Origin of the sequence: Mycobacterium asiaticum (assembly GCF_001673365.1) — a bacterium.
Taxonomy (GTDB): Bacteria; Actinomycetota; Actinomycetes; order Mycobacteriales; family Mycobacteriaceae; genus Mycobacterium; species Mycobacterium asiaticum_A.
This window is the reverse complement of sequence record NZ_LZLS01000190.1, coordinates 1-57476: the sequence shown is the minus strand read 5'-3', so window position 1 is coordinate 57476 and position 57476 is coordinate 1. Positions and strand designations below refer to the sequence as shown.

53 protein-coding genes (1 of these 53 running past the window's edge) are annotated in these 57476 nt (G+C 65.6%); 32 read left to right on the top strand and 21 right to left on the bottom strand.

The features are described 5' to 3' along the window. A protein-coding gene (ppc, locus tag A5634_RS21355; RefSeq protein ID WP_065146016.1) for a phosphoenolpyruvate carboxylase crosses the window boundary here: on the top strand, positions 1-477 show its 3' portion. The gene continues 2331 nt to the left of window position 1, outside the view; the window shows 477 of its 2808 coding nt (coding positions 2332-2808); the start codon falls outside the window, past its left edge; the stop codon is at positions 475-477. A 32-nt stretch (positions 478-509) separates the two neighbouring features. Here ppc and A5634_RS21350 read toward each other — a convergent pair whose 3' ends face one another. Genes A5634_RS21350 through tkt form a run of 6 tightly spaced genes read right to left on the bottom strand, consistent with a single transcriptional unit; the run spans position 510 to position 7439 of the window. After that, entirely contained in the window at positions 510-911 is a 402-nt protein-coding gene (locus A5634_RS21350; protein ID WP_065146015.1) for an ATPase, read from the bottom strand. Between the two features lie 51 nt (positions 912-962). Then, positions 963-1700 (bottom strand): 6-phosphogluconolactonase, encoded by a 738-nt coding sequence (pgl, locus tag A5634_RS21345; RefSeq protein ID WP_065146014.1) that lies wholly within the window; start codon positions 1698-1700, stop codon positions 963-965. Then, positions 1697-2608, bottom strand: coding sequence for a glucose-6-phosphate dehydrogenase assembly protein OpcA (gene opcA / locus A5634_RS21340; protein ID WP_065146013.1), 912 nt, complete (start codon positions 2606-2608; stop codon positions 1697-1699). The genes pgl and opcA overlap by 4 nt, the downstream gene beginning before the upstream one ends. 49 nt (positions 2609-2657) lie before the next feature. Then, positions 2658-4202 carry a glucose-6-phosphate dehydrogenase gene (zwf, locus tag A5634_RS21335; RefSeq protein WP_065146012.1) on the bottom strand — a complete coding sequence of 515 codons (1545 nt, stop codon included), beginning with the start codon at positions 4200-4202 and terminating at the stop codon, positions 2658-2660. Beyond that, complete coding sequence (gene tal / locus A5634_RS21330) at positions 4199-5320, bottom strand: transaldolase (protein WP_155769643.1); 1122 nt, start codon at positions 5318-5320, stop codon at positions 4199-4201. Before tal ends, zwf begins: the two co-directional genes overlap by 4 nt. Positions 5321-5333: 13 nt before the next feature. Beyond that, complete coding sequence (tkt, locus tag A5634_RS21325) at positions 5334-7439, bottom strand: transketolase (RefSeq protein WP_065146010.1); 2106 nt, start codon at positions 7437-7439, stop codon at positions 5334-5336. 250 nt (positions 7440-7689) lie between these two features. On the opposite strand from tkt, the gene A5634_RS21320 reads away from it, so the two are divergent. Beyond that, entirely contained in the window at positions 7690-8649 is a 960-nt protein-coding gene (locus A5634_RS21320; RefSeq protein ID WP_065146009.1) for a heme o synthase, read from the top strand. 300 nt (positions 8650-8949) lie between these two features. Beyond that, entirely contained in the window at positions 8950-11403 is a 2454-nt protein-coding gene (locus A5634_RS21315) for a PE family protein (protein ID WP_065146008.1), read from the top strand. 36 nt (positions 11404-11439) lie between these two features. Here the strand turns inward: A5634_RS21315 and A5634_RS21310 are convergent, their stop codons facing one another. Continuing rightward, positions 11440-12429, bottom strand: coding sequence for a quinone oxidoreductase family protein (locus tag A5634_RS21310; protein ID WP_065146007.1), 990 nt, complete (start codon positions 12427-12429; stop codon positions 11440-11442). A gap of 19 nt (positions 12430-12448) precedes the next feature. Between A5634_RS21310 and A5634_RS21305 the strand changes: the two genes are divergently transcribed. After that, positions 12449-13264, top strand: coding sequence for a hypothetical protein (locus tag A5634_RS21305; protein ID WP_065146006.1), 816 nt, complete (start codon positions 12449-12451; stop codon positions 13262-13264). Here the strand turns inward: A5634_RS21305 and A5634_RS21300 are convergent. The 4 genes from A5634_RS21300 to mptB all read right to left on the bottom strand — a co-directional run bounded on the left by A5634_RS21300 (position 13214) and on the right by mptB (position 17673). Further along, positions 13214-14140 carry a COX15/CtaA family protein gene (locus tag A5634_RS21300; protein ID WP_155769644.1) on the bottom strand — a complete coding sequence of 309 codons (927 nt, stop codon included), beginning with the start codon at positions 14138-14140 and terminating at the stop codon, positions 13214-13216. The two genes, A5634_RS21305 and A5634_RS21300, sit on opposite strands and share 51 nt — an antisense overlap. A 109-nt stretch (positions 14141-14249) precedes the next feature. After that, positions 14250-15023 carry an ABC transporter permease gene (locus tag A5634_RS21295; RefSeq protein ID WP_065146004.1) on the bottom strand — a complete coding sequence of 258 codons (774 nt, stop codon included), beginning with the start codon at positions 15021-15023 and terminating at the stop codon, positions 14250-14252. Continuing rightward, a complete protein-coding gene (locus tag A5634_RS21290) occupies positions 15020-15961 on the bottom strand; it encodes an ABC transporter ATP-binding protein (RefSeq protein ID WP_065146003.1) in 942 nt (313 codons plus the stop codon). Before A5634_RS21290 ends, A5634_RS21295 begins: the two co-directional genes overlap by 4 nt. Continuing rightward, positions 15958-17673, bottom strand: coding sequence for a polyprenol phosphomannose-dependent alpha 1,6 mannosyltransferase MptB (gene mptB, locus A5634_RS21285; RefSeq protein WP_065146002.1), 1716 nt, complete (start codon positions 17671-17673; stop codon positions 15958-15960). The genes A5634_RS21290 and mptB overlap by 4 nt, the downstream gene beginning before the upstream one ends. Positions 17674-17787: 114 nt before the next feature. Here mptB and A5634_RS21280 point away from each other — a divergent pair, with 114 nt between their 5' ends. Genes A5634_RS21280 through A5634_RS21250 form a run of 7 tightly spaced genes read left to right on the top strand, consistent with a single transcriptional unit; the run spans position 17788 to position 26235 of the window. Continuing rightward, positions 17788-18615, top strand: coding sequence for a helix-turn-helix transcriptional regulator (locus tag A5634_RS21280; RefSeq protein WP_081290573.1), 828 nt, complete (start codon positions 17788-17790; stop codon positions 18613-18615). After that, entirely contained in the window at positions 18612-22247 is a 3636-nt protein-coding gene (gene sufB / locus A5634_RS27630; protein WP_081290572.1) for a Fe-S cluster assembly protein SufB, read from the top strand. Before A5634_RS21280 ends, sufB begins: the two co-directional genes overlap by 4 nt. Continuing rightward, positions 22244-23392, top strand: a complete 1149-nt coding sequence (gene sufD / locus A5634_RS21270) for a Fe-S cluster assembly protein SufD (RefSeq protein WP_065146000.1) — start codon at positions 22244-22246, stop codon at positions 23390-23392. The genes sufB and sufD overlap by 4 nt, the downstream gene beginning before the upstream one ends. Continuing rightward, positions 23389-24171 carry a Fe-S cluster assembly ATPase SufC gene (sufC, locus tag A5634_RS21265; RefSeq protein ID WP_065145999.1) on the top strand — a complete coding sequence of 261 codons (783 nt, stop codon included), beginning with the start codon at positions 23389-23391 and terminating at the stop codon, positions 24169-24171. Before sufD ends, sufC begins: the two co-directional genes overlap by 4 nt. A 1-nt stretch (position 24172) precedes the next feature. After that, positions 24173-25426, top strand: coding sequence for a cysteine desulfurase (locus A5634_RS21260; RefSeq protein WP_065145998.1), 1254 nt, complete (start codon positions 24173-24175; stop codon positions 25424-25426). Beyond that, positions 25423-25896 carry a Fe-S cluster assembly sulfur transfer protein SufU gene (sufU, locus tag A5634_RS21255; protein WP_155769642.1) on the top strand — a complete coding sequence of 158 codons (474 nt, stop codon included), beginning with the start codon at positions 25423-25425 and terminating at the stop codon, positions 25894-25896. The genes A5634_RS21260 and sufU overlap by 4 nt, the downstream gene beginning before the upstream one ends. Next, positions 25897-26235: a metal-sulfur cluster assembly factor gene (locus tag A5634_RS21250; RefSeq protein WP_065145996.1), complete on the top strand. Its 339-nt coding sequence runs from the start codon at positions 25897-25899 to the stop codon at positions 26233-26235. A 17-nt stretch (positions 26236-26252) separates the two neighbouring features. Here A5634_RS21250 and A5634_RS21245 read toward each other — a convergent pair whose 3' ends face one another. Further along, positions 26253-28082, bottom strand: a complete 1830-nt coding sequence (locus tag A5634_RS21245) for an acyl-CoA dehydrogenase (protein ID WP_065146020.1) — start codon at positions 28080-28082, stop codon at positions 26253-26255. Positions 28083-28181: 99 nt separating this feature from the next. Further along, positions 28182-29141 (bottom strand): PE family protein, encoded by a 960-nt coding sequence (locus A5634_RS21240; protein WP_065145995.1) that lies wholly within the window; start codon positions 29139-29141, stop codon positions 28182-28184. Positions 29142-29456: 315 nt separating this feature from the next. On the opposite strand from A5634_RS21240, the gene A5634_RS21235 reads away from it, so the two are divergent. The 6 genes from A5634_RS21235 (at position 29457) to A5634_RS21210 (ending at position 35030) form a co-directional block, all read left to right on the top strand. Beyond that, positions 29457-31424: a heavy metal translocating P-type ATPase gene (locus A5634_RS21235; RefSeq protein WP_065145994.1), complete on the top strand. Its 1968-nt coding sequence runs from the start codon at positions 29457-29459 to the stop codon at positions 31422-31424. 17 nt (positions 31425-31441) lie between these two features. Continuing rightward, positions 31442-31798, top strand: coding sequence for a thioredoxin family protein (locus tag A5634_RS21230; protein WP_065145993.1), 357 nt, complete (start codon positions 31442-31444; stop codon positions 31796-31798). A gap of 42 nt (positions 31799-31840) precedes the next feature. Next, positions 31841-32179 carry a thioredoxin gene (trxA, locus tag A5634_RS21225; RefSeq protein ID WP_065145992.1) on the top strand — a complete coding sequence of 113 codons (339 nt, stop codon included), beginning with the start codon at positions 31841-31843 and terminating at the stop codon, positions 32177-32179. Positions 32180-32290: 111 nt separating this feature from the next. After that, positions 32291-33100 carry an enoyl-CoA hydratase gene (locus A5634_RS21220; protein ID WP_065145991.1) on the top strand — a complete coding sequence of 270 codons (810 nt, stop codon included), beginning with the start codon at positions 32291-32293 and terminating at the stop codon, positions 33098-33100. A 21-nt stretch (positions 33101-33121) separates the two neighbouring features. Continuing rightward, positions 33122-34750, top strand: coding sequence for an ABC-F family ATP-binding cassette domain-containing protein (locus A5634_RS21215; RefSeq protein ID WP_065145990.1), 1629 nt, complete (start codon positions 33122-33124; stop codon positions 34748-34750). 88 nt (positions 34751-34838) lie between these two features. Beyond that, positions 34839-35030, top strand: coding sequence for a helix-turn-helix domain-containing protein (locus A5634_RS21210; protein ID WP_065145989.1), 192 nt, complete (start codon positions 34839-34841; stop codon positions 35028-35030). Between the two features lie 80 nt (positions 35031-35110). On the opposite strand, the gene A5634_RS21205 is transcribed toward A5634_RS21210, so the two are convergent. Beyond that, positions 35111-35674 carry a TetR/AcrR family transcriptional regulator gene (locus A5634_RS21205; RefSeq protein ID WP_065145988.1) on the bottom strand — a complete coding sequence of 188 codons (564 nt, stop codon included), beginning with the start codon at positions 35672-35674 and terminating at the stop codon, positions 35111-35113. Between the two features lie 24 nt (positions 35675-35698). Beyond that, complete coding sequence (locus A5634_RS21200) at positions 35699-38518, bottom strand: aconitate hydratase (protein WP_155769641.1); 2820 nt, start codon at positions 38516-38518, stop codon at positions 35699-35701. A gap of 217 nt (positions 38519-38735) precedes the next feature. On the opposite strand from A5634_RS21200, the gene A5634_RS21195 reads away from it, so the two are divergent. From A5634_RS21195 to A5634_RS21170, 6 genes are all read left to right on the top strand, one after another. After that, complete coding sequence (locus tag A5634_RS21195) at positions 38736-39290, top strand: Rv1476 family membrane protein (protein WP_065145986.1); 555 nt, start codon at positions 38736-38738, stop codon at positions 39288-39290. A 227-nt stretch (positions 39291-39517) separates the two neighbouring features. Next, complete coding sequence (gene ripA / locus A5634_RS21190; RefSeq protein ID WP_065145985.1) at positions 39518-40945, top strand: NlpC/P60 family peptidoglycan endopeptidase RipA; 1428 nt, start codon at positions 39518-39520, stop codon at positions 40943-40945. A 9-nt stretch (positions 40946-40954) separates the two neighbouring features. After that, positions 40955-41680 carry an NlpC/P60 family peptidoglycan endopeptidase RipB gene (ripB, locus tag A5634_RS21185; RefSeq protein ID WP_065145984.1) on the top strand — a complete coding sequence of 242 codons (726 nt, stop codon included), beginning with the start codon at positions 40955-40957 and terminating at the stop codon, positions 41678-41680. Positions 41681-41830: 150 nt separating this feature from the next. Then, positions 41831-42943 (top strand): chaperone MoxR1, encoded by a 1113-nt coding sequence (gene moxR1, locus A5634_RS21180; protein ID WP_065145983.1) that lies wholly within the window; start codon positions 41831-41833, stop codon positions 42941-42943. 32 nt (positions 42944-42975) lie between these two features. Then, on the top strand, positions 42976-43887 hold the full coding sequence (locus tag A5634_RS21175; RefSeq protein WP_081290571.1) for a DUF58 domain-containing protein: 912 nt from the start codon (positions 42976-42978) through the stop codon (positions 43885-43887). Between the two features lie 28 nt (positions 43888-43915). Then, positions 43916-44923, top strand: a complete 1008-nt coding sequence (locus A5634_RS21170) for a VWA domain-containing protein (RefSeq protein WP_065145981.1) — start codon at positions 43916-43918, stop codon at positions 44921-44923. A gap of 260 nt (positions 44924-45183) precedes the next feature. Here A5634_RS21170 and A5634_RS21165 read toward each other — a convergent pair whose 3' ends face one another. Beyond that, positions 45184-46032, bottom strand: coding sequence for a hypothetical protein (locus A5634_RS21165; RefSeq protein WP_065146019.1), 849 nt, complete (start codon positions 46030-46032; stop codon positions 45184-45186). A gap of 326 nt (positions 46033-46358) precedes the next feature. Between A5634_RS21165 and fabG1 the strand changes: the two genes are divergently transcribed. Genes fabG1 through A5634_RS21145 form a run of 3 tightly spaced genes read left to right on the top strand, consistent with a single transcriptional unit; the run spans position 46359 to position 48934 of the window. After that, positions 46359-47102: a 3-oxoacyl-ACP reductase FabG1 gene (fabG1, locus tag A5634_RS21155; RefSeq protein ID WP_065145979.1), complete on the top strand. Its 744-nt coding sequence runs from the start codon at positions 46359-46361 to the stop codon at positions 47100-47102. Positions 47103-47116: 14 nt separating this feature from the next. Then, entirely contained in the window at positions 47117-47926 is an 810-nt protein-coding gene (gene inhA / locus A5634_RS21150) for an NADH-dependent enoyl-ACP reductase InhA (RefSeq protein ID WP_065145978.1), read from the top strand. A 6-nt stretch (positions 47927-47932) separates the two neighbouring features. After that, entirely contained in the window at positions 47933-48934 is a 1002-nt protein-coding gene (locus tag A5634_RS21145; protein ID WP_065145977.1) for a ferrochelatase, read from the top strand. Positions 48935-48947: 13 nt separating this feature from the next. Here A5634_RS21145 and A5634_RS21140 read toward each other — a convergent pair whose 3' ends face one another. After that, positions 48948-49871 carry a hypothetical protein gene (locus A5634_RS21140; RefSeq protein WP_065146018.1) on the bottom strand — a complete coding sequence of 308 codons (924 nt, stop codon included), beginning with the start codon at positions 49869-49871 and terminating at the stop codon, positions 48948-48950. Positions 49872-49938: 67 nt separating this feature from the next. Between A5634_RS21140 and A5634_RS21135 the strand changes: the two genes are divergently transcribed. The 4 genes from A5634_RS21135 to A5634_RS21120 are packed head-to-tail and all read left to right on the top strand — an operon-like array spanning position 49939 to position 52798. Beyond that, on the top strand, positions 49939-50373 hold the full coding sequence (locus A5634_RS21135; RefSeq protein WP_065145976.1) for an NfeD family protein: 435 nt from the start codon (positions 49939-49941) through the stop codon (positions 50371-50373). A gap of 16 nt (positions 50374-50389) precedes the next feature. Beyond that, on the top strand, positions 50390-51514 hold the full coding sequence (locus A5634_RS21130) for an SPFH domain-containing protein (protein WP_065145975.1): 1125 nt from the start codon (positions 50390-50392) through the stop codon (positions 51512-51514). Positions 51515-51523: 9 nt separating this feature from the next. After that, complete coding sequence (locus A5634_RS21125) at positions 51524-51889, top strand: DoxX family protein (RefSeq protein ID WP_065145974.1); 366 nt, start codon at positions 51524-51526, stop codon at positions 51887-51889. A 3-nt stretch (positions 51890-51892) separates the two neighbouring features. Continuing rightward, positions 51893-52798, top strand: a complete 906-nt coding sequence (locus A5634_RS21120; protein WP_065145973.1) for a hypothetical protein — start codon at positions 51893-51895, stop codon at positions 52796-52798. Positions 52799-52916: 118 nt separating this feature from the next. Here the strand turns inward: A5634_RS21120 and A5634_RS21115 are convergent, their stop codons facing one another. Continuing rightward, the gene (locus A5634_RS21115; RefSeq protein ID WP_065145972.1) at positions 52917-53360 is read right to left on the bottom strand and encodes a hypothetical protein; all 444 of its coding nucleotides are present in this window, start codon (positions 53358-53360) and stop codon (positions 52917-52919) included. A gap of 72 nt (positions 53361-53432) precedes the next feature. Further along, complete coding sequence (locus A5634_RS28380) at positions 53433-53729, bottom strand: hypothetical protein (protein ID WP_155769640.1); 297 nt, start codon at positions 53727-53729, stop codon at positions 53433-53435. Between the two features lie 30 nt (positions 53730-53759). On the opposite strand from A5634_RS28380, the gene A5634_RS21105 reads away from it, so the two are divergent. Then, complete coding sequence (locus A5634_RS21105) at positions 53760-54446, top strand: response regulator transcription factor (RefSeq protein ID WP_065145970.1); 687 nt, start codon at positions 53760-53762, stop codon at positions 54444-54446. Then, positions 54443-55876: a HAMP domain-containing sensor histidine kinase gene (locus tag A5634_RS21100; RefSeq protein WP_065145969.1), complete on the top strand. Its 1434-nt coding sequence runs from the start codon at positions 54443-54445 to the stop codon at positions 55874-55876. Before A5634_RS21105 ends, A5634_RS21100 begins: the two co-directional genes overlap by 4 nt. Before the next feature lie 305 nt (positions 55877-56181). Here A5634_RS21100 and A5634_RS21095 read toward each other — a convergent pair whose 3' ends face one another. Together A5634_RS21095 and A5634_RS21090 are read right to left on the bottom strand one after the other, a co-directional pair. After that, positions 56182-57045 carry a S1 family peptidase gene (locus A5634_RS21095; protein WP_253861806.1) on the bottom strand — a complete coding sequence of 288 codons (864 nt, stop codon included), beginning with the start codon at positions 57043-57045 and terminating at the stop codon, positions 56182-56184. A gap of 1 nt (position 57046) precedes the next feature. Beyond that, a partial coding sequence (locus tag A5634_RS21090) for a TVP38/TMEM64 family protein (RefSeq protein WP_172831755.1) occupies positions 57047-57476 on the bottom strand: 430 nt, incomplete at its 5' end.

Below are 57476 nucleotides of genomic sequence, written 5' to 3'. Positions count from 1 at the left end.
CTGCCCGGCTGGTACGGCACCGGCTCAGCCTTTGAGCAATGGATCGCCGCCGGTCCGGAGGACGAAGACGAACGCCTGGCCGTGTTGCACGACTTGTACGAGCGCTGGCCGTTTTTCCGCAGCGTGCTGTCCAACATGGCGCAGGTGCTGGCCAAGAGCGATCTGGGACTGGCCGCCCGCTACGCCGAGCTGGTCGATGATGAAGCGTTGCGGCGCAGGGTGTTTGACAAGATCACCGACGAGCATCACCGAACCATTGCGATGTATCAGCGCATCACCGGTCAGGAGGACCTGCTGGCCGACAACCCGGCACTGGCGCGCTCGGTGTTCAATCGCTTTCCGTATCTCGAACCGCTGAACCACCTGCAGGTGGAGTTGCTGCGCCGCTACCGCTCGGGTGAGGACGACGAGCTGGTACAGCGCGGCATTCTGCTGACGATGAACGGCCTGGCCTCCGCGTTACGCAACAGCGGCTAACTCGCCTCCTCGGCGAGCCCGCGCACAGGACCCTAGTGGACGGCCCTGTTGCGGAGCCGGTCCATCACCCCGCGGAACACGTGCTCGGTCGCGTTGAGCGGCGTCATCATCGTCTCGCCCCAGCTCACGATGTTGTCCATGCGTTCCAGGATTGCCTCCACGGGCTGCAGCACCGACAGCAACCGCTTGGCCAGGTCGTCGAGACTGGACAAGGTGTTGTCGAGGTGGTCCAGCCCGCCTTCCAGCCGCTCCACCGTGGCGTTGAGGGCATCCAGGGACTTGTTCAGGTCAACCAGGGAAGTGCCGAGACCGTCGAGGACGTCTTCGACCTGCTCCACCGTCTTGTCGGCGTTCAACGCCGCCTGGGTGAGAGTCTTCATCCTTTGCCGAGCCGGCTTTGGGCGGTCGCCGCTTCTGTCTGCCATGACGGTCATTATTACCCGCTTGACAAGTGAAGATGTAGCCCTGTCGGGATTTGGCCGCTGTCAACCCGACAGTTTGCTCGCGGCCTCCTTGTCGAGCAGCCAAAGGGTGGACTCCTGCCCGATTGCTCCCGCTGCCGGCCATGACACCGGGTCGGCGCCGCCGACGGCTGCGGCCACCGCCTCGGCCTTGCCCGCGCCCGAGACCAGCAGCCACACTTCGCGGGACCGCTGAATTGCGGGTAATGTCAACGTGATTCGTCGCGGCGGCGGCTTGGGGCAGTCTTCGACTGAAACCACCATCCGGTTGGTTTCGCGCACCGCCGGTGTGTCCGGAAACAGCGAGTTGACGTGACCTTCCGGCCCCATTCCGAGCAGGTGGACGTCGAAGCTCGGGGCCCGGTCGCCGGGGGCGGCATTGGCCGCCAGGACCTGCTCGTACGCCAACGCGGCCGCCTCGATGTCGCTGTCGAACTCGCCGTCGCTGGCCGCCATCGGATGAACCTGACTGGCGGGGATGTCGATGTGGTCGAGCAACGCCTCACGGGCCTGCTTTTCGTTGCGCTCGTCGTCGTCCTCGGGCACGTAGCGTTCGTCGCCCCAAAAGAGGTGCACCTTGGACCATTCCACCTGCTGGCCGGCGAGATGGCGTAACAGCGCATTGCCGTTGCCGCCCCCGGTCAACACGATCAGCGCTCGGCCCCGTGCGGCTATCGCCGCGGTGATGGACTCGACCAATCGCGTACCGGCCGCCTGTGCCAGCGCTTCGCTGTCGGGGAAAACCTCTACCTCTGTGCTCATCCGTACTGAACCTTCTTGACGCCTTCCAGGGCCTCGTGATAGATCTCGTCGGGATCAAGCCGACGCAGGTCTTCGGCGAGGCACTCACCAGTTACCCTGCGCGCCAAGGGAACTAGCGCTTCAGGCTTTGCGGTGCGACTCAGGGTCGCGGTGGTTCCCTCCTGTGGTCGACGCAGCACGATGGTTTCGCTGCTGCGCACCAGCTCGACGCGCAGTTCGCCGACTTCGCGCCGGACCGGCCCGTCGATCCGGCTGGCCAGCCAGCCCGCCAAAATGTCCAGTGCCGGTTCGGTTTCCAGACCCGACACCAGAGCCGATTCGATGGGCTCGTGCGGCGGCAGGTCGATGGCCGAGGTCAGCAACGCCCTCCAATAGGTGATGCGGCTCCAGGCGAGGTCGGTGTCGCCGGCCGTGTAGCCCGGCAGCCGGCTCTTGATCGCCGACAGCGGTTCAACGGCATTGGTGGCGTCGGTGATGCGGCGAATGGCCAACTTGCCCAACGGATCATGCGCTGGGACCGCCGGGGCGTTGTCGGGCCACCACGCGACCACCGGGATGTCGGGCAGCAAGAAGGGGATGACGACGCTGGCGGCATGGCCGGACAAGGCTCCCGACAGGCGTAGCACCACGACCTCGCCTGCACCGGCGTCACCGCCCACGCGGATTTCCGCGTCCAGACGGGGCTTGTCGGCGTACGGATCGCCGCGCATCGTGACGATGATGCGGCTGGGGTGTTCGTGGCTGGCGTCATTGGCGGCCTGGATCGACTCTTCCACCACCGCGTCGCTGTCCGGGGCGATGATCAGGGTCAGGACCCGACCCATGGTGACGATGCCGGCCATTTCGCGCATCTCGTCGAGTTTCTTGTTGACCGCGGTGGTGGTGGTCTCGGGGAGTTCGACGATCATTGGCGCCGCTCCTCACCATCACTGCGTTCTGCATCGTCGCCGGCGCGGATCATGGCCGCCGCCATTCCCGGCCGGTACGGCGCAGCATCTCGAACGCGGAATCCGGTCCCCAGGTACCCGCCTCGTAAGGTTCGGGCTTGCCGTGGGAGGCCCAATTATCCAGGGCGGGATCGAGTATCTCCCAGGCCAATTCGACCTCCTCGTTGACCGGGAACAATGACGGTTCGCCCAGCAGTACATCCAGGATCAGTCGCTCGTAGGCCTCCGGCGATTCCTCGGCGAACGCCGAACCGTAGGAGAAGTCCATGTTCACGTCCCGGACCTCCATCGCGGTGCCGGGCACCTTGGACCCGAACCGCAACGTGATGCCTTCGTCGGGCTGAACCCGGATGACCATGGCGTTGGTGCCCAGTTCGTCGGTCATGGTGGCGTCGAAGGGCAGATGCGGTGCCCGTTTGAACACCAAAGCGATCTCGGTAACCCTGCGGCCCAACCGCTTTCCGGTCCTGAGGTAAAACGGCACCCCGGCCCAGCGGCGGGTGTCGACCTCCAGGGTGATGGCGGCGAACGTCTCGGTGGTCGAGTCCTTGGCGAACCCTTCCTCGTCGAGCAGTCCGACTACCTTTTCCCCGCCCTGCCATCCTGCCGCGTATTGGCCGCGACTGGTGGTCTCGTCGAGCGGTTCGGCGAGTTGTGTTGCCGAAAGCACCTTGATCTTCTCTGTCTGCAACGACTTTGGCGTGAAGCTGACCGGCTCTTCCATTGCGGTCAGCGCAAGCAGTTGCATCAGATGGTTTTGGATGACGTCGCGCGCAGCTCCGATTCCGTCGTAGTAGCCGGCCCGCCCGCCCAGTCCGATGTCTTCGGCCATGGTGATCTGCACGTGGTCGACGTAGTGCGCGTTCCAGATCGGGTCGAAGAGTTGGTTGGCGAAGCGCAGGGCCAGGATGTTCTGCACGGTTTCCTTGCCCAGATAGTGGTCGATGCGAAAGACCGACTCCTCCGGGAACACGGAGTTGACCGTCTGGTTGAGATCCTGGGCGCTCTTCAGGTCGTGGCCGAACGGCTTCTCGATTACGACTCGAGCCCACCTGTCGTCACGGGGCCGGGCCAGGCCCGACTTCTGCAGTTGCTCGCACACCACGGGGAAGGACTTTGGTGGGATGGCTAGGTAGAAAGCATGGTTGCCGCCCGTGCCCCGCTCGGCATCAAGCTTCTCCAACGTTTCGGCGAGCCGGTCAAATGCCTCGTCGTCGTCGAAAGCGCCTGAGACGAAACGGAATCCCTCGGCCAGCCGATCCCAGTTCTCCTGCCGAAACGGTGTGCGGCAGTGTTGCTTGACGGCGTCGTGCACCACCTGGCCGAAGTCCTGGGTGGTCCAGTCGCGGCGCGCGAAACCCACCAGCGAGAACGTCGGGGGGAGCAAGCCGCGGTTGGCCAGGTCGTAGATCGCCGGCATCACCTTCTTGCGAGCCAGGTCGCCGGTGACCCCGAAAATCACCATGCCGCACGGGCCGGCAATTCTAGGCAGTCGTTTGTCCCGCTTGTCGCGCAACGGGTTTTGCCACTGGGCGGCCCTGCGGGCTTCACTCATTTGGCGGCGGAGTCGAGCTGCGCCTGAGTCTCCTCGAGCAGTTCCTTCCAGGAATCCTCAAACTTCTCCACGCCCTCGTTCTCCAGCACCACGAACACGTCGTCGAGATCTATGCCGATCGCGTCGAGCTTGTCGAACACACGCTGCGCCTCTTCCGCGGTCCCGGTGATCGTGTCGCCGGTGATCACACCGTGGTCGGCAACGGCGTCAATCGTCTTCTCCGGCATGGTATTAACCGTGTTAGGTGCGACCAACTCGGTGACGTAGAGGGTGTCGGAGTAGTCGGGGTTCTTCACGCCGGTCGACGCCCACAGCGGCCGTTGTACCCGCGCTCCGTCGGATTTCAGTGCCTGGTAGCGGTCGCCGCCCTCGAAGACCTCCTGGTAAGCGGCGTAGGCCAGTCGCGCGTTGGCCACGCCGGCCTGTCCGCGCAGCGCGAGCGATTCGTCCGAATCCAGCTTTTCCAGCCGCTTGTCGATTTCGGTGTCCACGCGGGAGACGAAAAACGATGCCACGGAATGGATTTTGGACAAGTCATGGCCAGCCTCACGGGCTTTCTCCAACCCGGCCAGGTAGGCGTCCATCACCGCCTTGTGGCGTTCGACAGAGAAGATCAGCGTGACATTGACCGAAATGCCTTCCGCCAGAACGGCGGTGATTGCCGGAATGCCTTTCTCGGTGGCCGGAATCTTGATGAACAGATTCGGCCGGTCGACGATCTTCCACAGTTCGATCGCCTGCTGCGTGGTCTTGTCGGTGTCGTGCGCCAACCGTGGGTCGACCTCGATCGACACCCGGCCGTCCACACCGTCAGACGATTCCCACTGCGGACGCAGCACGTCGCACGCATTGCGCACGTCGTCGGTGGTGACGGTGCGGATGGTGGCGTCCACGTCCGCGCCGCGCTCGGCCAACTCCGACACCTGATCGTCGTAGGTGTCACTGTCGGCCAACGCCTTCTGGAAGATGGACGGGTTGGTCGTCACCCCGACGACGCTCTTGGTGTCGATCAGTTCCTGCAGATTGCCCGACTTGATCCGGTCCCGGGACAAGTCGTCAAGCCAAACCGACACTCCTGCGTCGCTCAATGCCGCGAGGTTTGGATTCTGGGTCATCAATAATCACCCTTTCTCAGTTATCGAGTACTTCTTCCGCGGCGGCAGCGACGGCTTCAGCGGTGAAGCCGTACTCGCGGAACAGAGTCTTGTAATCGGCGGATTCTCCGTAATGCTCGATGGAGACGATCTTTCCGGTGTCGCCGACGAGCTTGTGCCAGGACTGGGCCACGCCGGCTTCGACGGCCACTCGCGCGGACACCGACGGTGGCAGCACGCTGTCGCGGTAGTCGCTGGGCTGCGATTCGAACCACTCCACGCACGGCATCGACACGACGCGCGCGAGGATGTCCTTGTCCGCCAACAACTTCTGCGCCTCGACGGCGAGTTGCACCTCCGAGCCGGTGGCGATCAGCACGACGTCTGGTTCCTCGTCGCTCGATGATCCTCGCGGGTCTCCACCCAGCACATAGCCGCCGCGCGCCACACCTTCGGCGTTGGTGCCTTCCAGCACCGGAACGTTCTGGCGGGTGAGGATCAGCCCGACCGGGCCGCTGCCGTTGCCACGGGCCAGCACCGTGCGCCAGGCGTACGCCGTCTCGTTGGGGTCGGCCGGGCGGACCACCGACAGATTGGGGATGGCCCGCAGCGCCGAAAGATGCTCGATCGGTTGGTGTGTCGGGCCGTCTTCGCCCAATCCCACCGAATCGTGCGTCCACACGTAGATGGTGTCGATGTCCATCAGTGACGCCAGCCGCACCGCCGGGCGCATGTAGTCGGAGAACTGTAGGAAGGTGCCGCCGTACGCCCGGGTGGGGCCGTGCAGCACGATGCCGGACAGGATGGCGCCCATCGCATGTTCGCGAACACCGAAGTGCAGCGTGCGGCCGTACCAGTGGGCGGTGTAGTCCTTCGTGGAAATCGACGGCGGCCCAAAGGAATCCGCGCCTTTGATGGTGGTGTTGTTGCTACCCGCCAGGTCGGCCGAACCACCCCACAACTCGGGCAGCTTCGGTCCCAGCGCGTTGAGTACCTCGTTGGAGGCCTTGCGGGTGGCGATCTCATCGGAGCCGGGCTCCCAGTGCGGCAGCTCGGCGTCCCAGCCTTCCGGCAACTCCTCGGCAGTCAACCGATCCAGCAACGCCTTGCGCTCCGGTTCACGTTCGGCCCACGCGTCGAAGTCCTGCTGCCACTTTTCGTGGGCTTCTTTTCCGCGCTCCACCAACTTGCGGGTGTGCTCGATCACCTCGTCGCGCACCTCGAAGTTCTTGTCGGGATCGAACCCGAGGATCTTCTTGACGGCCGCCACCTCTTCGTCACCGAGGGCGGCGCCGTGCGCCTTGCCGGTGTTCATCAGGTTCGGCGCCGGGAAGCCGATGATCGTGCGCAACGCGATGAACGACGGACGGCCGGTTTCGGCCTTGGCGTTGGCGATCGCCTCTTCGATGCCGACGACGTTCTCGCCGCCTTCCACTTCCTGGACGTGCCAGCCGTATGCGCGATAGCGGGCCGGAGTGTCTTCGCAAAGGGCGATGTTGGTGTCGTCCTCGATCGAGATCTGGTTGCTGTCGTAGAACACGATGAGATTGCCCAGTTCCTGAACCCCAGCCAGCGACGAAGCCTCGGAGGTGACCCCTTCTTGGATGTCGCCGTCGGAGGCGATCACATAGATGTGGTGGTCGAATGGGCTGGTGCCGGGTTCGGCGTCCGGGTCGAACAGACCGCGCTCGTAGCGCGACGCCATCGCCATCCCCACCGCCGAGGCCAACCCCTGACCCAGCGGTCCGGTGGTGATCTCGACGCCCTTGGTGTGCCGGAACTCCGGGTGACCAGGCGTCTTGGATCCCCAGGTGCGCAGGGACTCGATGTCGGACAACTCCAGACCGAACCCGCCCAGATACAGCTGCAGGTAGAGCGTCAGGCTGCTGTGACCCGCCGACAAGACGAACCGGTCGCGCCCCAGCCAGTGCGGGTCGCTGGGATCGTGGTGCATCGTGCGCTGGAACAGCGTGTAGGCCAGTGGCGCCAGACTCATCGCCGTTCCGGGGTGCCCGTTGCCGACTTTCTGGACCGCGTCGGCGGCCAGCACCCGGATCGTGTCGACCGCAGTCGAATCGATCTCGGTCCAGTCGTCGGGGTGGCGGGGGTGGGTGAGCTCGGAGATCTCTTCAACAGTTGTCATTCAGTCCTCAGTCCTGGGGTCATCAAACTGATCAATCCCACCCTAGTGCGGGATTGCTCGCGGCTGCAGGGCCAGATTTTCGAGTACCCGGCAAAGCCCGTGTGAAAATATCTTGTCCGGTTTTAACAGGGCCGACTGCCACGGAAGTGCCACCGAAACGACCCTGCAGGGCTACGGTCGACCGGGCGCGGTCTACCATCGTGCGTAGTAGAAGCTGCGCGCGGCTGCGATTTTCCCGAGGAGTTAATGCGTGAGCGTTCGCGGGCGCCTGCAGGTTTCGGCGCCGGGTACCACAGCAGGGCTGGGTACCGGCTCGAGGATGAGCCGGGCATTCGGAACAGTGCTGGCATACCTGGCGTTGACCAAGCCGCGGGTAATCGAGCTGCTGCTGGTCACCGCGATACCGGCGATGTTGTTGGCCCATCGCGGCACCGTCGACCCGTTGCTGATCCTGAATACCCTGGTCGGCGGCATGATGGCGGCCGGCGGCGCCAACACGCTCAATTGTGTCGCTGACGCCGACATCGACAAGGTGATGAAGCGGACCGCCCGGCGTCCGCTGGCCCGGGCCGCGGTGCCCACCCGCAACGCGCTGATTTTCGGCCTGGCGCTGAGCGTGGGCTCGTTCTTCTGGTTGTGGTGGACCACGAATCTGCTTTCCGGCCTGCTGGCCGTGGCCACCATCGCGTTTTATGTGTTCGTCTACACGCTGCTGCTCAAGCGGCGCACGTCGCAGAATGTGGTCTGGGGCGGCGCGGCGGGCTGCATGCCGGTGATGATCGGCTGGTCGGCCGTTACGGGCACCATCAGCTGGCCGGCATTGGCGATGTTCGCGATCATCTTCTTCTGGACGCCGCCACACACCTGGGCGTTGGCGATGCGGTACAAGGAGGACTACAAAGTCGCCGGCGTGCCGATGCTGCCTGCCGTGGCCACCGAGCGTCAGGTCACCAAGCAGATTCTGATCTACACCTGGTTGACGGTGTTGGCGACGTTGGTGTTGGCCCTGGCTGCCGGCTGGCTGTATGCGGCGGTAGCGGTGGTGGCCGGGGTGTGGTTCCTAGCGATGGCCCACCAGTTGTATGCCGGCGTGCGCGCGGGGGAGGCTGTCAAGCCGCTGCGCTTGTTCCTGCAGTCGAACAACTACCTCGCGGTGGTGTTCTGCGCGCTTGCGGTCGACTCGGCGATCGCGCTGCCGACGCTGTTCTGATCTTTCCGCGGCCCACTGTCCTACCCGCGGCCCACTGGCCCTACCCGCTGCGCACTGTCCTACCCGCTACGGCGAGGGTGCGCAGATGTGCGTCGACACGCTGGTGTGCCTGTCATTCTGTGCACCTTCGCGCATTCTGTGCACCTTCGCGGTCTGGTCACGAAGAGCCGCTCGCGGCGAGGTGCGCAAAACATCCCCTGACCAGCAAGCAAGCGCCTTATAACGCCATTACACACGCGGAGCACTTGCTCCGATATGCTTCCGGCACCACCGCCCGACCGCAGTCCAGGAGGCCGCCGGATGTCATTTGTGATCGCCGCACCGCAGTGGATGTCAGCCGCAGCGGCCGACATGGACGGCCTCGGAACCGCGCTGAGCGACGCCAACACCGCGGCGGTCGCGGCAACGACGGCGGTGCGGGCCGCCGCCGCCGATGAGGTGTCGGCGGCGATTGCTGCGCTATTCGGCACCCACGGCCGCGCCTATCAGGAAGTGAGCGCACAGGCGTCGTTGTTTCACGAGCAGTTCGTGCACACATTGACCGCGGGTGTCAGCGCCTATGCGGCCGCGGAGAGCGCCAACGCCGACCCATTGCAGCTGGTATTAAACGCCATCAATGCGCCTGCCCGGACTTTGATGGGGCGCCCGCTCGTCGGCAACGGCGCCAACGGGGCGCCAGGGCAAAACGGCGCGGACGGCGGCCTGCTGTATGGCAACGGCGGTCGAGGGGGTGATGCCACCGCCGCTAATCCTGTTGCGGGCAGTGGCGGTAACGCCGGATTCATCGGCGACGGCGGGCGCGGCGGGACCGGTAGCACGGGTGGTCGCGGGGGCACAGGAGGGTGGTTGTTCGGCAACGGCGGTCACGGTGGGACCGGCTTTCTCTCAGGTGGCGCCGGCGGGGACGCGATCGGGTTGTTCGGACATGGCGGCACCGGAGGGCTCGGGACGCGTAGCGGCCAAACCTATGCAGTCGGGGGCAACGGGGGGACCGGTGGTCTGATCGGCAACGGCGGCGCCGGGGGCGACAGCTTCTGGAATTCCGGTGGCGCCGGCGGCAACGCTCGACTGATCGGCGACGGCGGTGCCGGCGGTTGGCAGATTTACGGCGGCAGGGGCATCGGTGGACATGGCGGCAACGGTGGTCTGCTGGCCGGCAACGGCGGGAACGGCGGCTACAACATCGGGACTCCGTTCATTCCCAGCCCGGGTGGTGCAGGAGGCCACGGCGGAGATGCCGTGGGCCTTTTCGGCAACGGCGGCAACGGTGGTGACGTAAGCGTCGGGGGCCGAGAAGCCGCGCCCGGCGACGGTGGTCGGGGAGCGTGGCTGTGGGGTAATGGCGGCAACGGCGGTTCCACCCGGATTTTTGGCAACGGCGGCAACGGCGGGAATGCCGTCGGGCTGTTCGGCAGTGGCGGAGACGGCGGGTCCGCCGGCGTGATATCCGGCGGTATTGGTGGAAACGGCGGAAGTGCTTTCGGTCTGTTCGGACACGGAGGAGTCGGCGGTGCCGGCGGCATGGGACTCAGCTCAGTCGAGCCTCCGATTGCTCGGGCCGGCGGACATGGCGGTCACGGCGGCACTGCGGCTCTGTTCGGAAACGGGGGTGCCGGCGGCGCTGCCGGCGCCAGCAACGGTAACTTTCCCGGCGCCGGGGGCGACGGCGGGGACGCGCGACTTTTCGGCCTCGGTGGTGCCGGTGGTGCCGGTGATTCCGGCGGCCCGAACGGCGTCGCCGGTAAGAGCTTCAGCCCGCTCGATATGGCGTTAGACGTTGCCAACGCCCCAACTCAAGCGCTGTTGGGCCGTCCGCTCATCGGTAATGGTGCCGACGGCGGTCCCGGACAGAACGGCGGCGACGGCGGACTGTTGTTCGGCAGCGGGGGTAACGGCGGTAACGGCACCGTCGACCATCCGACTGCGGGCAATGGCGGTGACGCCGGGCTTATCGGTAACGGTGGCAGGGGCGGAATCGGGGGCCCCGGAGCGGTGGGCGGCGGTGACGGAGTCGATGGCGGTCGCGGTGGCTCGGGCGGGTGGCTGTTCGGCAGTGGCGGCAACGGCGGGACGGGTGGATGGGGTGCGGCATACAGCAGTTCCGCCGTCGGCAGCGCCGGAAACGGCGGCGCCGGCGGTGACGCCGTTGGATTATTTGGCCAGGGTGGCGCCGGTGGAGAGGGCGGTGCGAATGAGGGTGGCGTCGGCGGATACGGCGGTCACGGCGGCAGCGGCGCCCTGATCGGAAACGGCGGTGCCGGTGGCAACGCCATGGGCAGTGCGGGCGGATTTGAAAGCGCGGGTAATGGCGGCCACGCCCGCTTGATCGGCAACGGCGGCGCCGGGGGAATGCTGACTTTGGGCGGTTCCGGAAACGGTGGGGACGGCGGCCAGGGCGGGTTGTGGTTCGGCAACGGAGGCGACGGCGGTTACGCCGCTGGGCTTGACTTCGCCCCCGGGCCGGGACGGGCCGGCAATGGCGGCGACGCGATCGGGCTGTTCGGTAACGGCGGTCACGGCGGCAAGTCGGCGGTCGCGCCGGCCGGTGACGGTGGGCGCGGCGGCCTGCTGTTCGGTGACGGGGGCGACGGCGGCGATGTTCTGGACGCGGGTGATGGGGGCAACGGCGGCAACGCCATGGGGCTGTTCGGAAACGGGGGTGACGGCGGGTCGGGATCCGGCGGCGGATCTCACGGTTCCGGCGGCACGCGCGGCTTGCTCTTCGGGCTCAGCGGCGCGCTCGGCACCAATTGATCCTCCTCAGAAGCAGCGCGATTGCAGCGTAAGAACTTAAGGCAGCAGCACGATCGAACCGGTGGTCTTGCGGGCTTCCAGGTCGGTGTGGGCCCGGGCGGCCTCGGCCAACGGATATGTCCCGCCGACCTCGACTCGGACCGCGCCGCTGTCGATCGCCTCGAACAGTTCCTCGGCCCGCCAGCTGAACTCCTGTGCGGTACGGATGAAATGCGCCAGCGACGGCCGGGTGAGATACACCGAGCCGGCGTAGTTGAGTCGCTGCGGGTCGAACGGGGGAACGGGTCCGCTGGCTGCGCCGAACAGGGCTAGCGTCCCGCGTACGGCGAGGCTGGCGAGGCTGGCGTCGAACGTGGTGGCGCCAACGCCGTCGTACACCGCCGCCACGCCCGCGCCGTCGGTGAGTTCGCGCACCTGCTGCCCGAACTGGTAGGAGCCGTCGGGATTGGAGTCGGGATAGGAGAGGACCTCCGCGGCACCGGCTTGGCGGGACAGCCGTTCCTTCTCTTCGTTGGAGACGGTGGTGATGACCCGCGCCCCCAGGTGGGTCGCCCACTGCGTCAGGATCAGCCCGACGCCGCCGGCGCCGGCGTGCACCAACACGGTGTCCCCGTTCTGCACCGGATACACCGACTTCAGCAGGTACTGGGCGGTGAGACCCTTCAGCAGCGCCGATGCAGCCACCTCCGAGGTGATGCCGTCCGGCACCTTGGCTGTCAAAAATGCTGGCGCAGTGCAGAATTCGGCATACGAGCCGTTTACCGAAGCGCTGACCACGCGGTCGCCCACGTTGATGTCCGTACCGACCTCGGGGCCGACGTCGACCACCGTCCCGCACGCCTCGGAGCCCAGCACGAAGGGGAGCGGACGAGGGTACTGGCCCGAACGGAAGTAGGTGTCGATGAAATTGACCCCGACGGCCTCGGTGCGGATCAGCACCTCACCATGGCCCGGCTCGGGTTGGGGAACGTCGCGGTAGCTCAGGACGTCAGGACCGCCAGTTTCGCCGACTTCGATCGCATGCATGTCGATATCATGCCCGGACATGAAGCTTGCCCGGCCAGACACCTTCCATCCACGCATCGTGTTGGCGGGTTCCGCGCAGCATGCCGCAGGTGACGACGCTGGATTGGTGGCGGCCCTGCGCACTCGTGGCCTGAACGCCCGCTGGCTCGGTTGGGATGATCCGGAGGTGGCGTCGGCCCATCTGGTGATCTTGCGCGACGTCGGCGACTACGTGAGTCGCCTCGAGGAGTTCCTGGCCTGGACCGCCGGCGTGCAGAACCTGTTGAACCCGGCTCCCGTCGTCGCATGGAACGTCAACCGCAGCTATCTGCACGATGTGGCGGAGCGTGGCGTACCGACCGTGCCCGGGGAGACGTATGCGCCCGGCCAGCGGGTCCGACACTCTGGGCACGCCTTCGTGGGGTCTGCCATCGGCACTGGTACGCGGCGGTTCAGCGACCCGTCGGACGCCGACGCGTACATCGCCGCCCAGCACGAGGCCGGCCGCAGCGTGTTCGTGCAGTCCGACTCCGCGGACGAAACCGTGCTGGTCTTCATCGGCGGCAAGCCGTCGCACGCGTTCGTCCCGCACGGCAACGCGTTACATCAAGGGGACGCCGATTTCGAGCTGTGGGATGTTGGCGCCGCCGCGTTGGCCGACCTGGGTGAGTTGCTCTACGCACGCGTGCATCTAGTCGGTCGGCGGGTGCTGGAACTGCAGCTGATCGACCCGTCGCTGGGTTGGTTGCGCTTGGACACCGAAACTCGCGATCTTGCCCAACGCGGGTTCGCGCTGGCGGTCGAGTCAGCTCTGGAGCGCCTCGGGCTGGGCCCGTTCTCGCATCGACGCCCATAGCGCGGCGGTGGCCGCCGTGCACGCGGCCGCGCCGGCGACGTGGATCGCGACCAGGACGGCGGGCACCCCGGTGTAGTACTGGGCGATGCCCACGGCTGCCTGCGCAAAGATCAGGGCGACAAGCACGCCGAGTCGCTGCATGAGCGCGCGGCCGGCGTGCACTGCCCATAGGCCGAAACCCAATCCCACCACCAGCGACAGGTAGGACACCAGCAGCGACGAATGCGCGTGCACCAGCGTGTTGATCTGTACTTCGAGTCGCGGCACGGTCCTGCTCGGGCTCTTGTCGCCGGCGTGCGGACCGGCCGCGGTCACCAGAGTGCCGGTAATCAACACCACCGCCAGGTTCACCGCGCTCAGCACGGTGAGCAGGCGAAGCGGCTTGGGAACCAGGACCGCGACCACACCGTCGTCGAGCTCGCCGATCTTGACGTAGAGCAACACCGACAACCACACCATCGTCATCGACGCGAGCAGGTGGATCGCCACCGTCCACCACAGCAGGCCGGTACGCACGGTGATGCCCCCGATGATCGCCTGCACCACAGTCGAGGCCGGCATCAGCCAGGCGTAGACCAGCACCTCGCGTCGCCTGCGTGCTCGGGTGACCGCGATAACGGCCAGCGCGGCGGCGACGACCACCGCGAAGGTGATCATCCGGTTGCCGAACTCGACGGCTTGGTGAATGCGCGGCACCTCGGCGACGGCGACGGGGGTGAAGCTGCCCGGAAAACACTGCGGCCAGGTGGGGCAACCGAGCCCCGAGGCGGTGACGCGCACGATAGCGCCGGTGACGGCGATCCCGCCCTGAGTCAGGATCACGGCCGCGGCGATGAGTCGTTGGACACGCAGGCTGGGATTGGGGAGTCGATCCAAAAATCGCACGCGGCGATCGTAACGACGACCGTTGGCACGTTGATTCTGCGCTGGCGGCGCCTCTAACTCGGACTTTTGCGCCGTGGGCGCAGTGCCAGAAAAAGTGGAGTCAGACAAAGCGGAACCAGCGTCGCGCGGCCAGCGCCGCTACCACTGCCCAGACCGCGAGCACCGCGATCCCGAACCAGTCCACCGACAGGCTCATGGCTTGCGACAGCGATTCGGTCAGGGCTCCCGATGGCGTCAGCCGTGCCACCCACTTCAGCGTCGCGGGGACCAGGTCGGTCTCGAGGGTAAGGGCGCCAAGTCCGGCGAAGGTGAACCACAACAAGTTCGCTAATGCCAGCACGATCTCGGCCCGCAACGTCCCACCCAGCAACAACCCCAGCGCCGCGAAGGCAACGGTGCCCAGCGCTATCACCCCTGCGCCCAACGCCAATGCCGCCACCCCGGGTCGCCATCCCAGCACCAGACCGATCGAGCCAAGAATGATCGACTGCAGGAACACGGTGAACACCACGGCCAGTGACTTGCCGACGATGATGCCCCAGACCGGCAGTGGGGTGGCCCCCAGTCGTTTCAGAGCGCCGTAGCGACGATCGAACGCGACCGCGATCGCCTGCCCGGTGAAGGCGGTGGAGATGACGGCCAGCGCCATGATCGCGGGCACGAACACCGCGGCGCGGTGCGGGCCGAACGAACCCAGCGGCAGCAGAGTCAGTCCGATCAACAGGGTGATCGGAATGAACATGGTCAGCAGCAGTTGCTCCCCGTTTCGCAACAGCAGCTTCAACTCGAGGCTGAACTGTGCGATCAACATCCGCGACACGGCACTCGGGCGCGGGTCGGGGGTGAAGGTTCCCGCCGGAAACAGCTCGGTCACTGTCGCAACTTCCTGCCTGTCAGGTCGAGGAAGACATCCTCGAGGCTGCGCTGCTCGACTCGCAGGTCGGTGGTCAGCACGTCGATTCGGGCACACCAGGCCGTCACGGTCGCCAGCACCTGCGGACCAACGGGACCTTCCACCAGGTACTCGCCCGGTGCCGCCTCGCTGGCCCGGTACTCCTCCGGCAACGCCGCGGTCAGCAACGACAGGTCGAGCTTCGGCGGCGCGCTGAACCGCAATTGGTCCTTGGCGCCGTTGCGCATCAGCTCGGCGGGCGTGCCCGAGGCGACCGTCGCGCCGTGGTCGATGATGACCAGCCGGTCGGCCAGTTCCTCGGCCTCTTTGAGCTGGTGGGTGGTCAGCACCACGGTGACGCCGTCGCGGCGCAGCGCGTCGATCAGCTCCCACACCAGCACCCGCGCGTGAGCGTCCATGCCGGCGGTTGGTTCGTCGAGGAACACGAGTTCGGGACGTCCAACTAGCGCGCAAGCCAGCGCAAGCCGCTGTTGTTGTCCGCCCGACAGTCGTCGGTAAGTGGTGCGGGCCGCTTCGGTCAGCCCCAGTGTTTCCAGCAGCCACTTCGGGTCCAACGGGTCGGCGGCATAGGACGCGACGAGTTCGAGCATTTCCCCGGCGCGGGCGGCCGGATAGCCGCCGCCGCCCTGGAGCATCACCCCGATGCGGGAGCGAAGGCGGGCGTTGTCGGCGATCGGGTCCAGGCCCAGCACCTCGATCGAGCCGGCGTCGGGTCGCAGGAAGCCTTCGCACATCTCGACCGTGGTCGTCTTGCCGGCACCGTTGGGACCCAGCAGCGCGAACACCTCAGCGACGTGCACTTCGAGATCGAGGCTGGAAACGGCGTGTACGGATCCGTACTTCTTGGATACCCCGCGTAGTCGTACCGCGATGTCGCGGTCGTGGGGGACTGAGCTCACGTGGAATCAGCGTAGGCGTCGGGCGCGGCGGTGGTCTTTTCGGGCTGGGCTGCGACCGCCGCAGTGACGGGCGTCTCAACGGTCTCGGCGGCGGCCGGCGGTTCGTCGTTCTCCTCCGGCAGGGGCCGCCAAGGCAACCGGTGATAGGTCAGCGAAATAAGCACCACCACGATGAATGCGCTGGCCAGCGTGGCGTCGACGATCTGAAACAACGCGAAACGGTCACCGTTGGCGGTCGGACCGAAGATGCCGACGATGAGGGTGACGACGATCGCCGCGGCCCGGAATCCGGTGCGGGTCGCCCAGGCGGCCAGCGGGATGATGGCCCACAGCAGATACCACGGCTGCACTACCGGGAACAGCAGCACCGTGAGGCCCAACGCCACGCCGAGGCCGCCGATCGGGTGTAGCCGGCCGCGGAAAACCGCCAACAACAGCCAGCAAACCATCACCATGATGATCAGTACGCCGATGGCACGGGTCAGCGACAATATCGCCGTCGTGTGATCGCCCAAACCCAGCAGGATGCCCGCCTGTCCGGTGCCCAGGGCCAGCAGTGTCGGCGGCGACATCCAACTGCGCACTACGTTGGCAGTGCCGAGGGTGTAAATCCAGCCGAACCCGAGCCCGCTGGCCCAACCGACCAGTCCCATCACCGCCAATGACAAGGCGCCCATCGCGGCGCTGCAGATCAGGAGCGCTTTGACGGTGCCGCCGCAGCGGTAGGCCAAGGCGCCGGTGACGAAGCCCAGTGCCAGCAGCGACGGCAGCTTGACCTGTGACGACAGCACGATCAGGATCGAGCCCCCGAGTAACAGGGCCAGCGGTTGCCAATCCGGGCCGATCCGCCACGACTGGGGCTTGAGCGCGCGCTCGGAGTTGATGCCGCGCAGCGCGAACTCGGCGCCGGTCAACATCAAACCGAGCATCAGGGCCTCGTTGTGAATGCCGGCGACCAGATGCATGAACAGCAGGGGGTTGGCCGCACCGAGCCACAACGCGCTGACTTCGGCTACACCGCAGCGGCGCGCCAGTCGCGGTGTTGCCCACACGATCATCGCCACACCGAGCAGCACCACCAGTCGGTGGCAGAGCACCGCGGCGACGATGTTCTCCCCGGTCAGCGCCGAAATTCCGCGCCCGAGCCACAGGAACAGCGGACCGTAGGGTGCTGGGGTCTCTCGCCACAGGCTGGGTACCGACAGCGTGAACACGTGGCCCAGGCCCAGGCCGGAGGCGGGACCCACCCGGTACGGGTCGAGGCCCTCGAGCGAGATTTGGCTCTGGGCGAGGTAGGAGTAGACGTCCTTGCTGTACATCGGCGGCGCGATCAGCAGCGGCAGCATCCACAGCACCAACGTGCGGTCCACTTCGGCGCGCGACATCCGCCGCTTGCCTATCGCGAACCGGCCGAGCATCAACCAGGCCAGCGCCATCATGACCGCGCCGGTGGTGGTCATCGTCAGCGACACCGTCTGAATGCGCGACGGCAGATTCAGCAGCCGCACCCCGAAGGTAGGGTCCTGGACGACGGGCCTCGCACCGTCGCCCAGTGCGCCGATGGCCATGAGGACGGTGCCAGTGGCGCCGAACAGCCGGGTTCGTTTCAGCGCGGTGAGTTCGGTGGCGTTGAGGGGCTTGCCTACCGCCTGTTCGTCGCCGCCGTGCAGACTGGCGATCGACGAGCTCAGGGTGTGGTGGCGGGCTGCCATCAGTGCACTGTAGCCCTGGCGACGATGCGGGCCGTGTGGCCCGCTGAGGAGTAGGGCCATGGGGTGTAGCCCTGGCGACGATGCGGGCCGTGTGGCCCGCTGAGGAGTAGGGCCATGGCACCTAGTGGCCCGCGTCACGTAAGGGCACCCTTGCTGGACCGCCTCCTGGAATTGCGTCACACTGGTGTTGTGAAAATCCAATCCGAGCTGGATGCTGCCGTGCCCGCGGCCGCCGCTGCCGGGTCGGACGGTCACACCCGACGCGCCGTCGTGCGCTTGCTGCTTGAGTCCGGATCTATCACCGCCACCGAAATCGGTGATCGGCTGGGCCTGTCGGCTGCCGGTGTGCGGCGCCATCTGGACGCGTTGATCGAGGCCGGCGACGCCGAGTCGGTGCCCGCCGCGCCCTGGCAGCAGGTAGGACGCGGCCGTCCGGCGAAGCGGTACCGGTTGACCGCGGGCGGCCGGGCCAAGCTCGACCACGCCTACGACGATTTGGCGGCGGCCGCCATCCGACAACTGCGCGAAATCGGCGGCGACGACGCGGTTCGGACTTTCGCCCGGCGCCGCATCGACAAGATCCTCGCCGACGTGGCCGGCGCTGCCGGTCCCGACGATGACGCGGTCGAGGCTGCTGCCGAACAGATCGCCAACGCGCTGACCGGCGCAGGCTACGTCGCCACCACCACCCGGGTGGGCGGGCCGATCCACGGTGTGCAAATCTGCCAACATCACTGCCCGGTATCCCATGTTGCCGAGGAATTCCCGGAGCTGTGCGAAGCCGAGCAGCAGGCAATGTCGGAAGTGCTCGGCACCCACGTGCAGTTGCTGGCCACCATCGTCAACGGTGACTGCGCCTGCACTACCCACGTACCGCTTGGCCTGCCCTTATCGGAGGCGCCCAGCCCGCGCTCAACGACCAACAAAGGAGCGTCCTCATGACCCTCGAAGCCCCATTGACCCAGGAAGAGACCATCGAGTCTCTGGGCAAGTACGGCTACGGCTGGGCCGACTCTGACGTCGCGGGTGCCAGCGCCCAGCGCGGATTGTCCGAGGCGGTCGTCCGCGATATCTCGGGGAAGAAGAACGAGCCGGAGTGGATGCTCAACGTCCGGCTCAAAGCGCTGGGCATCTTCGACAAGAAGCCGATGCCGAACTGGGGCTCCAACCTCGCGGGCATCGATTTCGACAACATCAAGTACTTCGTGCGCTCGACGGAAAAGCAGGCGGCCAGTTGGGAGGAACTGCCCGAAGACATCCGCAACACCTACGACCGGCTGGGCATCCCCGAGGCTGAGAAGCAGCGGTTGGTCGCCGGGGTGGCCGCGCAGTACGAATGCCTGGCGGGCGACACCTTGGTATGGACGGCTAATCGCGGTCAGGTCCCGATCAAGGAAATTGAGTACGGCGACCGGGTTTTTGCCTACGACGAGGACGCCGAGCGCTTTGTGGTGGCTCCCGTTCGGGCTTCCGCGCAGACGGACACCAGGCTTACCCACCAGATCAAGACGACTCGGCGCAGCATCCGCGCTACCGATAACCACCCGATGCTTGTTTTGCGCGACGAACGTAAGGAGGGGCGTCAGCGCGCCAGGTTTGCTCGACGTTGGGTCACCGTCGACGAGATCAAGGCTGGTGATTTCATTGCCGTGCCTCGTCAGCTCCCGGATTTCGGTGAGGCGGCCGACCTTCCGGCCGTCGCCGGATTGACAGCTCCCGCAGTCAGTTCCGTCGACCTGATGTGGCTGCTGGGCTTGTACATCGGGGACGGCAATTTGCATTTGTCCACCAAGACCTACCGGATGCAGCTTGCGATTCCCGCAACCGACGTGGAGTTGCGCGCGGAAGTGACCCGCGTTGTCAAGGAGCTTTTCGGGTTGCGCTGCATCGAAGCCGACGAGTACCGCATCGTCGTCAACTCAAAAGCGTTGACGGAGTGGATCGTTGCGCTGGGCTTCGGTGGGTTGTCGCTGACCAAGCGGGTGCCGGACTGGGTCTTCGGGCTGCCGGTTGAGCAACGGTTGGCCTTCCTCGGTGGTTGGGTCGACGCCGACGGTTATGTGTCCCCAGAGCACTGCGGTTCGGTTGTCTTGACGTGTGCCAACGAGCCCATGTTGCAACAGGGCCGCGAGCTGGCCGAATTGTCCGGTCTGCGTGCGGGCGGACCATCGTCTTTCACCCAGCCGTACCGGCATGCGCCGGAGCGTATCCAAACAGCTTGGCGGCTAGGCATTTCCGGTGATTTTGAGCGTCTGGGATGCCGTAACCCGAAGCGAACCAGCAGGTTCGGTCGCCGCGCCTACCGGCACTCATCGAACAGTTCGCACGGCACGACAATTCGAGCTCACGTCAACGAATGGCTCGGGTTCGAGCGGGTGCAGTCGATCGAGCCGTATGAAGTCGAGCCCGTGTACGACATCGAGGTCGACGGCCCGCACAATTTCATCGCGGACGGGCTGGTTGCGCACAACTCTGAGGTGGTGTACCACCAGATCCGCGAGGACCTGGAAGCCCAGGGCGTCATCTTCCTGGACACCGACACCGGCCTACGGGAACACCCGGAGATTTTCCAGAAGCATTTCGGCACCGTAATTCCGGCTGGCGACAACAAGTTCTCGGCGCTCAACACTGCGGTATGGAGTGGCGGTTCGTTCATCTACGTCCCGCCGGGGGTGCACGTCGATATTCCGCTGCAGGCCTATTTCCGGATCAACACCGAGAACATGGGCCAGTTCGAGCGAACACTGATCATCGCCGACGAGGGGTCCTACGTTCATTACATCGAGGGATGTCTACCCGCCGGTGAGCTGGTCACCACTGCTGAGGGCGATTTGCGGCCCATCGAGTCCATTCGTGTCGGCGACCACGTCATGGGCCACGATGGACGGCCACATCGGGTCACCGCGGTGCAGATGCGCGATTTGAACGGCGAACTTTTCAGCTTCACGCCGATGTCGCCCGCCAACAAGTTCTCCGTCACTTCTGAGCACCCCCTCCTGGTCGTCCCGCGCGACGAGGTGCGTGTCATGCGCAAAGAACGCAACGGGTGGAAGAGTGAGGTCAACAGCGCCAAACTGCGTGCCACCGAGCCGCGCTGGATTGCGGCGAAGGATGTAGCCGAAGGCGACTTCCTGATCTACCCGAAACCAAAGCCGATTCCACACCCGACGGTGTTGCCGCTCGAATTTGCGCGCCTGGCTGGCTATTACCTGGCCGAGGGGCATGCATGTCTGACCAACAACTGCGAATCGCTGATCTTCTCGTTCCACAGTGACGAGTTCGAATACGTGGAGGAAGTCCAGCAGGCTTGCAAGTCGCTGTACGAGACCCCGGGGTCGGTGTTCTATGAGAAAAGCAAGCATTCCGCCCGAGTGACCGTTTACACGAAGGCCGGTTACGCCGCTATGCGGCACCACATTGGTTCTGGTTCGGCAAACAAGAAGTTGTCCGACACACTGATGCGACAGGACGAGACGTTCCTGCGGGAACTGATCGACGCTTATGTGAACGGGGACGGAAACGTCATCGAGCGTGGTGGTGCGCTGTGGAAGCGCGTACACACCACCTCACGCGTCTGGGCGTTCCAGTTGCAGTCCATCTTGGCGCGGCTGGGGCACTACGCGACTGTCGAGTTGCGTCGGCCTGGTGGGCCCGGGGTGATCCTCGATCGCAACATCATGCGAAAGGACATCTACCAGGTCCAGTGGACCGAGGGTGGGCGTGGGCCAAAGCAAGCCCGCGACTGCGGTGACTACTTTGCGGTGCCGATCAAGAAGCGTTCGGTGCGCGAGGCGCACGAGCCGGTGTACAACCTCGACGTCGAGGCGCCTGACAGCTATCTAGCTTATGGCTTCGCTGTGCACAACTGCACTGCGCCGATCTACAAGTCGGACTCGCTGCATTCCGCCGTTGTCGAAATCATCGTGAAACCCCATGCGCGCGTTCGTTACACCACGATCCAGAACTGGTCGAACAACGTCTACAACCTGGTAACCAAGCGAGCCCGTGCCGAGGCCGGCGCCACCATGGAGTGGGTCGACGGCAACATCGGGTCCAAGGTGACCATGAAGTACCCGGCGGTGTGGATGACCGGTGAGCACGCCAAGGGCGAGGTGCTCTCGGTGGCGTTCGCCGGCGAGGACCAGCACCAGGACACCGGCGCCAAGATGCTGCACCTGGCACCGCACACGTCGAGCAATATCGTGTCCAAGTCGGTGGCGCGCGGCGGCGGTCGCACGTCCTACCGAGGGCTGGTTCAGGTGAACAAGGGTGCGCACGGCTCCAAGTCCAGCGTGAAATGTGATGCGCTGCTGGTCGATACGGTCAGCCGCAGCGACACCTACCCCTACGTCGACATCCGCGAGGACGACGTCACGATGGGCCACGAGGCCACCGTCTCGAAGGTCAGTGAGAACCAGCTGTTCTACCTGATGAGCCGCGGCATGACCGAGGACGAGGCCATGGCCATGGTGGTGCGCGGATTCGTCGAGCCCATCGCCAAGGAACTGCCGATGGAGTACGCGCTGGAGCTCAACCGGCTGATCGAGTTGCAGATGGAGGGTGCGGTCGGATGACCGCCGCGCTGAACAAGGGCGAGCTGTTCTCGTCCTTTGACGTTGACGCGTTCGAAGTGCCGCATGGCCGCGACGAACTGTGGCGGTTCACACCACTCAAGCGGTTGCGCGGCCTGCATGACGGTTCCGCGGTCGCGACGGGCAGTGCCCAGATCACGGTGAGCGAACACGACGGGGTGCGCGTGGAAACCGCGCGCCGCGGTGACGAAAAGCTGGGGGAGGGCGGCGTTCCGAGCGATCGTGTTGCGGCTCAGGCGTTCTCGTCGTTCAACTCCGCCACCGTAATCACCGTCGGACGTGACATCCAGGTCGTCGAGCCGATAAACGTCAGCGTCACCGGCCCCGGACAGGGCGCTACGGCCTACGGCCACCTGCAGATACGGGTCGAAGAACTGGGCGAGGCCGTCGTCATCATGGACCACCGCGGCAGCGGAACCTACGCCGACAACGTCGAATTCGTCGTCGACGACGCCGCCCGGCTCACCGTGATCTGGATCGCGGACTGGGCCGACGACACCGTGCACCTCACCGCACACCACGCCCGGCTGGGCAAGGACGCCGTGCTGCGTCACGTCACCGTCACGCTGGGCGGCGAGGTGGTGCGGTTGACGGCGACAGTGCGGTTCGCCGGCCCCGGCGGCGACGCGGACCTGCTGGGCCTGTACTTCGCCGACGACGGCCAGCATCTTGAGTCGCGGCTACTCGTCGATCATGCCCAGCCCGACTGCAAGTCCAACGTGCTGTACAAGGGTGCGCTGCAAGGGGATCCGTCCTCCAAGCTGCCCGACGCGCACACGGTCTGGATCGGCGACGTGCTGATTCGCGCCGAGGCCACCGGCACCGACACCTTCGAGATGAACCGCAACTTGGTGCTCACCGACGGCGCGCGCGCCGACTCGGTGCCCAACTTGGAGATCGAAACGGGGGAGATCGCCGGAGCCGGACACGCCAGCGCCACTGGCAGATTCGACGACGAGCAACTGTTCTACCTGCGTTCGCGCGGTATCCCTGAAGAGCAGGCCCGACGCCTGGTGATCCGCGGATTCTTCGGCGAGATCATCTCCAGGATCGCGGTGCCCGAGATTCGCGAACGCCTGACCGCAGCCATCGAACACGAATTGGAAATAACGGAAAAGATCTCATGACCATTCTGGAAATCAAGGACCTACACGTCAGTGTCGGCGACCCCAACGCCGCCGAGGGCGAACGCGAGATTCCCATCCTCAAGGGCGTCGACCTGACCGTGAAATCCGGTGAGAAGCATGCCTTGATGGGTCCCAACGGCTCCGGCAAGTCCACCTTGTCCTACGCCGTGGCCGGCCACCCAAAGTACGTGGTCACCTCGGGTTCCATCACGCTCGACGGCGAAGACGTGCTGGCGATGAGCGTCGACGAGCGTGCGCGCGCCGGACTTTTCCTGGCCATGCAGTACCCGGTCGAGGTGCCCGGCGTCTCGGTGTCGAACTTCTTGCGCTCGGCCGCCACCGCCATCCGCGGCGAGGCGCCCAAGCTGCGGCACTGGGTCAAAGAGGTCAAGGGGGCGATGAGCGCACTCGAAATCGACCCCACCTTCGCCGAGCGCAATGTCAACGAAGGCTTTTCCGGCGGCGAGAAGAAGCGCCACGAAATCCTGCAACTCGAGCTGCTCAAGCCCAAGATCGCCATCCTGGACGAGACGGACTCCGGATTGGATGTCGACGCGTTGCGCGTGGTGAGCGAGGGTGTCAACCGTTACGCGGAGGCAGAACAGGCCGGCATTCTCCTGATCACGCACTACACTCGGATTCTGCGCTACATCCAGCCCGAGTACGTGCACGTCTTCGTCGGTGGCCGCATCGCCGAGTCCGGCGGCCCGGAATTGGCCGACGAGCTCGAGCAGAACGGCTACGAGCGGTTCACCCAAGCGGCCACTGCCGGCGCCTAACATGACGAGCTCGGTGACCCCGCTGGATCTCGCCGCGATCCGCGCCGACTTCCCGATCCTCAAGCGGGTACTGCGCAGCGGAAACCAGTTGGCGTACCTGGATTCTGGTGCGACATCGCAGCGGCCGCTGCAGGTTTTAGATGCCGAGCGGGAGTTTCTGCTGACCTCCAACGGCGGCGTGCACCGCGGTGCCCACCAGTTGATGGAAGAGGCCACGGACGCCTACGAACAGGGCCGCGCCGATATCGCGGCGTTCGTCGGGGCCGACGCCGACGAGTTGGTGTTCACCAAGAACGCCACCGAGTCGTTGAACCTGGTGTCATATGTGTTGGGGGACAACAGGTTCGACCGGTCTGTAGGTCCCGGTGACGTCATCGTCACCACGGAGCTCGAGCATCACGCCAACCTGGTCCCGTGGCAGGAGCTGGCCCGCCGCACCGGGGCCACGTTGCGCTGGTTCGGCGTGACCGACGACGGTCGCATCGACCTGGACTCGCTGCAACTCGACGAGAACGTGAAAGTCGTTGCGTTCAGCCATCATTCGAACGTCACCGGTGCACTGGCATCCGTGGGGGAGTTGGTCTCTCGGGCCGAAGCGGTCGGTGCTCTCACCGTGCTGGACGCCTGCCAGTCGGTACCGCACCGGCCGGTCGATTTCCATGCGCTCGGGGTCGACTTTGCCGCGTTCTCCGGGCATAAAATGCTGGGCCCCAACGGCATTGGGGTGCTTTACGGCCGCCGTGAGCTACTGTCGGAGATGCCGCCCTTCCTCACGGGTGGGTCGATGATCGAGACCGTCACCATGGAGACGTCCACCTACGCATCGGTTCCGCAGCGTTTCGAAGCCGGGACGCCGATGACCTCGCAGGTGGTCGGCTTGGCTGCCGCCGCACGCTATCTGGGCGCGATCGGCATGGACGCCGTGGAGGCTCACGAACGCGAACTGGTTGCACAGGCCATTGCCGGCTTGTCCGAAATCGAAGGTGTCCGCATCGTCGGGCCCACCGTGGTGAAAGACCGCGGATCGCCGGTGTCGTTCGTCGTCGACGGTGTGCACGCGCACGACGTCGGGCAGGTGCTCGACGACGAGGGTGTCGCCGTTCGGGTCGGACACCACTGCGCGTTGCCGCTGCACCGGCGCTTCGGCGTGGCTGCCACCGCGCGGGCATCGTTTGCGGTCTACAACACGAGCGAGGAGGTCGACCGCCTGGTTGCCGGCGTGCGACGGTCGCTGGAATTCTTTGGGAGAGCCTGAAGTTGCGCCTCGAGCAGATGTACCAGGATGTGATCCTGGACCATTACAAGCACCCGCATCATCGCGGGCTGCGGGAGCCGTTCGCCGCCGAGGTGTCCCACGTCAACCCGATCTGCGGTGACGAGGTCACGCTGCGGGTGGCGCTGTCCGCGGATGGTGCGACCGTGGCGGACATCTCCTACGACGGGCAGGGCTGCTCGATCAGCCAGGCTTCGACGTCCGTGCTGACCGATCAGGTGATCGGGCAAAGCGTGCCGGAGGCACTCAGGACTCTTACGGCGTTCACCGAAATGGTCTCCTCGCGCGGAAACGTGCAGGGTGACGAGGATGTCCTGGGTGACGGAGTAGCGTTCGCAGGAGTAGCCAAATACCCGGCACGGGTGAAATGCGCGCTGCTGGGCTGGATGGCTTTCAAAGATGCGCTGGCGCAGGCCCACGCGGGCCTGAACGAGGTAGGCGGAGGTGGATAGATGAGCGTGTCCAATGAGGAATTCTTGGCTGACCTTGAGGAGGCGATGCGTGACGTCGTCGATCCCGAGTTGGGGATCAACGTCGTCGACCTCGGCCTCGTCTATGGCCTGAACCTCGAAGAGGGCGACGCGGGAACCGTCGCGTTGGTCGATATGACACTGACCTCGCCCGCCTGCCCGCTGACTGACGTGATCGAAGACCAGTCACGTTCGGCGTTGGTCGGCAGTGGCCTGGTCGACGAACTTAAGATCAATTGGGTGTGGAACCCACCGTGGGGTCCGGACAAGATCACCGAGGACGGCCGCGAGCAGCTGCGCGCCCTCGGCTTCACCGTCTAGCGTCGAAGCCGACTGGATCAGAACGCGTCTTCGGAGACCCGCATGACGTCGTCGTCGATGTGCTCGAGCACATTTCGCACCCCGGCCAGCTTCGGCAGGATGTTCTTCGCGAAAAACGCTGACACCGCGACCTTTCCGCTGTAGAACGCCTTATCTTTCTCTGCGGGGTCGCCGGTTAGCGCCGCCTGAGCCACGTTCGCCTGCACGAGCAGCCGCCAGCCGATGAGCAGGTCACCCACCGCGAGTAGATAGCGCACCGACCCGAGGCCCACCTTGTAAATGTCGGTGGTGTGTTGGGCGGCCGACATCAGGTATCCCATCAGCGCGCCCGTCATACCCGTGACGTCCTCGACGGCAGCCTGCAGCAACTCGGCCTGGTCCTTGAGTGACTCGTCGGTGTTCTCGATGGTCTTGTTGATCTGCGTCGTCAGGTGCTGTAGCGACTGACCGTGGTCGCGCACGATTTTGCGGAAGAAGAAGTCCAGCGCCTGGATCGCGGTGGTGCCTTCGTAGAGCGAGTCGATCTTGGAGTCGCGGATGTACTGCTCGATCGGATAGTCGGTCAGGAAACCGGAACCGCCCAGCGTCTGCAGCGACTCGGTCAGGATTTCATACGCCCGTTCGGAACCGACCCCCTTGACGATGGGCAGCAACAGGTCGTCGACGCGATGGGCCATATCGGGGTCTGCTCCCGAGACATGTTGTGCCACAGCAGAATCCTGATGGGCGGCGGCGTATAGATAGAGCGCTCGCAGGCCCTCGGCATAAGCCTTCTGGGTCATCAGGCTGCGACGCACGTCGGGGTGGTGCATGATGGTGACCCGCGGCGCGGTCTTGTCGGTCATTTGCGTCAAGTCCGCGCCCTGCACCCGTTCCTTGGCGTAGGCCAGCGCGTTGAGGTAGCCGGTGGACAGCGTGCCGGCGGACTTGACACCGATTGTCATGCGGGCGTTTTCGATCACGTGGAACATCTGGGCGATGCCGTTGTGGACGCCGCCGACCAGGTAACCGACGGCCGGCACATCGGTGGCGCCGAAGGTCAATTCGCAAGTGGGCGAAGACTTCAGGCCCATTTTGTGTTCCAGGCCAGTGACATAGACACCGTTGCGTGGACCAAGTTCGCCGGTGTCGGGGTCGAACAGGTAATTGGGCACGTAGAACAGGCTCAGCCCTTTGGTGCCGGGGCCTGCACCCTCGGGCCGGGCCAGCACCAGGTGGAAGATGTTCTCGGTCGTGTCAGCGACGTCGCCGCCGGAGATAAACCGCTTGACGCCCTCGATATGCCAAGTGCCGTCGGGTTGTTCGATCGCCTTGGACCGACCGGCGCCCACGTCGGAACCGGCGTCGGGCTCGGTCAGCACCATGGTGGCCTGCCAGCCGCGTTCGACCCCCATTGCCGCCCAGCGCTTTTGCTGCTCGTTGCCTTCGACGTACAACGACTGCGCCAAAATCGGTCCCAGGTTGAAGAAGCACACGGACGGATTGGCGCAGTAGATCATTTCGTTGACGGCCCAGGTAAGTGGCGGAGGTGCGGCCATGCCACCGATCTCCTCGTCCAGGCCCAAACGCCACCATTCGGCGTCTTTGATCGCCTGGATGGTCTTGACCAGTTCGGGGGCGATGCTGATGCTGTGAGTGGCCGGGTCGAAGACCGGGGGATTGCGGTCGGCGAATGCGAAAGACTCGGCGACGGGACCTTCGGCGAGACGGGCCGCCTCCGACAGGATGGTGCGGACGGTGTCTTCGTCAAGGTCGGCGTAACGACCGGTGCCCAACACGGCGCCTACGTCGAGCACCTCGAACAGGTTGAACTCGAGATCGCGAACGTTGGCGATGTAGTGCCCCACGGTGATTCCTTCCACTCAGGCTGATGGGTCCTAAGTGTGTCGGACGTGGAAAAACGTACGCAACCGTAAGTAAGAACTGCTAACCGTTTGCCTACGCGCCTAAACGGCGCCTGTCTTGCCCGGTTGGCCGAATAAGAGCCCGGCCTTGCCTCCAGCTCCGTCGGCGCCGCCGATGCCGCCGTTGCCGCCGTCGCCACCGTTGCCAAATAGCAGGGCATCGCCGCCGACGCCGCCGTTGCCGTTCGATCCGCCATTTCCGCCGTCGCCAGCGTTGCCGAAGGCACCGGCGGCACCGCCGTTTCCGGCGCTGCCGCCGGAGAACGTGGATCCGCCCGCACCCCCGTCACCCACCAAGAACGCGCGTCCGCCGGAGCCGCCACCGAAGAACCCAGTGCCGCCGGCGCCGCCGTTGCCGACGAACAGCCCGCCATTGCCGCCGGGTCCGCCCGCCGACATGCCGTTGAGGCTATTGCCGCCACCACCGCCGTTGCCAAAAAATAGTGCAGAACCGCCACCGCCGCCGTTGCCACCGACCCCGCCGGCACTGTTGCCGCCTCTGCCGCCGTTGCCGAATAAGACGCCGCCCGCGCCGCCCGTGCCGCCGGCGACGCCGGTCGGTGCGTTGTAGCCGTTGCCCCCATTGCCAAACAGGATTCCTCCGGCTTCACCGTTGGGTCGTGCCGCGGTTCCATCAGCACCGTCGCCGATCAGCGGGCGGTTGAATATCGCCCGGCTGGGCGCATTGATCAGGTCGAGCACCGGCTGCAATGGCCCCAGGTTGGTGGCCTCGGCCGCCGCATACTGACCGGCATTGCCGGCCAACAGCCGCACGAATTGGTCATGGAAGGAGGTCGCCTGGGCTCCCAGGTTCTGATACGTCAGTGCGTGCGCACCGAACAGGGCCGCGACCGCCCTGGACACCTCGTCGGCGCCCGCGGCCGCGACCGCGGTGGTTTGGGCTGCGGCCGCGGTGTTGGCGTCGTTGATCAGCGAGCCGACGCGGGCCAGATTGCCGGCAGCTTGTGACACGAAATCGGTATTGACGGCCACGAACGACATTTCGCACCTCCACAGCGATGAGCCAGCGACCCACGAATCGTATCGCGATTTGGCAACTATGAATCCGTTTCGGTCCGCAAAATTCCTTCGAATTTCCATGCACTCGCGCGGAATTCGATTGGCGTCCGCAGTGCGTAACGCAGGTGCAGTCGCGGGTTGCCGCGCTATAGCCGATTGGTAAGCCTTACCTCCGTATGCGTTGGGGCCCAGGCTATTTCGGTGGCATACCGAGATACAACCGAGACCTTCGGCGAAGTTCGCGTCAATACACTCGGTGCATCCTGACGCATCCCACCCCCTTGTGAGGCCGCCGGAATGACCCTGACCGCTTTCGAAGTGACCGCTCCGAAGGTCTCTTTCGACCGCGTTCCCAACACCGTCACCCGTCCGCTGAGTTGGCGGGCGGCGCTGTGGTCGGTGATGTCGGTGCGATGGGCGGCGCTGGCGCTGGCGCTATTCCTTTCGGGTTTGGCGGCCCAGCTCAACGGGGCGCCCCAAGCCCTCTGGTGGACGTTGTATTTGGCGTGCTATCTGGCCGGGGGTTGGGGCTCGGCCTGGGCGGGCGCCCAGGCGTTGCGAAACAAGGCGCTCGATGTCGATCTTTTGATGATTGTCGCCGCGGTGGGGGCGGTGGCGATCGGGCAGATATTCGACGGAGCGCTGCTCATCGTGATTTTCGCGACCTCGGGCGCACTCGACGAGGTCGCAACCAAACACACCGCGGACTCGGTCAAAGGCTTACTGGACCTAGCCCCCCAGGAGGCGGTCCTCGTCGACAGGCACGGTAACGAGCGGGTGGTGCCGGCCGGCGAGTTGGTCGTAGGCGATCGGGTGCTGGTCCGGCCGGGCGAGCGGGTTCCTGCCGATGGCGCAGTGCTTTCCGGTGCATCCGAGGTCGATCAGTGCTCGATCACGGGCGAGTCGATGCCGGCGGTGAAGTCGGACGGTGACGAGGTGTTTGCCGGCACCGTCAACGGCTCGGGCGTGCTGAACGTCGTCGTCACCCGTGACCCGTCGCAAAGCGTGGTCGCCCGGATCGTCGAGTTGGTGTCGGAGGCCTCGGCCACCAAAGCCAAAACCCAACTGTTCATTGAGAAGATCGAACAGCGGTATTCGATAGGGGTGGTGGCGGCCACCCTCGCGCTGATCGCGGTTCCACTGCTGCTGGGCAGCCCATTACAGCCAGTTCTGTTGCGCGCCATGACATTTATGATCGTCGCCTCACCCTGCGCGGTAGTGCTGGCCACCATGCCGCCGCTGCTTTGCGCTGTCGCCAACGCGGGCCGGCACGGGGTCTTGGTCAAGTCCGCGGTCGTCGTCGAACATCTCGCCGACACCACTGTCGTCGCGTTGGACAAGACCGGCACGCTGACCTGTGGGGCGCCGCGACTGACCACAATCGAAGCGCTGCGGCCTGAGCTGTTCGACGTGCCGCGTTTGCTTCAATTGGCAGCTGCCGCAGAACAATCCAGCGAACATCCATTGGGTAGGGCGATCGTCGAGGAAGCCCGACGACGTGGTCTGCCCATCCCGGCGGCCGAGGACTTCCGTGCCGTGCCGGGTCGCGGCGTGCGGGCCAGCGTCGTACGAGATTTCGTGGAGGTGTGCAGCCCGAGCAGCTACCGCGGCGCACCACTGGCCGAGCTGACCGCCATCAGCGATACTGGCGCCACCGCCGCGGTCCTGGTGGTCAATGGCGTGGCCGTCGGGGTGCTCGGATTGACCGATCAGATTCGTCCCGATGCCGCTGAATCCGTGGCCGCACTGACGGCGTTGACGTCCGCGCCGCCGGTGCTGCTGACCGGCGACAACGCGCGCGCGGCCCGGTTGGTGGCCGCCGATGCCGGGATTGGGGACGTGCGCGCTGGTCTGCTACCCGAGCAGAAGGTGGAGGCGGTGCGCGAACTGCAGGACCGCGGTCACCGGGTGTTGGTGATCGGCGACGGTGTCAACGACGCGCCTGCGATGGCCGCCGCCCGCACATCGGTGGCCATGGGTGCCGGCGCCGACCTCACCTTGCAGACCGCCGACGGCGTCAGCGTTCGCGACGAACTGCACACCATCCCAACGATCATCGGTTTGGCGCGTCAGGCGCGACGGGTGGTCACCGCCAATCTCGTCATCGCCGGCAGCTTCATCAGCGTGCTGGTGTTGTGGGACCTATTCGGTGAACTGCCGCTACCACTTGGGGTGGCCGGTCACGAGGGATCCACGCTGCTGGTCGCGCTGAACGGAATGCGACTGCTGACCAACCGAACTTGGCAGGCCGCCGCGTCGCGTTGACGTACGCTCGACGACAAATGACAGCAGCCTCCACGCGTGATCTCACGGCCGCCGATTTCAGGCAGGCGGTCAAAGGCAACGACAATGTATTCGTCTACTTCTGGGGGCCGCGGTGTGCGCCGTGTGAGGTGTTCACCCCGACATACGAGGCCTCGGCGCAGCACTGCCCGGACATCGTGCACGGCAAAGTCAATTTCGAAACCGAAAAAGAGTTGGTAGAGACCGCCGGGGTCAAGTTATTGCCGACGCTGATGGCGTTCAAGAAGGGCAAGCTCGTTTTCAAGCAAGCCGGCATCGCCAACCCCGCTGTGATGGCTGACCTCGTGACGCACCTGCGGGCATACCGGGATGCGTCCTCGCCCAGCTTGCTGTGATTATCCGGGAACAACGGTTACTACCTTGTCGTTAGGCCAGACATGACTACCCAAGACCTGACTGCTGCGCAGTTCAACGACACCATCAACGGCAACGACATGGTGCTCGTCGACTTCTGGGCGTCCTGGTGCGGACCGTGTCGCGCCTTTGCGCCGACGTTCAAGGCGGCCTCGGAGAGCCACCCGGACGTGGTGTTCGCCAAGGTTGACACCGAGGCTGAGCAGGAGCTGGCGGCCGCCGCTCAGATTCGCTCGATCCCGACGCTGATGGCCTTCAAGAACGGCAAGCTGCTGTTCAACCAGGCCGGCGCGCTCCCCCCCGCCGCATTGGAGGACCTGGTCCAACAACTCAAGGCCTACGAGGAGGCCCCAGCGGAGTGACCCCCCGGGGTCCCTCCCCCTCCGCGAGCCGAACGTGGCTGCGATTTCAAGCCGCGGATTTCGCACTGACGTTGGGCTCGCGGGCCTAAGCGTCTGCGCTACCGTTCCTAGGTGAGTTTGGTCCTCCTGGAACACCCGCGGCCCGAGATCGCTTTGATCACCCTCAACCGTCCCGAGCGGATGAACTCCATGGCGTTCGACGTCATGGTGCCGCTCAAAGCGGCGCTCGAAGAAGTGACCTATGACAACTCCGTGCGTGTGGTGGTGCTCACCGGAGCCGGGCGTGGATTCTCCTCGGGCGCCGACCACAAATCCGCCGGCGCGGTCCCGCACGTCGACGACCTCACCCGGCCTACCTACGCGCTGCGGTCCATGGAATTGCTCGACGACATCATCTTGTCGCTGCGGCGGTTGCACCAACCGGTGATCGCCGCGGTCAACGGCGCGGCCATCGGCGGGGGACTGTGTCTGGCGCTGGCCGCCGACATCCGCGTGGCCTCGACCAGCGCGTACTTCCGCGCGGCCGGCATCAACAACGGGCTGACGGCCAGCGAACTGGGGCTCAGTTATCTGCTGCCCAGAGCCATCGGTGCGTCCAGGGCGTTCGAAATCATGCTGACCGGTCGCGACGTCACTGCCGAGGAGGCCGAGCGGATCGGATTGGTGTCGTGTCAGGTGCCCGGTGAGCAGTTGCTGGACACCTGCTATGCGATCGCCGCGCGCATCGCGGCGTTCTCCCGGCCCGGCACCGAGTTGACCAAACGGACACTATGGAGTGGACTGGACGCCGGCAGCCTCGAGGGGCATATGCAGGCCGAAGGCCTCGGACAGCTTTTCGTCCGCCTGCTCACCTCCAACTTCGAAGAAGCGGTTGCCGCACGCGCAGAGAAGCGCCCGCCGGTATTCACCGACGACAAGTAGCAAACAACCTAGGGAGCGAATGTGATCACGGCTACGGGCCTCGAGGTCCGCGCTGGTGCGCGCATCCTGCTCTCGCCCGACGGACCCGATCTGCGCGTGCAGCCCGGCGACCGGATCGGCCTGGTCGGACGCAACGGCGCGGGCAAGACGACGACCATGCGCATCCTGGCCGGGGAGGGCCAGCCCTACGCCGGCTCGGTCACCCGCAAGGGCGAAATCGGTTACCTGCCACAGGATCCCAAAGAAGGCGACCTCGACGTGCTGGCCCGCGACCGGGTGCTCTCGGCCCGCGGTTTGGACGCGCTGCTCACCGACCTGGAAAAGCAACAGGCCTTGATGGCCGAGGTGGCCGACGACGACGCGCGCGACCGCGCCATCCGCCGCTACGGCCAACTCGAGGAGCGGTTCGTCGCCCTCGGGGGCTACGGCGCCGAGAGCGAAGCGGGCCGCATCTGCGCCAGCCTCGGCCTGCCCGATCGGGTCCTGACTCAGCAACTGCGCACCCTGTCCGGCGGACAGCGTCGTCGCGTGGAACTGTCCCGAATCCTGTTCGCCGCATCCGACAGTGGCGCCGGATCGTCCACCACCTTGCTGCTGGACGAACCGACCAATCACCTGGACGCGGATTCGGTTGGCTGGCTTAGGGATTTTCTGCGATCCCATAGCGGGGGGCTGGTCATCATCAGCCACAACGTCGAACTGCTCGCCGACGTCGTCAACCGGGTCTGGTTCCTCGACGCCGTACGCGGCGAGGTCGACGTCTACAACATGACCTGGCAGAAGTACCTCGATGCCCGCGCCACCGACGAACAGCGTCGTCGCCGGGAACGGGCCAACGCCGAACGCAAGGCCGCCGCGCTGCGCACCCAGGCCGCCAAGCTCGGCGCCAAAGCCACCAAAGCCGTTGCGGCACAAAACATGTTGCGTCGGGCCGACCGGATGATGGCCGCGCTCGACGAGGAACGCGCAGCCGACAAAGTGGCGCGCATCAAGTTCCCCACGCCGGCCCCGTGCGGACGCACCCCGCTGGTAGCCAAGGGCCTGAGCAAAACCTACGGGTCACTGGAAGTGTTCACCGGGCTGGACCTCGCCATCGACCGCGGCTCGCGGGTGGTGGTGCTCGGACTCAACGGTGCCGGCAAGACAACCCTGCTGCGACTACTGGCCGGCGTGGAGACACCCGACACCGGTGGCCTGGAACCGGGGCATGGGATGCGCATCGGCTATTTCGCGCAGGAGCACGACACCCTGGACAACGACGCGACCGTCTGGCAGAACATCCGCCACGCCGCCCCCGAGTCCGGCGAGCAGGATTTGCGTGGCCTGCTCGGTGCATTCATGTTCAGCGGTCCACAACTCGACCAGCCCGCCGGCACGTTGTCCGGTGGTGAAAAGACCCGGCTTGCCCTGGCTGGCCTGGTCGCATCGACGGCCAACGTGTTGCTACTCGACGAGCCCACCAATAACCTCGACCCGGCCTCGCGCGAGCAGGTGCTCGATGCGCTGCGCAGCTATCAGGGCTCGGTGGTGCTGGTCACCCACGACCCCGGTGCCGCGGAGGCACTCGACCCGCAGCGCGTGCTGCTGTTGCCTGACGGCACCGAAGACTACTGGTCTGAGGAGTACCGGGATCTAATCGAGCTGGCCTGAGCACCGTTTCGGCCAAAGCGTCCCCCTAACGGCGACGGATTCTTACGCTGGACATGCTTGGATTCGGGTCCAGGCGTGGAGGTTGACGATGCGAAAGTTACAAGAGACCCACGATCAGCTGTTGCACGATCTGCGCAACGCCTATGAAAGAGGGGCCAGCATCCGCAACCTGGCGGCCTCCACCGGGCGCTCGTACGGGTCCATTCACAGCCTGTTGCGTGAGTCGGGCACCACGATGCGCAGCCGCGGCGGCCCCAACCATCGCAGCCCGTCGCGTTAACCCCCCCTTTGCCGCGAGCCGAACCACACCGCGAAATTTCGCGTCGGAAATCGCAGCCTGGTTCGGTTCGCGGGCGGAAGCTAAGGGCGCCGCACGGAGTTCTCGACTAGGTCCAGCACGGCGGCCAGCCGCTGCGGGTCCTCACCGGAGGCCAGCCGGGCCACCAAACCGTCCAGCACCAGATCCAGGTAGCAGTGCAGCACGTCGGCGGGGACGTCGTCGCGCACTCGACCCGCCTGCTTCTGCCGGTGCAGGCGTTCAGTTGTCGCCTCCGCCAACTCCGCCGAACGCTCCGCCCAGCCGCGACTGAACTCCGGGTCGTGGCGCAGTTTGCGGGCGATCTCCAGCCGAGTGGCCAGCCAGTCGAAATCGTCTGGCTTTGCCAGCATGTCGCGCATTACCTGGATCAGGCCCGAGTGCGACGCGACTTCCGCCATCCGCTGGGTGTCCTCGCGCGCCAGCGCAAAGAACAGGGCATCCTTGTCGCGGAAATGGTGGAAGATCGCGCCGCGCGACATTCCGATCGCTTCTTCCAGCCGACGCACGGTCGCCTGGTCGTAGCCGTGCTCGGCGAAACAGCGGCGTGCACCGTCGAGGATCTGACGGCGCCGAGCCTCTAGATGGTCCTCGCTGACCTTGGGCACGGGCGGGCGGGGGCTGCTCTTCGACTAGTCCGACTTGAGCATGTTGCGCAGCACGTACTGCAGGATGCCGCCGTTGCGGTAGTAGTCGGCTTCCCCGGGGGTGTCGATGCGCACCTTGGCGTCGAACTCGATCGGGTCGCCCCCGTCTTTGGTCGCCTTGACCTTGACCGTCTTCGGGGTCTTGCCGTCGTTGAGTTCCTCGATACCGGTGATGTCGAACACCTCGGTGCCGTCCAGCCCCAGCGACTCAGCGGTTTCACCGTCGGGGAATTGCAGCGGTATGACGCCCATGCCGATGAGGTTGGAACGGTGGATGCGCTCGAAGGACTCGGTGATCACTGCCCGCACGCCCAACAGCAAGGTGCCCTTGGCCGCCCAGTCGCGGGAGGAGCCGGACCCATATTCCTTGCCGCCCAGCACCACTAGCGGAATGTCCTGCTCCGCATAGTTTTGCGCCGCATCATAGATAAATGCTTGGGGAGCATCATCTTTGGTGAAGTCGCGGGTGTAACCACCGGAGACGTCGTCGAGCAACTGGTTACGCAACCGGATGTTGGCGAAGGTGCCTCGGATCATCACCTCGTGGTTGCCGCGTCGCGAACCAAAGGAGTTGTAATCCTTGCGTTCCACGCCGTGCTCGTCGAGGTACTTGGCCGCCGGAGTTTCCGGCTTGATGGCGCCGGCCGGCGAAATGTGGTCAGTGGTAACCGAATCGCCGAGCAGGGCCAGTACCCGCGCGCCCTTGATGTCCTTGACCGGCTCGGGGTCGGCCGACATCCCCTCGAAGTAGGGCGGCTTGCGCACATAGGTCGAATCTTCGTCCCACTCAAAGGTATTGCCCTCCGGGGTGGGCAGGTTCCGCCAGCGCTCGTCGCCCTTGAACACGTCGGCGTAATTCTTGGTGAACATTTCCTGGTTGATCGCCGATGCGATGGTGTCCGAGACGTCTTTCTGCGACGGCCAGATGTCCTTGAGGTAGACGTCGTTGCCGTCCTTGTCCTGTCCCAGCGGCTGTTCCTCGAAATCGAAGTCCATTGTCCCGGCCAGCGCATAGGCGACTACCAGTGGCGGTGAAGCAAGGTAGTTCATCTTCACGTCGGGATTGATGCGGCCTTCGAAGTTGCGGTTGCCGGACAGCACCGCTGCGACCGAAAGATCGTTGTCGTTAATGGCTTTGGAGATCTCGTCGGGCAGCGGGCCGGAGTTGCCGATACAGGTGGTGCACCCGTAGCCGACCAGATAAAAGCCCAGCTTCTCCAGGTACGGCCACAGCCCGGCTTTGTCGTAGTAGTCGTTGACCACCTGCGAGCCGGGCGCCATCGTGGTCTTCACCCACGGCTTGGTGGCCAGTCCCTTTTCGACGGCGTTGCGCGCCAACAGCGCCGCGCCCAGCATCACCTCCGGGTTGGAGGTGTTGGTGCACGACGTCACCGCGGCGATCACGACCGCGCCGTGGTCGAGCACGAATTCGCCGTATTCGTCGGACTTCACGGTCACCGGGTTGCTGACCCGGCCCTTGGAGTGTGCCGCGGCGGACTGAGCCTCTGGGACGTCGTCCGCGTGGCCGTTGGACGGTGAGCCGGGGTCGCTGGCCGGGAAAGACTCGTCCACCGTCTCGTCCAGCTTCGAGTACCCCTGCTCGCCGTCGCCGTCACCGACGTAGCTCGGGATCTGCTCGCGGAACGTGGATTTCGCGTCGGACAACGCAATGCGGTCCTGCGGGCGCTTGGGTCCGGCGATCGAAGGCACCACCGTGGACAGGTCGAGTTCGATGTATTCGGAGAACTTCGGCTCGTGCTTGGGGTCGTGCCACATCCCCTGTTCTTTGGCATAGGCCTCCACCAGCGCCAGTTGTTCCTCGCTGCGGCCGGTGAACTTCAGATACGAGATGGTCTCCTCGTCGACCGGGAAAATGGCTGCGGTGGAACCGAATTCGGGGCTCATGTTGCCCAGCGTGGCGCGGTTGGCCAGCGGTACCTCGGCCACGCCTTCGCCGTAGAACTCGACGAACTTGCCGACGACGCCGTGCTTGCGCAGCATCTCGGTGACCGTCAGCACGACGTCGGTGGCCGTCACGGCCGGCTGGATCTCACCGGTCAGTTTGAAGCCCACCACCCGCGGGATCAGCATGGACACCGGCTGGCCGAGCATCGCGGCCTCGGCCTCGATGCCGCCGACGCCCCAGCCGAGAACACCGAGGCCGTTGACCATCGTGGTGTGCGAGTCGGTGCCCACGCAGGTGTCGGGGTAGGCCACCCCGTCTCGCTCCATCACCACACTCGCCAGGTATTCGATGTTGACCTGGTGCACGATTCCGGTGCCCGGTGGCACCACCTTGAAGTCGTCGAAAGCGCCCTGGCCCCAACGCAGGAACTGGTAACGCTCGCCATTGCGCTCGTATTCGATCTCTACGTTGCGCTCGAATGCGTCCGCCCGGCCGAACAGGTCGGCGATGACGGAGTGGTCGATCACCAGATCGGCCGGCGCCAGCGGGTTGACCTTCTCGGCATCGCCACCCAGGTCGCCGATGGCCTCGCGCATGGTGGCCAGGTCGACGATGCAGGGCACGCCGGTGAAGTCCTGCATCACGACTCGGGCGGGCGTGTACTGGATTTCGATGCTGGGGTCGGCGTCGGGATCCCAGTTGGCGATGGCTTCGATGTGCTCCTTGGTGATGTTGCTGCCGTCTTCATTGCGCAGCAGGTTCTCGGCGAGCACCTTGAGGCTGTAGGGGAGTTTCTTGGTATCCGGGACGGCATCGAGACGGTAGATCTCGTAACTGTTTTCGCCAACCTTGAGGGTGTCGCGAGCTTCGAACGAATTCACCGAACCTTTGCTAGTCACATCAACTCCCGAGGATTAAGTTCTTTCCGCCGACGGGCCGTGTCGACGGTGCGGTGCTACTTTAACAGTACGCTTGTCCTGCAATACGCGGCACCCGTACTTGTCAGTCTTGTCCTGCTTGCCTTCCGGCGAAAGCCCCCGGCGCCATCCGCCGAGCGTCCCACTAGAGTGACCTCGGTGGCCCAGCGTCACGCCAGCGTGACAGGAGGTAGCGACGATGACCGGCTTGCCGCAGACGATCCCGTTCTTGCCCGAATACATTCCGCAGGACGTCGACATCGACTCGATCAAGGCTCAGGTCGCCGCTGACGGCGTCGCGGCCGCACCGGCGGCCGAATCCGGTCTGCAAGAAGTGGTCAGCCAGGCCCGCGGCGACGGCATCAAGCTCAAGATCGTCCTGCTCGACCACAACCCTCCCAACGACACACCGTTGCGTGACATCGCGACCGTCGTGGGCGCCGACTACCCAGATTCCACGGTGCTGGTACTCAGCCCCAGCTACGTCGGCAGCTACAGCTCGCACTATCCGCGGGTCACCCTCGAGGCCGGCGAAGACCATTCCAAGACGGGCAATCCGGTACAGTCCGCGCAGAATTTTCTCAACGAACTCAACACGCCCGAGTTTCCGTGGACGGCGTTCACCATTGTGTTACTAATCGGCGTGCTTGCGGCCGCCGCCGGCACCCGGTTCATGCAGCTCCGTAACAGGCAGCCAGCAACCTCGGACAGCCCGCCTGACACCCCTTCGTTCGAGGCTCAGCAAGGCGCCTAACAGGCTTTAATCATTCCTGCGTACTCGACGTAGGCTCGTCTGCCGCTAAGTGCGGCAAACGGATCAGATCACCGTTCGGTCACAGTAAACGCACGTCCAGAGTGCAATTTGTGACTTGCGTTTCTTTAGCGACAGCTGTGACGTACGGTGCGAATGATGCTTCTGATGACAACTGTGATTTCGTCGGCGCCGTCCATCTGATTTAAGCCATAGGAGACCGAAGTCGAATGAGACGGACACGCCCCGGCTCTGCTTCGCGAACCGTCGCGAAGCTGGTGCGGCCAGCCGTGCCGACGGTGCTCAGTGTGGCGTTATTGTTCGGCACGCCCGAGCTGGCTGCTGGCGTTGCCCACGCCGACCCCGCCGCTGACTCGATGGCAGTCCTGATCGCAAACGTTGCCCGCGCCAACCAGCGCTTGGAAGATCTGGCCAACGCCGTCGAGATGGAGCACGAGAGCGTCAACAAAGCGTTGGTGGCCGTGGAGGAGGCCCGCGAACACGCCGATGTGGCCGGGCGCGAACTCGAAGTCAGCCAGCAGGCGGTCAAGGACGCCAACGCGGCCATCGCCGCAGCGCAACATCGGTTCAACAACTTCGCGGCCGCCACCTATATGAACGGCCCGTCGGACGGATTTCTTACCGCGCGCAGCCCCGAGGACATGATCGCCGCGGCTTCGGCGGCCCAGACCATGGCCGCCAGTGCGCAGGCGGTGATGGGAAGGCTGCAGCGGGCGCGCACCGAGCAGGTGAACAAGGAATCGGCTGCACGGCAAGCCAAGCAGAAGGCCGACCAAGCGGCCGCGGACGCCAAGACCAGCCAGGACGCCGCGGTCGCGGCGCTCGGTGACACCCAGCGCAAGTTCGACGAACAGCGCGAGGAGGTCAATCGCGTCGCGGCCGAACGCGAAGAGGCCGAAAACAGGCTGCAAGCCGCTCAACTGGTGGCCTGGACGGCAGCCGGCGGGCAGGGCACGCCGCCGTCCGGCATGTGGGACGGGGCGTCCGGCCCCGGTGGGGGTCGCCGGTGGGACGGCTGGGACCCGACGCTGCCGCAAATTCCCAGCGCAAACATCCCGGGCGACCCGATCGCGGTGGTCAACCAGGTGCTGGGCTATTCGGCTACGTCCGCGCAGATCACCGCCCAAATGGGGCGCAACTTCCTACAGCAGTTGGGCATCCTCAAGCCCACCGACACCGGCATCACCAACGCCTCGCCCGCGGCCTCGTCCGGACGCATCCCGCGCGTCTACGGACGGCAGGCCTCCGAGTACGTCATCCGGCGCGGCATGGCCCAGATCGGCGTGCCCTACTCCTGGGGTGGCGGCAACGCAGCCGGCCCCAGCAAAGGAATCGACTCCGGTGCCGGCATCACCGGCTTCGACTGCTCCGGCTTGGTCCTGTACTCGTTCGCCGGTGTCGGCATCAAGCTTCCGCACTACTCGGGCTCGCAGTACAACCTCGGCCGCAAAATCCCGACATCCCAGATGCGCCGCGGCGACGTCATCTTCTACGGCCCCGGCGGAAGCCAGCACGTCACGATCTACCTCGGCGACGGGCAGATGCTCGAGGCGCCCGACATCGGTTTGAAGGTGCGTACCGCCCCCGTGCGCACCAGCGGCATGACGCCCTTCGTGATCCGCTATATCGAGTATTAACGAGGAATTATGCGCCACAAGCGATTTCATCTGACTCTGGCCTGGATCCTCCCTTTGATCTTGGGAATGGTGTCCGGGCTGGTGATCGCTGTGGCGCCGCCGGCCGCCGCCGAGGGTGAGTGGGATCCCACCCTGCCGGCCGCGGTCAGCGCCGGTGCACCCGGTGACCCTCTGGCCGTCGCCAACGCCTCTTTGCAGGCCACCGCGCAAGCCACCCAGACCACGATCAATCTCGGCCAGCAATTCCTCAGCGGGCTGGGCATCAACCTCGGCGGACCCGCCGCCCCCGCCGCCGCCAACACCAGCGGCAGCCGGATCCCGCGGGCAAACGGCCGACAAGCCATCGAGCACGTTATCCGCCGCGCCGGATCGCAGATGGGCGTGCCCTACTCCTGGGGCGGCGGCTCGCTGGACGGTCCCAGTAAGGGAGTGGACTCCGGCGCCGGCACCAACGGCTTCGACTGCTCGGGCCTGATGCGGTATGCATTCGCCGGCGTGGGCGTGCTGATCCCGCGATTCTCCGGCGACCAGTACAACGCCGGGCGCCACATCCCGCAGAACGAAGCCAGGCGCGGCGACCTCATCTTCTACGGGCCGAACGGCAACCAGCACGTCACCATGTACCTGGGTAACGGACAGATGCTGGAGGCCTCGAGCCTGGCCGGCAAAGTCACGATCAGCCCGGTGCGCAAGCCCGGAATGACGCCCTATCTGACTAGGATCATCGAGTACTGAGCCGGATGCGCGGGGCTGACGGAGCCGTCAGCGAACCCGCGACGTCGACGGATTCCAGGACGCCTGGAATAGTTGAACGCGGGCACGTCGCTGCCCCACGACATTGGTCGTGACGGCAGTCGTGTCCGAATGAGCTGTGGAGGGTTATTGATGACAACAGCAGGTGGCGGTTACCCGGGCCAGGGTGCTCACTCAAGCCCCCCCACCCAAGAGGCGCCGATCGGGAGCGCCGATGGGCTGGCCGCCGAGGTACACACCCTGGAGCGCGCGATCTTCGAGGTCAAGCGGATCATCGTGGGCCAGGACCAGTTGGTGGAGCGGATGCTGGTAGGCCTGCTCGCCAAGGGGCACGTGCTGCTGGAAGGTGTTCCCGGCGTCGCCAAGACGCTGGCTGTCGAGACCTTCGCCCGCGTCGTCGGCGGGACGTTCGCGCGTATTCAGTTCACCCCGGACCTGGTGCCCACCGACATCGTCGGTACCCGCATTTACCGGCAGGGCAAGGAGGAGTTCGACACCGAACTCGGCCCGGTGGTGGTCAACTTCCTGCTCGCTGACGAGATCAACCGTGCGCCCGCCAAGGTGCAGTCGGCGTTGCTCGAGGTCATGGCCGAGCGTCACGTGTCGATCGGCGGTAAGACCTTCCCGCTGCCCAATCCGTTCCTGGTGATGGCCACGCAGAACCCGATCGAACAAGAAGGCGTTTACCCGCTGCCCGAAGCGCAGCGCGACCGCTTCCTGTTCAAGATCAACGTCGGCTACCCCTCGCCTGAGGAGGAGCGGGAGATCATCTACCGGATGGGTGTCACCCCGCCCCAGCCCAAGCAGATCCTCAACACCGGCGACCTGCTGCGTCTGCAGACCGTCGCGGCCAACAGCTTCGTCCACCACGCATTGGTCGACTACGTGGTCCGGATTGTGACCGCCACCCGCCACCCAGAGCAGTTGGGGATGAACGACGTCAAGACCTGGATTGCGTTCGGCGCCTCGCCTCGTGCGTCGCTGGGCATCATCGCCGCCGCGCGGGCACTCGGCCTGGTGCGTGGACGCGACTACGTCATTCCGCAGGACATCATCGACGTCATCCCCGACGTGCTGCGCCACCGGTTGGTGCTCACCTACGACGCACTCGCCGACGAGATCACCGCGGAGACCGTCATCAACCGCGTCCTGCAGACGGTCGCGCTGCCGCAGGTGAATGCCGTTCCGCAGCAAGGGCATTCGGTTGGTCCGGTGATGCAGGGCGCCGCGGCGGGCGGTCGGTGACAGATTCCCGGGCGGTCCGTCATCCGCCCTCGATGATGCGTGGCACCATCGACGACCCCAAGTTGTCGGCGGCGCTGCGCACTCTTGAGCTGACCGTCAACCGCAAGCTGGACGGCATTCTGCACGGCGACCACCTGGGCCTGATCCCGGGACCTGGCAGCGAGCCGGGGGAGTCGCGGATCTACCAGCCTGGCGACGACGTGCGGCGGATGGACTGGGCGGTTACCGCGCGGACCACCCACCCGCACGTCCGGCAGATGATCGCCGACCGGGAATTGGAGACGTGGCTGGTGGTCGACATGTCCGCCAGCCTGGACTTCGGCACCGCGGTCTGTGAGAAGCGAGACCTCGCGGTCGCTGCCGCCGCGGCCATCGCGTTCCTCAACGTCGGTGGCGGCAACCGGCTGGGCGCGCTGGTTTCCAACGGGGAGAACATGATTCGCGTGCCGGCCCGCTCGGGTCGGGAGCACGTGCATACGCTGCTGCGGGCCATCGCGACCACGCCCAAAGCACCGGTCGGGGTGCGCGGCGATCTGTCCGCGGCGATCGATGCACTGCGCCGGCCCGAACGTCGTCGCGGAATGGCGGTGATCATCAGCGACTTCCTCGGACCGATCAACTGGATGCGTCCGTTGCGTGCCATCGCTGCCCGCCACGAGGTGCTGGCCGTGGAAGTGCTCGACCCACGCGACGTCGAACTGCCCGACATCGGCGACGTGATCCTGCAAGACGCCGAATCCGGGGCCGTTCGCGAATTCACCATCGACGAGCAGCTGCAAACCGACTTCGCGCGGGCAGCGGCCAAGCATCGGGCCGACGTAGCCCGCACCATTCGCGGGTGCGGAGCGCCGCTCATGACGTTGCGCACCGACCGCGACTGGATTGCCGACATCGTCCGTTTCATCTCTTCTCGCCGGCGCGGGGCAATGGCGGGACGCCGGTGACGGACTTCCACCAAATGACGGGTCTGTTATGACGTTGCCGTTGCTGGGGCCGATGACGCTGTCCGGCTTCGAACACTCCTGGTTCTTCCTGTTCCTGTTGGTCATCGTCGGGCTGATAGCGCTGTACGTGGTGCTGCAGTTGGCGCGCCAACGGCGCATGCTGCGGTTTGCCAACATGGAGTTGCTGGAAAGCGTTGCGCCCAAACGGCCTTCGAAGTGGCGCCACATTCCGGCGATACTTCTGACGCTGGCGCTGGTGCTGTTCACCGTGGCTATGGCGGGGCCGACGAACGATGTCCGGATTCCGCGCAACCGTGCCGTGGTGATGCTGGTGATTGACGTATCGCAGTCCATGCGGGCCACCGACGTCGAGCCCAACCGGATGGTCGCCGCTCAGGAGGCCGCCAAGCAGTTCGCCGACGAGTTGACCCCCGGCATCAACCTGGGCCTGATCGCTTACGCGGGCACCGCGACCGTTCTCGTGTCGCCCACCACCAATCGGGATGCGACCAAGGCCGCGCTGGACAAGCTGCAATTCGCCGACCGCACTGCTACCGGGGAAGCCATCTTTACTGCCCTGCAGGCCATCGCCACCGTTGGCGCGGTGATTGGCGGCGGCGATACGCCTCCGCCGGCGCGCATCGTGTTGTTCTCCGACGGTAAAGAGACGATGCCTACCAACCCCGACAATCCGAAGGGCGCTTTCACCGCGGCGCGCACCGCCAAGGATCAGGGTGTGCCGATCTCCACTATTTCCTTCGGCACCCCGTACGGCTTTGTCGAGATCAACGACCAGCGCCAGCCGGTGCCCGTTGACGACGAGACGCTGAAGAAGGTGGCGCAGCTTTCCGGTGGGAATGCCTACAACGCCGCGACATTGGCTGAGTTGAAGGCTGTTTACGCATCGCTGCAGCAGCAGATCGGCTTTGAGACCATCAAGGGCGACGCGAGCGTTGGCTGGTTGCGGCTTGGTGCGTTGGTGTTAGCGATTGCCGGCTTGGCGGCGTTGCTTATCAACCGGCGGCTACCTACCTAAGGTCCGCTTGGGCCGCGAGCCTCTCTCGACGCCCCCTTTGGCCGCGAGCCTCTCTCGACGCCCCCTTTGGCCGCGAGCCGAACCTGGTTGCGGTTTTGGCGGCGTGTTTTGGTTGTGTGGTTCGGCTCGCGGGGGCGTGGCCGTCGCTTGGCCGGCGCCGCGCGCCCTTTGGCCCGCGCTGCCCCAGTGTGGGCCCCCGAGCCGAACCTGGTTGTGGTTTTGGCGGCGTGTTTTGGTTGTGTGGTTCGGCTCGCGGCGCTTTACGAGGCCCGTCGCAGAGCACGTGCTTCCTTGACACGGCCCACAATGTCCGCGGGATGGTCGCCCGCGATGACCCGGACCACGATCCAGTCGTAGCGGTGCGTCACTTTCTCGTGTCGCCGGATGTCTTTCATGACGTGATAGGGATCGGTGAGGTGGTGCCCGCCGTCGTACTCGACCGCGACCTTGATGTCTTCCCAACCCATATCCAAATACGCTTCCGCCCAACCCCATTCGCTGTAAACGGGGATCTGGGTCTGCACGGGCGGGAATCCGGCTCTGCGCAACAGCAAGCGCAGCCAGGTCTCCTTGGGCGACTGAGCGCCGCCGTCAACGAGGTCCAGCGCGGCGCGGGCTGCCTTGATGCCGCGGCGGCCGCGATAGCGCTGGACCAATAGCTCGACGTTAGACATTTTGAAGTTAGTTGCCTGCATGAGGGCATCGACGGCGGCAACGGCGGGGTCCAGCGGCAATCGACTGGCCAAGTCGAAGGCCGTTCGCTCGGGTGTCGTAACTCGCATGGCCTCAATGACAGAGATCTCGTCGGCTTCGATGCGGTCTTCCCAGGTTTGCACCCCGGGCTCGCGGCGACTGTTGGCGTAGATGATGGTTGCCGGCAGGTCGGCGCCGATCCATTTGGCGCCGTGAAGAGCGGACGCCGAATAACCCGCCAATACGCCTTTGTTGCGCGAACGCAACCACAGAGCTTTGGCACGTAATTGCGCCGTCAGCTCTGCATCCCGCGGCACATACACGTCTTTGTGTAGTGCGACATGCCGACTGCGCAGTTGGTAGGGCGTCACCGCGCCCGCAGCCAGCGCTTTGCTGCCGTAAAAGGGGGCTGTCATGACCGAAGTGTGCTGGGTCACACTGACAAGTCGCCGCGAGCCGAACCGCACCGCGAAAACCGCGTCCCAAAACAGCGGCCTGGTTTGGCTCGCGGAACCAGCAGGCCGCGAGAGGCTCGCGGAAAGAAGGAGGTGGCCGCGAGCCGAACCGGGTTGCGAGAAACGCGGTCGAAAGTCGCGGCCTGGTTTGGCTTGCGGAACGAGCAGGTCGCGAGAGGCTCGGCGGAAGACGAAGCCGCCCGCGAGCCGAACCGCACCGCGAAAACCGCGTCCCAAAACAGCAGCCTGGTTCGGCTCGCGGAAAGACAAGACGATAGGTTGGCGGGGTGACTGACAACGCCGAAGGAGCCGGCAAACCCGCATTCGTGTCCCGTTCAGTGCTGGTCACCGGAGGTAACCGGGGGATCGGGCTAGCGATCGCGCAACGGTTGGCCGCCGACGGGCACAAGGTGGCCGTCACCCATCGCGGATCAGGCGCACCCGAGGGTCTGTTCGGCGTCGAGTGCGATGTCACCGACAACGACGCCGTCGACCGTGCTTTCAAAGAGGTCGAGGAGCATCAGGGTGCGGTCGAGGTGCTGGTGTCCAACGCCGGCATTTCCGCGGACGCGTTCCTCATCCGGATGACGGAGGAGCGGTTTCAGAAGGTCATCGACGCGAACCTCACCGGCGCGTTCCGGGTGACCCAGCGCGCCTCGCGCAGCATGCAGAAGAAGCGCTTCGGCCGAATCATCTACGTGGGTTCGGTCTCCGGCAGCTGGGGCATCGGCAACCAGGCCAACTACGCGGCCTCCAAAGCCGGCCTGATCGGCATGGCGCGCTCAATCTCTCGGGAGTTGTCCAAGGCCGGCGTCACCGCGAACGTGGTGGCCCCCGGCTACATCGACACGGAAATGACGCGCGCGCTGGACGAGCGGATCCAGGCGGGCGCGTTGGAGTTCATCCCGGCCAAGCGGGTCGGCACCGCCGAGGAGGTCGCCGGGGTGGTCAGCTTCCTCGCATCGGAGGATGCGAGCTACATCGCCGGCGCGGTAATCCCGGTCGACGGCGGCATGGGTATGGGTCACTGACACTAAGGACGGACATGACAGGACTGCTCGACGGCAAACGGATCTTGATCAGCGGGATCATCACCGACTCGTCGATCGCGTTTCACATCGCCAAGGTTGCCCAGGAGCAGGGCGCCCAATTGGTGTTGACCGGCTTTGACAGGTTGCGGTTGATCCAGCGCATCGTGGATCGGCTCCCGGAGAAGGCCCCGCTGATCGAACTCGACGTGCAGAACCAGGAGCACCTGGACAGCCTGGCCGCCAGGGTGACCGAGGTGATCGGCGAGGGCAACAAGCTCGACGGCGTGGTGCACTCGATCGGATTCATGCCGCAGAGCGGGATGGGCATCAACCCGTTCTTCGACGCACCCTATGAGGACGTCGCCAAAGGCATCCACATCTCCGCGTATTCGTATGCTTCGCTGGCAAAAGCGTTGTTGCCCATCATGAATCCCGGCGGCGGGATCGTCGGCATGGACTTCGACCCGACTCGCGCGATGCCGGCCTACAACTGGATGACGGTCGCCAAGAGCGCATTGGAGTCGGTCAACCGGTTCGTCGCACGCGAGGCCGGCAAGTACGGGGTGCGCTCGAATCTGGTTGCGGCCGGACCGATCCGGACTTTGGCGATGGCGGCGATCGTGGGCGGTGCGCTGGGCGACGAGGCCGGCGCGCAGATTCAGCTGCTCGAAGAGGGTTGGGATCAGCGGGCCCCGATCGGCTGGAATATGAAGGATCCCACCCCGGTCGCGAAGACGGTGTGCGCGTTGCTTTCCGAGTGGTTGCCGGCGACGACGGGTGACATCATCTACGCCGACGGCGGCGCACACACCCAGCTGCTGTAGGACGCAATGCATTTCGATGCCGTCCTGCTGCTGTCGTTCGGTGGGCCAGAAGGGCCCGAGCAGGTCAGGCCGTTTCTGGAGAACGTCACTCGCGGCCGCAATGTGCCGCCCGAGCGGTTGGATGCCGTCGCTGAGCATTACCTGCATTTTGGCGGCATCTCGCCGATCAACGGCATCAATCGCGCGCTGATCGAGCAGCTGCAAAATGTCCAGGACCTCCCGGTCTACTTCGGCAACCGCAACTGGGAGCCTTACGTCGAAGACACTGTCAAAGCCATGCACGACAACGGGATTCGCCGTGCGGCGGTCTTCACGACATCAGCTTGGAGCGGCTATTCGAGCTGCACCCAATACGTCGAAGACATCGCACGAGCACGCAAAGCGGTAGGTCCGAACGCGCCCGAACTCGTCAAACTGCGGACCTACTTCGACCATCCGCTGTTTGTGGAGATGTTCGCCGAAGCCGTGACGGCCACCGCCCAGACTGTGCCCGCAGGCGCGCGCCTGGTCTTCACTGCGCACTCCGTTCCGATCGCCGCCGACCAACGCTGCGGCCCGAACCTCTACAGTCGCCAAGTCGCCTATGCCGCAAGACTTGTCGCCTCGGCGGCGGGGTACGCCGAGCACGACCTGGTGTGGCAGTCACGCTCGGGCCCGCCGCAGGTTCCGTGGCTCGAGCCCGACGTGGCCGATCACCTTACGTCACTGAAAGACAACGGCACCGAGGCCGTAATCGTTTGTCCCATCGGCTTTGTCGCCGACCACATCGAGGTGGTGTGGGACCTCGATTACGAGTTGCGCCAGCACGCCGAAGAACTGAATATCGCGCTTGCGCGTGCGGCGACACCTAATGCCGACCCCCGATTCGCCCGGTTGGCGGTGGAGTTGATCGACGAACTCCGTTACGGGCGGCAACTGGCGCGAGTTAGTGCCGCCGACCCTGAACCAGGTTGCGGTGCCAGTAAGAACGGTGAATCATGCCGTCCGCCGCACTGCGCGGCTGGTTAGGACGGTAGCGCGGTCAGTCCGTCCACGCGGAGTGCAAAATCGCGCTGACCGCCGCCATGCGCGCCGAACGTACCACCGCGACCAACGGACGCAACGCATCGGAAGCAATCTGACCACCTGAGAGCGACTGTGTCCCAACGGGTTCGGGTACGGCCGCCATTCGGCGCGACACATGATCGCCCGCGGACTCGGGCAGCCTGTTTAGCCCGGAGCTGACCGCGATGATCGCATCGACGTGCGCCGCGTTCTCCAGCACCCGCAGCGCCCGCGTGGGAGCGTGGTCAGGAACACGGTGTTGGCGTAGGGATTCCAGCAACTGCTCGACCAGGCCGCGCGGATTCTCCACGCCACTTGTCGAGCCCAGACCCATCGCACTCAAAGCATCCGCGGCCGAGCGTACCGCTGACCGCAGCGCATATTCGGCCTCACCAAGTTCGTGGTGGTCGAACACCGGAGCTCCGGGCAACGAGTACACCATCCATGTGAGCGCACCCAACTCGGGCACCTGGGCCTCGTCGTCGGAGTCGTCGACTTCTTCGTAGGTGAAGTCGGGCACGAGGCCTATGGCGGTGCCCGGGCCGGTGGGGTTGGTAATGATGACGGCTTCGCCCGCGGCCACGGCGTCGCGCTCGAACTGTGTTCCGGGGGCCAGCCCACGCACGTCCCCGGGTACCGGCATCACCACGTTGATGGTCCCGCGCATGGACAGCGGGGATCGACCGATCGCCCCGCGCAACGTCTGCAGCAGACACACCGTCCCGGCGGCGTTCACATCGGGCCATGGCAGACCGGTATGACCCGCGGCGACGGCATCGTAAGCAGCCACCGATTGCCTTGGCGCCCAGAGTGATAACGCGTCGAGAACGTCGTCGGGTGCGGCCTTGCCTGCGAGCCAGGCATTGGCCCACATGGACAGCGAAACACTCGGGCACCACATGGTCTCGCAGTGTAGTTGTTCACCGGCGTGGACGTGGGTTGTCGTACCGCACGCGTATTCTGTGCCCATGCCCGTTGCGCTGATTTGGCTGATCGCGGCGTTGGTGTTGGTCGGTGCGGAAGCGCTCACCGGTGACATGTTCCTGTTGATGCTCGGTGGCGGCGCGTTGGTGGCGTCGGGGGCTAGCTGGCTCACGGATTGGCCGATCTGGGTCGACGGGTTGGTCTTTCTCATCGTGTCGGTACTGCTGCTTGCCCTCGTCCGGCCAGTCCTGCGACGGCGGTTGGTTCCCGCCAAGGAAGCGGTGATGGGGGTGAAGGCGCTCGAGGGTAAGAGCGCGTTGGTGCTCGACCGGGTTGCGCGGGATGCCGGCCAGGTCAAATTGGACGGTCAGGTGTGGACGGCGCGCCCGCTCAACGACGGCGACGTCTACGAAGCGGGCCAGTCGGTCACCGTCGTGCATATCGACGGTGCCACCGCGGTGGTTTTCCAGCACGGATAGCAGAAAGGATTCCTCGGTGGGTCTCGTAGTTCTGGTCTTTTTGGTCGTACTGGTGTTGTTCACCGTCATCGTGGTCGCTAAAGCGGTTGCGCTGATTCCGCAAGCCGAGGCCGCGGTGATCGAACGGCTGGGACGCTACAGCCGCACCGTCAGCGGACAGCTCACCCTGTTGGTGCCGTTCATCGACCGGATCCGGGCTCGGGTGGACTTGCGCGAACGGGTGGTGTCCTTCCCGCCGCAGCCCGTCATCACCGAGGACAACCTGACCTTGAACATCGACACCGTCGTCTATTTCCAGGTCACCGTCCCACAGGCCGCCGTCTACGAGATCAGCAACTACATCGTCGGCGTCGAACAACTCACCACCACCACGCTGCGCAACGTCGTGGGCGGAATGACCCTCGAGCAGACCTTGACCTCCCGCGACCAGATCAACGCCCAGCTGCGCGGCGTTCTGGACGAGGCGACCAACCGCTGGGGTCTACGCGTCGCGCGGGTGGAACTGCGCAGCATCGACCCGCCACCGTCGATCCAGGCTTCGATGGAAAAGCAGATGAAGGCCGACCGGGAAAAGCGGGCCATGATCCTGACCGCCGAAGGCACCCGGCAGGCGGCAATCATGCAGGCAGAGGGTCAGAAGGCGTCTCAGATCCTGGCGGCCGAAGGCGCCAAGCAGGCCGCCATCCTGAGCGCCGAGGCCGACCGGCAGTCCCGGGTGCTACGCGCCCAGGGTGAACGAGCCGCGGCCTACCTGCGGGCCCAAGGTCAGGCCAAGGCCATCGAAAAGACATTCGCCGCGATCAAGGCCGGTCGTCCCACCCCGGAGATGTTGGCCTACCAGTACCTGCAGACACTGCCGGAGATGGCGCGCGGCGACGCCAACAAGGTGTGGGTGGTGCCCAGCGATTTCAACGCGGCGTTGCAGGGCTTCACGAGGCTGCTCGGCAAACCAGGCGAGGACGGCGTGTTCCGGTTCGAACCCTCGCCGCCGGACGAAGTGTCCGAGCATGCTGCCGGCGATGACGACCCCGAGGTCGCGGATTGGTTCGCCACCGATACGGGCCCGGCGCTCACGGAGGCGAAGACATCGACGGATGTGATACCCCGTAGTCCGACGGAGCCTCCGGGATTGCGTCAATAGGATCGCCCCATGAGCACATTGACCTCACCGAAAACCTACGCGGGACTCGCCGCATTCCATGCCGTCGACGCGGTGTTGTGCGCTGTGCAGGCGCCGCCGATCAAGAAGGCGCTCGACACCGTGGAGTGCCCGGAGAACATCCGTCCGGTGTTCCCGGTTATAAAGGTGGCCGCCGCGATCGGTCTGGCGTCGGTGAATCGGTTCCCGGCATTGGCCAGGCTGACGACGGCGATGCTGACGTTGTATTTCATGCTGGCAGTGGGTGCACACATTCGAGTACGGGACACCGTCGTCAATACCCTTCCGGCGGCGACTTTTTTGGCCACGTTCGCGGCGATGACGGTGCAGGGTCCTGACACCGGGCGCTCCGGGTAGCCGATGTCAAAGCGGCTCGTCGCGGTGCTCGTCGGCGCCGCCGTGGCCCTGTTGGCTGTGCTCGCGGTCGTGGTTGTGATGGTGCTGCCGAAGCTAACCACGCCGCTGGTCGCGCCCAAAGAGTCGACTGCGAGTTCGGCCTCTCAGACTCTGCTGCCGTTCGGCCGGTTGGAGCTGTCTGCCGCAGGCACCGCAGGCACCTCGGTCGCGGTGGACCGCAGTGGCGGTGTCTACGTCCCCGACACCGGTAATGGGCGAGTCCTCAAACTCGCCGCCGCCGCGTCCGAACCGACGCCGCTGCCAATCCCCGGGTTCGACAAACCGAGTGGCGTGGCGGTGGATTCAGCCGGCACGGTCTACGTAATTCAAGGCGAGCTGGCAGGCAGCCGGCTGGCTAAGCTGTCGCCCGGTGCGTCGGCTGCGGTCGAATTGCCGACCAGCAGTGCGAAGTTCGGCAGGTTAGCCGTGGGTCCCGACGGTGTCGTCTATGTGGCGGGTCTGAACAGTCTGGAACGGCTCAAAGATGGGCGGTTCGAGCAATTGCCAAAGCCGCCCGGCGACTTTCCTCAATCGGTGGCGGTTGACGAGGCCGGCGCGATCTACGTGCTGGTGCAAACCAACAGCGCCTACCGGATCCAGAAACTGTCAGCAGCGGCTACCAGCTACACCGACGTCACCGGGGCTGACCTGCAGGTGAATGGCACTGTTCGGATGATCGCGCTCGACTCTGCTGGAGCCATCTATTTCACCGGCGGGCATCAGGTGTCAAAGCTCGCCCGTGGGTCGGTGCAGCCGATCGAACTTCCCATCACCGACCTGATGGCTCCCTTCGGGATCGCGGTAGGCGCCGACGGCAGCGTCTACGTGTCCGACATCGCTGGCGGCCGGGTCCTGAAGTTTCAGGCGTAGCCCCCGGTCGGGCCTAGGATTCGCGCCCGTCGAAGGTTGCGCCGCGAACGTGCGCATTTGTACAGGGACACGCCGCCACGGACGGCATTTTGCGCACCTTCGCGACCGAGAAACACGCTCAGCGCGGGGGATTCGGTGACGCGCTGGGCCCAGCCGACGGTGATGCCGGCGTTTGACCCGGCCCAGGCGGCTGCTGCCCGCCCGGGGCCATCGGAGGAGGCCCGCCTGGGAACGGCGGCGGCAACATTCCGTGCGGGCCGCCGCCCTGTGGCGGCGCCATGCCCAGCGGCCCCTTCGGTCCGCCAAGTCCCGCGGGACCGGGGAGACCGAAATGCGACGCCCCGGGTGGTGGGAACCCCGGCGGAGGCGGGGGAGGCCCCATCAAGATGATTGCCAGTACGGCGGCACCTGCGGTGAATGCGGAACCGATCAGCCCGCCCAGCAGCCCGGCGCCGAGTAGCGCGCCGATCGGATAGCGCCGCTTCTTGGCCACAGCGGGCGCAGCGGGCGCAGCAGCAGCGGATTGCTGGTCGGTCGCGTTCGTAGTGTCGTCGGAGGTCATCAGACTCCTCACGTCGGTGGATTGTTGCCGAGCGCGACGGTAGGAGCCCAACTTGAAGTGAAGCTGAAGAAGTCAGGGCACGGGTAGCGGCGGTGGCACGGGCACGATGCTCGGCGCCGGCGCGGACGGGATGGTCGGCAGTGCGCTGGAGTTCGGCGGCGTCGGCAGGCTCACCGTCGGTGTCGAAGACAACTGCGGGTACGGCGGCGGGGGGAGTTGGACGCGAACAGTGAAGACCAGTCCGGTCACGGCGAAGGCGGCGGCCGCGCCGACGGCCACGCCCGCGAGTCCGGCGCCGACCAGTGCGCCCGTGGAATACCGCCGACCGACCGCCGGTGGCGGGGCGGCCGGCTTGTTGGTGGAGGTCACGCGGGGAGCGTAACGCTACGCTCGCGAACTATGACCGAGTTCAGCGTCGGCACGCCGCGGGTGTTGGTGGTCGAGGACTCTGAAACCATTCGCGAAATGGTGAGCGAGGCGTTGGCCGACGACGGCTACCACACCGATACCCGTTGTGACGGAAACGGTTTGGAAGAAGCGCTGCACGGCTTACGTCCGGATCTGGTGGTGCTCGACGTGATGTTGCCGGGTCGGGACGGATTCGAGCTGATCGACGTCGTCCGCGAATACGGCGATATCGGGATCGTGCTGATCACCGCACGCGACGGCCTGTCGGACCGGCTGCGCGGCCTGGACGGCGGCGCCGACGACTACGTGGTCAAGCCGTTCGAACTGGCCGAACTGGTATCGCGGGTGGGCGCGGTGCTGCGACGGCGCGGTCGGCTACCGAAAGTTGTCCAGTTCGGTGACGTGCTGCTCGACGTCGATGCGGGAGTGGCGGCGCGCAACGGCCATCCGCTGGATCTGACCGCCACCGAGCTGCGGTTGCTGCATTTCCTGGTAGAGCAGCGTGGCCGGATCGTCAGCGCCAACCAAATCCTCAACGCGGTGTGGGGCTACGACGCCTACGACGCGAACCTAGTGCAAGTGCACGTCAGCGGATTGCGGCGCAAGCTCGAGGCGCACGGGCCGCGGATTTTGCACACCGTGCGCGGCATCGGCTACCGCCTGCAGCCGCAACGATGAACGATCCCGTGACCCCCACGCCGTCGCTGCAGCGTCGGGTATTGCTGCTGGTGCTGGCAGTGATGGCAATGCTGCTGCTGGTGCTTGGCCTGACGATCGACGTCAGCTTGGGCATGCAGGCCCGGCGTAGTCTGCACGACCGGCTGCTGGCCGCGACGTCGCGCGCCGACGCGCTAGTGGCTGCCCACACCGCGCCCGATCTGCTGGCTGCGCAGCTCAACGGCGGTAGCGTGCGCGCACTGGTGGTGATGGCTGACGGTGCGACCTACGGCGATCCGGGCATCAGCCCCGACACCAAGGCCGGTTCGATGGTGCCGCCGCCGGGGCCGCCGCCACCGCGTGATCACTACCCGGGCCCGGGTCCCAGGCCGCTGCCGCCACCGCCACCACCGCCGCCGGACGGTACCGCGACGGTCGTGGTGCATCCGCTGCCGGAGGGTGCCCGCCTGATCCTGGTTGCCGATACGACCCAGACCACGCAGGTGACTCGTCAGCTGCGTCAGCTGATGGTCGGTGCGGGTATGGCGACGCTGCTGGTGGCCGCACTGCTGCTGATCGCGGTAAGCCGAGCAGCGTTGCGCCCGCTGGACAAGATGACCGCGTTGGCTAAGGGCATCACCACCGGTGACCGCGGCCGGCGCCTGCGGCCATCCCGCACCGACACCGAATTAGGCCGTGCCGCAGATGCTTTCGATGGAATGCTGGACGCGTTGGAAGACTCAGAGTTGCGCGCGCAACAGGCCGCCGAAGCCGCGCAACGCGCCGAGGCCGCGACACGGCAGTTCCTGGTTGACGCCGCCCACGAGTTGCGCACGCCGATCGCGGGCATCCAGGCGGCCGCCGAACAACTCGCCGCCCACGAGAACGACGGCGGCCAAGGCCGTAGGGCCAGCCTGTTGCAGTCCGACGCTCGCCGAGCCGGACGGTTGGTGGCCGACATGTTGGATCTGAGTCGCATCGACGCGGGGCTGTCACTGGACGTCCGGGAAACCGACCTGGCGGCGGTCGTCGACGCGGAAGTGCAACGGGCAGCGATGCTGGCCCCGCAGCTTTCGATCATGCGCACCGGACTGGAGCGACTGAACGTCCAGGCTGACCCGACCCGCGTGGCGCAGATCCTGTCCAACCTGCTCGACAACGGCCGTAGACATACGCCTGCCGACGGTTCGATCACCATCGACCTGAGCGCTGACCCCGCAGCGGCGACCGTGACCGTCACCGACACCGGGCCGGGTATCCCCGACGACGAGCGGTTCCGCATCTTCGAGCGCCTGGTGCGGCTTGACGCCGGACGCGCCCGAGACCACGGCGGGGCCGGGCTCGGACTCTCCATCGCGCGGGCGCTGGCCCGCGCGCACGGTGGCGATTTGGTCTGCGTGCCGCACGACGGCGGCGCACAGTTCCGGCTGAGCCTGCCGGACCGCTTGTGACCTGTGGCCGCGAGCCGAACCACACGGCGAAAATATGCCTCGGAAGTCGCGGCCAGGTTCGGTTCGCGGGCCAAGGGCTCGCCCCCGAGCCGCGAGCCGAACCACACGGCGAGATTAAGCCCCGGAAGTCGCGGCCAGGTTCGGTTCGCGGGCCAAGGGGCTTGGGCCGAGCGGCCGAGGGGCCGCCTTTAACCCGCGAGCCGAACCGCACGGCGAAAATATGCCCCGGCAGTCGCGGCCAGGTTCGGCTCGCGGGTCAAGGGCCAAGGGCCAAGGGCCGAGGGCTCGCGGGCCGAGGGGCGGGCCTAGCCCGTCACGACGCTCAAACCCCACTGATCAAGCCACGGCCGCACCAGCTCGGCTACGGAAAACGTTGCGGGAACCGAACATCCGGGATGGGGGTCGTTGGGGCGTCCGCCCCGAATGTGGATCCCGACGGCCGCCGCGCGGTCATCGTCGAGTAGGTAGACCGGCCCACCGGAATCCCCACACTGGCTGGCCGCCAGGAACACCACCTTGCTCTCGGTGACGTCGGTGATCTGTCCGCATTCCGTGCGGCCGGTTTTCATACCGAATTTGCACAATTGCTGGCCGATCCGCAGCTCGCCGGCAACGCCGCTGACCGGAGTGGATGTGGCCGCGATAGCCGGTATGTGCGGAACCTCCTCGGAGTCGAGCCAGATCAGCCCGATGTCATGCGCTTCGCCGCGTTCGCCCTCGCTGATGGTCGGGCCGAAAGTGCCCACCGTCTGGTACGGCACCGATCCGGCGTTCATGATCACCTTGCTCGCTTCGCCGGTCTTGTTGCAGTGACCGGCGGTGAGCACACCGGTCTGGCCGCTGGCCTTGCGCACCAGAAAGCCTGCGGTACAAGCCATTCCACCGTCCGCATAGGTGACGGCGATGGCCGCGCCCGGGCCGATCGCGGCTGCCGCGGGCAAGGCGACCAGGGGCTGGACCGGCGCCCGACGCGGCGCGGGCTGGAAGCTGACCACCACGAACGCTGCTGCGGTGAACAGCGCGACAACCGACAACCGCCAGCTATAGAAACGGCCAGCACCGGCTGCGCGCCGGGAGGCCACCAGCGGCCACGCCGCTACCCCCAGACACAGCAGCGCGCCAGCGAAAAAGACGATGGTGCGCGCCGACGTCAGCTGAGCAAACCCCACGTCAGGGTGTGACGACAGCGGGTTCCGCCTGAGGTGCCGGCGCAGACGCTTGAGCTGCGTGCTGCTGGCGATAGTGGCGAATTTCGTAGACGAGTCCACACAACCCGAGCGCGGCGGTGAAGGCCGACACCACGACTAGCAACGGGGTGCCGTCGCCGGCGAATGCGTTGCCCAGGATCACGACGGCGACGGTGCCGGGCAGCAGGCCGGCCAGGGTGGCGCCCATATACGGGCTCACCCGCACCGCCGATGCGCCGGCGGCGTAATTGATCGCCGAGAACGGCACGACTGGGATGAACCGCAGCGACAGGATGGCAATCCAGCCTCGCTCACGTAGCCGCTGGTCGAGTCGGCCGATGGTGCGGCTGCGAACGAGCCGGTTGAGCCGCCATCCGGTGGCCCTGATCAGCAGTACGGCCAGCGCGGTGCTG

Excerpts from the sequence above, each read along its gene's own strand:
- A5634_RS21350 (WP_065146015.1), bottom strand. The coding sequence starts at position 911 with ATGACCGTCATGGCAGACAGAAGCGGCGACCGCCCAAAGCCGGCTCGG.
- pgl (WP_065146014.1), bottom strand. The coding sequence starts at position 1,700 with ATGAGCACAGAGGTAGAGGTTTTCCCCGACAGCGAAGCGCTGGCACAG.
- opcA (WP_065146013.1), bottom strand. The coding sequence starts at position 2,608 with ATGATCGTCGAACTCCCCGAGACCACCACCACCGCGGTCAACAAGAAA.
- zwf (WP_065146012.1), bottom strand. The coding sequence starts at position 4,202 with ATGAGTGAAGCCCGCAGGGCCGCCCAGTGGCAAAACCCGTTGCGCGAC.
- tkt (WP_065146010.1), bottom strand. The coding sequence starts at position 7,439 with ATGACAACTGTTGAAGAGATCTCCGAGCTCACCCACCCCCGCCACCCC.
- A5634_RS21315 (WP_065146008.1), top strand. The coding sequence starts at position 8,950 with ATGTCATTTGTGATCGCCGCACCGCAGTGGATGTCAGCCGCAGCGGCC.
- A5634_RS21310 (WP_065146007.1), bottom strand. The coding sequence starts at position 12,429 with ATGCATGCGATCGAAGTCGGCGAAACTGGCGGTCCTGACGTCCTGAGC.
- A5634_RS21305 (WP_065146006.1), top strand. The coding sequence starts at position 12,449 with ATGAAGCTTGCCCGGCCAGACACCTTCCATCCACGCATCGTGTTGGCG.
- mptB (WP_065146002.1), bottom strand. The coding sequence starts at position 17,673 with ATGGCAGCCCGCCACCACACCCTGAGCTCGTCGATCGCCAGTCTGCAC.
- A5634_RS21280 (WP_081290573.1), top strand. The coding sequence starts at position 17,788 with ATGGCACCTAGTGGCCCGCGTCACGTAAGGGCACCCTTGCTGGACCGC.
- sufB (WP_081290572.1), top strand. The coding sequence starts at position 18,612 with ATGACCCTCGAAGCCCCATTGACCCAGGAAGAGACCATCGAGTCTCTG.
- sufD (WP_065146000.1), top strand. The coding sequence starts at position 22,244 with ATGACCGCCGCGCTGAACAAGGGCGAGCTGTTCTCGTCCTTTGACGTT.
- sufC (WP_065145999.1), top strand. The coding sequence starts at position 23,389 with ATGACCATTCTGGAAATCAAGGACCTACACGTCAGTGTCGGCGACCCC.
- A5634_RS21260 (WP_065145998.1), top strand. The coding sequence starts at position 24,173 with ATGACGAGCTCGGTGACCCCGCTGGATCTCGCCGCGATCCGCGCCGAC.
- A5634_RS21250 (WP_065145996.1), top strand. The coding sequence starts at position 25,897 with ATGAGCGTGTCCAATGAGGAATTCTTGGCTGACCTTGAGGAGGCGATG.
- A5634_RS21240 (WP_065145995.1), bottom strand. The coding sequence starts at position 29,141 with ATGTCGTTCGTGGCCGTCAATACCGATTTCGTGTCACAAGCTGCCGGC.
- A5634_RS21235 (WP_065145994.1), top strand. The coding sequence starts at position 29,457 with ATGACCCTGACCGCTTTCGAAGTGACCGCTCCGAAGGTCTCTTTCGAC.
- A5634_RS21230 (WP_065145993.1), top strand. The coding sequence starts at position 31,442 with ATGACAGCAGCCTCCACGCGTGATCTCACGGCCGCCGATTTCAGGCAG.
- trxA (WP_065145992.1), top strand. The coding sequence starts at position 31,841 with ATGACTACCCAAGACCTGACTGCTGCGCAGTTCAACGACACCATCAAC.
- A5634_RS21210 (WP_065145989.1), top strand. The coding sequence starts at position 34,839 with ATGCGAAAGTTACAAGAGACCCACGATCAGCTGTTGCACGATCTGCGC.
- A5634_RS21195 (WP_065145986.1), top strand. The coding sequence starts at position 38,736 with ATGACCGGCTTGCCGCAGACGATCCCGTTCTTGCCCGAATACATTCCG.
- ripA (WP_065145985.1), top strand. The coding sequence starts at position 39,518 with ATGAGACGGACACGCCCCGGCTCTGCTTCGCGAACCGTCGCGAAGCTG.
- ripB (WP_065145984.1), top strand. The coding sequence starts at position 40,955 with ATGCGCCACAAGCGATTTCATCTGACTCTGGCCTGGATCCTCCCTTTG.
- moxR1 (WP_065145983.1), top strand. The coding sequence starts at position 41,831 with ATGACAACAGCAGGTGGCGGTTACCCGGGCCAGGGTGCTCACTCAAGC.
- A5634_RS21175 (WP_081290571.1), top strand. The coding sequence starts at position 42,976 with ATGATGCGTGGCACCATCGACGACCCCAAGTTGTCGGCGGCGCTGCGC.
- A5634_RS21170 (WP_065145981.1), top strand. The coding sequence starts at position 43,916 with ATGACGTTGCCGTTGCTGGGGCCGATGACGCTGTCCGGCTTCGAACAC.
- A5634_RS21165 (WP_065146019.1), bottom strand. The coding sequence starts at position 46,032 with ATGACAGCCCCCTTTTACGGCAGCAAAGCGCTGGCTGCGGGCGCGGTG.
- inhA (WP_065145978.1), top strand. The coding sequence starts at position 47,117 with ATGACAGGACTGCTCGACGGCAAACGGATCTTGATCAGCGGGATCATC.
- A5634_RS21145 (WP_065145977.1), top strand. The coding sequence starts at position 47,933 with ATGCATTTCGATGCCGTCCTGCTGCTGTCGTTCGGTGGGCCAGAAGGG.
- A5634_RS21140 (WP_065146018.1), bottom strand. The coding sequence starts at position 49,871 with ATGTGGTGCCCGAGTGTTTCGCTGTCCATGTGGGCCAATGCCTGGCTC.
- A5634_RS21135 (WP_065145976.1), top strand. The coding sequence starts at position 49,939 with ATGCCCGTTGCGCTGATTTGGCTGATCGCGGCGTTGGTGTTGGTCGGT.
- A5634_RS21125 (WP_065145974.1), top strand. The coding sequence starts at position 51,524 with ATGAGCACATTGACCTCACCGAAAACCTACGCGGGACTCGCCGCATTC.
- A5634_RS21120 (WP_065145973.1), top strand. The coding sequence starts at position 51,893 with ATGTCAAAGCGGCTCGTCGCGGTGCTCGTCGGCGCCGCCGTGGCCCTG.
- A5634_RS21115 (WP_065145972.1), bottom strand. The coding sequence starts at position 53,360 with ATGACCTCCGACGACACTACGAACGCGACCGACCAGCAATCCGCTGCT.
- A5634_RS21105 (WP_065145970.1), top strand. The coding sequence starts at position 53,760 with ATGACCGAGTTCAGCGTCGGCACGCCGCGGGTGTTGGTGGTCGAGGAC.
- A5634_RS21100 (WP_065145969.1), top strand. The coding sequence starts at position 54,443 with ATGAACGATCCCGTGACCCCCACGCCGTCGCTGCAGCGTCGGGTATTG.